Source organism: Chryseobacterium sp. II3a, from assembly GCF_057815135.1.
The window spans coordinates 57,672-115,342 of sequence record NZ_JBYPZJ010000013.1; the positions used below are offsets into that span (position 1 = coordinate 57,672).

General features: G+C 35.9%; 51 protein-coding genes and 1 pseudogene (1 of these 52 only partly in view). 20 read left to right on the forward strand and 32 right to left on the reverse strand.

Features of this window, described 5'->3' with window-relative positions; genetic code table 11:
- Positions 1-64: 64 nt before the first annotated feature.
- A complete protein-coding gene (locus tag AC3HD6_RS21960) occupies positions 65-691 on the reverse strand; it encodes an RNA polymerase sigma factor (protein ID WP_068942863.1) in 627 nt (208 codons plus the stop codon).
- 242 nt (positions 692-933) lie between these two features.
- Between AC3HD6_RS21960 and AC3HD6_RS21965 the strand changes: the two genes are divergently transcribed.
- The 8 genes from AC3HD6_RS21965 to AC3HD6_RS22000 all read left to right on the forward strand — a co-directional run bounded on the left by AC3HD6_RS21965 (position 934) and on the right by AC3HD6_RS22000 (position 11,773).
- Positions 934-1,878, forward strand: coding sequence for a FecR family protein (locus AC3HD6_RS21965; RefSeq protein ID WP_488898260.1), 945 nt, complete (start codon positions 934-936; stop codon positions 1,876-1,878).
- Between the two features lie 56 nt (positions 1,879-1,934).
- The gene (locus AC3HD6_RS21970; RefSeq protein ID WP_488898261.1) at positions 1,935-5,219 is read left to right on the forward strand and encodes a TonB-dependent receptor; all 3,285 of its coding nucleotides are present in this window, start codon (positions 1,935-1,937) and stop codon (positions 5,217-5,219) included.
- 44 nt (positions 5,220-5,263) lie between these two features.
- The gene (locus AC3HD6_RS21975; protein WP_488898262.1) at positions 5,264-6,568 is read left to right on the forward strand and encodes a hypothetical protein; all 1,305 of its coding nucleotides are present in this window, start codon (positions 5,264-5,266) and stop codon (positions 6,566-6,568) included.
- Between the two features lie 328 nt (positions 6,569-6,896).
- Positions 6,897-8,195 (forward strand): hypothetical protein, encoded by a 1,299-nt coding sequence (locus tag AC3HD6_RS21980; RefSeq protein ID WP_488898263.1) that lies wholly within the window; start codon positions 6,897-6,899, stop codon positions 8,193-8,195.
- 75 nt (positions 8,196-8,270) lie between these two features.
- Positions 8,271-9,197, forward strand: a complete 927-nt coding sequence (locus tag AC3HD6_RS21985; protein ID WP_488898264.1) for a choice-of-anchor J domain-containing protein — start codon at positions 8,271-8,273, stop codon at positions 9,195-9,197.
- Between the two features lie 179 nt (positions 9,198-9,376).
- Positions 9,377-10,117: a hypothetical protein gene (locus AC3HD6_RS21990; RefSeq protein WP_488898265.1), complete on the forward strand. Its 741-nt coding sequence runs from the start codon at positions 9,377-9,379 to the stop codon at positions 10,115-10,117.
- A gap of 6 nt (positions 10,118-10,123) precedes the next feature.
- Complete coding sequence (locus tag AC3HD6_RS21995; protein ID WP_488898266.1) at positions 10,124-11,470, forward strand: S41 family peptidase; 1,347 nt, start codon at positions 10,124-10,126, stop codon at positions 11,468-11,470.
- Positions 11,471-11,503: 33 nt separating this feature from the next.
- Entirely contained in the window at positions 11,504-11,773 is a 270-nt protein-coding gene (locus AC3HD6_RS22000) for a hypothetical protein (RefSeq protein WP_488898267.1), read from the forward strand.
- Here the strand turns inward: AC3HD6_RS22000 and AC3HD6_RS22005 are convergent.
- A complete protein-coding gene (locus tag AC3HD6_RS22005; protein WP_488898268.1) occupies positions 11,748-11,894 on the reverse strand; it encodes a hypothetical protein in 147 nt (48 codons plus the stop codon). The genes AC3HD6_RS22000 and AC3HD6_RS22005 overlap by 26 nt on opposite strands.
- A 34-nt stretch (positions 11,895-11,928) precedes the next feature.
- Here AC3HD6_RS22005 and AC3HD6_RS22010 point away from each other — a divergent pair, with 34 nt between their 5' ends.
- Positions 11,929-12,651: a sterol desaturase family protein gene (locus AC3HD6_RS22010; RefSeq protein WP_488898269.1), complete on the forward strand. Its 723-nt coding sequence runs from the start codon at positions 11,929-11,931 to the stop codon at positions 12,649-12,651.
- Positions 12,652-13,220: 569 nt separating this feature from the next.
- Here the strand turns inward: AC3HD6_RS22010 and AC3HD6_RS22015 are convergent.
- The 3 genes from AC3HD6_RS22015 to AC3HD6_RS22025 all read right to left on the reverse strand — a co-directional run bounded on the left by AC3HD6_RS22015 (position 13,221) and on the right by AC3HD6_RS22025 (position 14,789).
- Positions 13,221-13,499, reverse strand: coding sequence for a hypothetical protein (locus tag AC3HD6_RS22015; RefSeq protein WP_488898270.1), 279 nt, complete (start codon positions 13,497-13,499; stop codon positions 13,221-13,223).
- 17 nt (positions 13,500-13,516) lie between these two features.
- Entirely contained in the window at positions 13,517-14,278 is a 762-nt protein-coding gene (locus AC3HD6_RS22020; protein WP_488898271.1) for a hypothetical protein, read from the reverse strand.
- Positions 14,279-14,366: 88 nt separating this feature from the next.
- Positions 14,367-14,789 carry a MarR family winged helix-turn-helix transcriptional regulator gene (locus AC3HD6_RS22025; protein ID WP_488898272.1) on the reverse strand — a complete coding sequence of 141 codons (423 nt, stop codon included), beginning with the start codon at positions 14,787-14,789 and terminating at the stop codon, positions 14,367-14,369.
- A gap of 53 nt (positions 14,790-14,842) precedes the next feature.
- Between AC3HD6_RS22025 and AC3HD6_RS22030 the strand changes: the two genes are divergently transcribed.
- Complete coding sequence (locus AC3HD6_RS22030; RefSeq protein ID WP_488898273.1) at positions 14,843-17,092, forward strand: ATP-binding cassette domain-containing protein; 2,250 nt, start codon at positions 14,843-14,845, stop codon at positions 17,090-17,092.
- 209 nt (positions 17,093-17,301) lie between these two features.
- On the opposite strand, the gene AC3HD6_RS22035 is transcribed toward AC3HD6_RS22030, so the two are convergent.
- From AC3HD6_RS22035 to AC3HD6_RS22060, 6 genes are all read right to left on the reverse strand, one after another.
- Positions 17,302-18,291 (reverse strand): phytase, encoded by a 990-nt coding sequence (locus AC3HD6_RS22035; RefSeq protein ID WP_488898322.1) that lies wholly within the window; start codon positions 18,289-18,291, stop codon positions 17,302-17,304.
- A 55-nt stretch (positions 18,292-18,346) separates the two neighbouring features.
- Positions 18,347-21,157 carry a TonB-dependent receptor gene (locus AC3HD6_RS22040; protein ID WP_488898274.1) on the reverse strand — a complete coding sequence of 937 codons (2,811 nt, stop codon included), beginning with the start codon at positions 21,155-21,157 and terminating at the stop codon, positions 18,347-18,349.
- 168 nt (positions 21,158-21,325) lie between these two features.
- Positions 21,326-22,438 carry a DUF4236 domain-containing protein gene (locus AC3HD6_RS22045; RefSeq protein ID WP_488898275.1) on the reverse strand — a complete coding sequence of 371 codons (1,113 nt, stop codon included), beginning with the start codon at positions 22,436-22,438 and terminating at the stop codon, positions 21,326-21,328.
- A gap of 104 nt (positions 22,439-22,542) precedes the next feature.
- Positions 22,543-22,926, reverse strand: a complete 384-nt coding sequence (locus AC3HD6_RS22050; protein ID WP_488898276.1) for a hypothetical protein — start codon at positions 22,924-22,926, stop codon at positions 22,543-22,545.
- Between the two features lie 152 nt (positions 22,927-23,078).
- Positions 23,079-23,435, reverse strand: a complete 357-nt coding sequence (locus AC3HD6_RS22055) for a nuclear transport factor 2 family protein (RefSeq protein WP_488898277.1) — start codon at positions 23,433-23,435, stop codon at positions 23,079-23,081.
- A gap of 120 nt (positions 23,436-23,555) precedes the next feature.
- Positions 23,556-24,389: a sigma-70 family RNA polymerase sigma factor gene (locus AC3HD6_RS22060; RefSeq protein ID WP_488898278.1), complete on the reverse strand. Its 834-nt coding sequence runs from the start codon at positions 24,387-24,389 to the stop codon at positions 23,556-23,558.
- A gap of 358 nt (positions 24,390-24,747) precedes the next feature.
- On the opposite strand from AC3HD6_RS22060, the gene AC3HD6_RS22065 reads away from it, so the two are divergent.
- Positions 24,748-25,347, forward strand: coding sequence for a hypothetical protein (locus tag AC3HD6_RS22065; protein WP_488898279.1), 600 nt, complete (start codon positions 24,748-24,750; stop codon positions 25,345-25,347).
- Positions 25,348-25,433: 86 nt separating this feature from the next.
- Here AC3HD6_RS22065 and AC3HD6_RS22070 read toward each other — a convergent pair whose 3' ends face one another.
- From AC3HD6_RS22070 to AC3HD6_RS22105, 8 genes are all read right to left on the reverse strand, one after another.
- Complete coding sequence (locus tag AC3HD6_RS22070; RefSeq protein ID WP_488898280.1) at positions 25,434-31,082, reverse strand: hypothetical protein; 5,649 nt, start codon at positions 31,080-31,082, stop codon at positions 25,434-25,436.
- A gap of 98 nt (positions 31,083-31,180) precedes the next feature.
- On the reverse strand, positions 31,181-32,044 hold the full coding sequence (locus AC3HD6_RS22075) for a tail fiber domain-containing protein (RefSeq protein ID WP_488898281.1): 864 nt from the start codon (positions 32,042-32,044) through the stop codon (positions 31,181-31,183).
- A 41-nt stretch (positions 32,045-32,085) separates the two neighbouring features.
- Positions 32,086-32,622 carry a TetR/AcrR family transcriptional regulator gene (locus tag AC3HD6_RS22080; RefSeq protein ID WP_488898282.1) on the reverse strand — a complete coding sequence of 179 codons (537 nt, stop codon included), beginning with the start codon at positions 32,620-32,622 and terminating at the stop codon, positions 32,086-32,088.
- A gap of 540 nt (positions 32,623-33,162) precedes the next feature.
- Positions 33,163-34,290 carry a hypothetical protein gene (locus tag AC3HD6_RS22085; RefSeq protein WP_488898283.1) on the reverse strand — a complete coding sequence of 376 codons (1,128 nt, stop codon included), beginning with the start codon at positions 34,288-34,290 and terminating at the stop codon, positions 33,163-33,165.
- A gap of 281 nt (positions 34,291-34,571) precedes the next feature.
- Positions 34,572-34,892: a helix-turn-helix domain-containing protein gene (locus AC3HD6_RS22090; protein ID WP_488898284.1), complete on the reverse strand. Its 321-nt coding sequence runs from the start codon at positions 34,890-34,892 to the stop codon at positions 34,572-34,574.
- A 24-nt stretch (positions 34,893-34,916) separates the two neighbouring features.
- A complete protein-coding gene (locus AC3HD6_RS22095) occupies positions 34,917-35,231 on the reverse strand; it encodes a hypothetical protein (protein ID WP_488898285.1) in 315 nt (104 codons plus the stop codon).
- A gap of 603 nt (positions 35,232-35,834) precedes the next feature.
- On the reverse strand, positions 35,835-36,557 hold the full coding sequence (locus AC3HD6_RS22100; RefSeq protein WP_488898286.1) for a hypothetical protein: 723 nt from the start codon (positions 36,555-36,557) through the stop codon (positions 35,835-35,837).
- 87 nt (positions 36,558-36,644) lie between these two features.
- Positions 36,645-37,526 carry a cupin-like domain-containing protein gene (locus AC3HD6_RS22105; protein WP_488898287.1) on the reverse strand — a complete coding sequence of 294 codons (882 nt, stop codon included), beginning with the start codon at positions 37,524-37,526 and terminating at the stop codon, positions 36,645-36,647.
- Between the two features lie 444 nt (positions 37,527-37,970).
- Here AC3HD6_RS22105 and AC3HD6_RS22110 point away from each other — a divergent pair, with 444 nt between their 5' ends.
- From AC3HD6_RS22110 to AC3HD6_RS22130, 5 genes are all read left to right on the forward strand, one after another.
- Positions 37,971-38,522 carry an REP-associated tyrosine transposase gene (locus tag AC3HD6_RS22110; protein WP_488898288.1) on the forward strand — a complete coding sequence of 184 codons (552 nt, stop codon included), beginning with the start codon at positions 37,971-37,973 and terminating at the stop codon, positions 38,520-38,522.
- 178 nt (positions 38,523-38,700) lie between these two features.
- Positions 38,701-38,973 carry a DUF7710 domain-containing protein gene (locus AC3HD6_RS22115; RefSeq protein WP_488898289.1) on the forward strand — a complete coding sequence of 91 codons (273 nt, stop codon included), beginning with the start codon at positions 38,701-38,703 and terminating at the stop codon, positions 38,971-38,973.
- A gap of 58 nt (positions 38,974-39,031) precedes the next feature.
- The gene (locus AC3HD6_RS22120) at positions 39,032-41,599 is read left to right on the forward strand and encodes a M1 family aminopeptidase (protein WP_488898290.1); all 2,568 of its coding nucleotides are present in this window, start codon (positions 39,032-39,034) and stop codon (positions 41,597-41,599) included.
- A gap of 335 nt (positions 41,600-41,934) precedes the next feature.
- Complete coding sequence (gene putP / locus AC3HD6_RS22125; protein WP_488898291.1) at positions 41,935-43,434, forward strand: sodium/proline symporter PutP; 1,500 nt, start codon at positions 41,935-41,937, stop codon at positions 43,432-43,434.
- Positions 43,435-43,682: 248 nt separating this feature from the next.
- Positions 43,683-44,789, forward strand: a complete 1,107-nt coding sequence (locus AC3HD6_RS22130) for a hypothetical protein (RefSeq protein WP_488898292.1) — start codon at positions 43,683-43,685, stop codon at positions 44,787-44,789.
- A 112-nt stretch (positions 44,790-44,901) separates the two neighbouring features.
- On the opposite strand, the gene AC3HD6_RS22135 is transcribed toward AC3HD6_RS22130, so the two are convergent.
- A complete protein-coding gene (locus AC3HD6_RS22135; RefSeq protein WP_488898293.1) occupies positions 44,902-46,044 on the reverse strand; it encodes an MFS transporter in 1,143 nt (380 codons plus the stop codon).
- A 103-nt stretch (positions 46,045-46,147) separates the two neighbouring features.
- On the opposite strand from AC3HD6_RS22135, the gene AC3HD6_RS22140 reads away from it, so the two are divergent.
- The 3 genes from AC3HD6_RS22140 to AC3HD6_RS22150 all read left to right on the forward strand — a co-directional run bounded on the left by AC3HD6_RS22140 (position 46,148) and on the right by AC3HD6_RS22150 (position 48,013).
- A complete protein-coding gene (locus tag AC3HD6_RS22140; protein ID WP_488898294.1) occupies positions 46,148-46,504 on the forward strand; it encodes a winged helix-turn-helix transcriptional regulator in 357 nt (118 codons plus the stop codon).
- Positions 46,505-46,777: 273 nt separating this feature from the next.
- Positions 46,778-47,344, forward strand: a complete 567-nt coding sequence (locus tag AC3HD6_RS22145; protein ID WP_488898295.1) for an AAA family ATPase — start codon at positions 46,778-46,780, stop codon at positions 47,342-47,344.
- A gap of 87 nt (positions 47,345-47,431) precedes the next feature.
- Entirely contained in the window at positions 47,432-48,013 is a 582-nt protein-coding gene (locus AC3HD6_RS22150; protein WP_488898296.1) for a DUF6624 domain-containing protein, read from the forward strand.
- Between the two features lie 188 nt (positions 48,014-48,201).
- On the opposite strand, the pseudogene AC3HD6_RS22155 reads toward AC3HD6_RS22150, so the two are convergent.
- The 12 genes and pseudogenes from AC3HD6_RS22155 to AC3HD6_RS22210 all read right to left on the reverse strand — a co-directional run bounded on the left by AC3HD6_RS22155 (position 48,202) and on the right by AC3HD6_RS22210 (position 56,937).
- A pseudogene (locus tag AC3HD6_RS22155) lies at positions 48,202-48,689 on the reverse strand (DUF2938 domain-containing protein).
- 13 nt (positions 48,690-48,702) lie between these two features.
- A complete protein-coding gene (locus AC3HD6_RS22160; RefSeq protein WP_488898297.1) occupies positions 48,703-49,002 on the reverse strand; it encodes a thioredoxin family protein in 300 nt (99 codons plus the stop codon).
- Between the two features lie 159 nt (positions 49,003-49,161).
- Positions 49,162-50,241: a DUF418 domain-containing protein gene (locus tag AC3HD6_RS22165; protein ID WP_488898298.1), complete on the reverse strand. Its 1,080-nt coding sequence runs from the start codon at positions 50,239-50,241 to the stop codon at positions 49,162-49,164.
- A 236-nt stretch (positions 50,242-50,477) separates the two neighbouring features.
- Entirely contained in the window at positions 50,478-51,044 is a 567-nt protein-coding gene (locus tag AC3HD6_RS22170) for a Crp/Fnr family transcriptional regulator (protein ID WP_488898299.1), read from the reverse strand.
- Between the two features lie 21 nt (positions 51,045-51,065).
- Complete coding sequence (locus AC3HD6_RS22175; protein ID WP_488898300.1) at positions 51,066-51,557, reverse strand: DUF7000 family protein; 492 nt, start codon at positions 51,555-51,557, stop codon at positions 51,066-51,068.
- A gap of 3 nt (positions 51,558-51,560) precedes the next feature.
- On the reverse strand, positions 51,561-52,301 hold the full coding sequence (locus tag AC3HD6_RS22180) for a GNAT family N-acetyltransferase (protein ID WP_488898301.1): 741 nt from the start codon (positions 52,299-52,301) through the stop codon (positions 51,561-51,563).
- A 14-nt stretch (positions 52,302-52,315) separates the two neighbouring features.
- A complete protein-coding gene (locus AC3HD6_RS22185; RefSeq protein ID WP_488898302.1) occupies positions 52,316-53,266 on the reverse strand; it encodes a helix-turn-helix domain-containing protein in 951 nt (316 codons plus the stop codon).
- A 208-nt stretch (positions 53,267-53,474) separates the two neighbouring features.
- A complete protein-coding gene (locus tag AC3HD6_RS22190) occupies positions 53,475-53,813 on the reverse strand; it encodes a nuclear transport factor 2 family protein (protein ID WP_488898303.1) in 339 nt (112 codons plus the stop codon).
- Positions 53,814-54,003: 190 nt separating this feature from the next.
- Positions 54,004-54,330, reverse strand: coding sequence for a hypothetical protein (locus tag AC3HD6_RS22195; protein ID WP_488898304.1), 327 nt, complete (start codon positions 54,328-54,330; stop codon positions 54,004-54,006).
- Positions 54,303-54,821: a GNAT family N-acetyltransferase gene (locus AC3HD6_RS22200; protein ID WP_488898305.1), complete on the reverse strand. Its 519-nt coding sequence runs from the start codon at positions 54,819-54,821 to the stop codon at positions 54,303-54,305. Before AC3HD6_RS22200 ends, AC3HD6_RS22195 begins: the two co-directional genes overlap by 28 nt.
- A gap of 106 nt (positions 54,822-54,927) precedes the next feature.
- Positions 54,928-55,344, reverse strand: coding sequence for a GNAT family N-acetyltransferase (locus AC3HD6_RS22205; RefSeq protein ID WP_488898306.1), 417 nt, complete (start codon positions 55,342-55,344; stop codon positions 54,928-54,930).
- Between the two features lie 228 nt (positions 55,345-55,572).
- The gene (locus AC3HD6_RS22210; protein ID WP_488898307.1) at positions 55,573-56,937 is read right to left on the reverse strand and encodes a tetratricopeptide repeat protein; all 1,365 of its coding nucleotides are present in this window, start codon (positions 56,935-56,937) and stop codon (positions 55,573-55,575) included.
- A 639-nt stretch (positions 56,938-57,576) separates the two neighbouring features.
- Between AC3HD6_RS22210 and AC3HD6_RS22215 the strand changes: the two genes are divergently transcribed.
- Positions 57,577-57,671, forward strand: partial view of a hypothetical protein gene (locus AC3HD6_RS22215; RefSeq protein WP_488898308.1) — the 5' portion only. It continues 682 nt past the right edge of the window; 95 of the gene's 777 nt are visible here — the first part of the coding sequence; the start codon lies at positions 57,577-57,579; the stop codon falls past the right edge of the window.

A 57,671-nucleotide genomic window follows, 5' to 3' on the forward strand; every position in this document is an offset into this window, starting at 1 on the left:
AATGTTTTTGTGGTCACTATCATTCATTAAAACAGTATTTACTTCAGCTTCTTCTGGGCTAGAATCAGTATTTTGTGAGGAGCTCCATCAACATCAAAATGGAGATTAATTTTTTAGAAGATTGATAATCCGGATTGAGCTGCTCGCGGATCTCTCCCAAAGCTTTACTGAGCTTGTTGCTTACAGTCTTGTTACTTATACCTAGAGCTTCTGCCGTCTCATTCACAGACATATTTCTTCGGATTCTCATATCATACACCTGCTGTTCCGTTGAAGGAAGTTGTGAAACAACCTCATCGATCATGGATAATAAAACACTTATTTCATTTTCTTCAAGCATTTCAAAATACTCAGAATCTGAAATGTCTATTTCCACTGGAATATCAAATTCATCAATACTTAGTGTAGGAGGGGCTTTTTTAAAACTATTGTAATAATCCAGGATACGATAATGCAGATGGCGGAGCAGATAACCTTTCGCACTTTCTGATTCATCTGTTTGTATCATGTCTGTATTCTCAAGGATCTTGATCCATAAATTCTGAAGCAGTTCTTCAGAAACTTCTTTATCCTTTGTCCGTACAAAAACGAAACGATACAGGTTATCCCAATACCGGTCATACAACAGCATAAATGCAGGGCGGTCGCCTGATTTTATTTTCTTTAATAAAGTAGAGTCTGTTAGGTTCATATTACTGCAACAAAATTACCTAAAGGAAAATGAACTTTTTGTGAACTTTAATTATGGAAAAGTTAAATATTTATGGAGATTATCCCTTGATTGTGAATTTAATGTTTAGTAAATGTGAAATAGGTTGAAAAACATCCGGGTTTTTGAATTAGTGTGAACAGAACGTTAAAAACAGGCTGGGGAAGTTTCTCATTTTCATAGTCTTATTGATAGAAGTATCTGTGAATACTATGAAATATTGTATGAAACGTTTTAATTATAAAAATATAGACGCCTTTGTTTTCAGGCTTTGGACCCGTGAAATTTCAAGAGAAAAGATCTCTGAAAAGGAAGATGAACTTTTAAATACATGGAGGTCTCATGCAGAGAAAGACCTGGATGAAACCCATATGCAGGAATCTAAAAAAAGAGTCTTGGCCGGTTTGGAGTATTATTTTGCTCCTTATGAAAAAATAGGCTATAGAAATCGTTTTCAAAAGAACATCTATAAAATTGCGGCGGTCATTATTTTACTTTTGACATTGAGCGGATTCTTCACTTATCATACATTCATTAAGCCGGATGTATATCTTGCGGTATCAGAAAACCGAATTATTCATCTTGAAGACGGATCTGTAGTGACTTTATTACCGGGGGCAGAGCTTACGGTGGAAAAATCATTTCCTGCAGCTACCAGAGTGGTGGATTTAAAAGGAGATGCTATCTTCTCAGTAGCAAAATCGAAAACCCATCCTTTCATTGTTCATGCAGACGGTTTCAGCACGAAAGTATTGGGAACGGTATTTAAGGTTTCTCAGTCCGGGAAGAAAAAAGCAGTAGATCTTTATGAAGGAAAGGTGGCTGTATCTTCTGCTGGAGTTCCTGTTTCTTATCTGAAGCCTAATCAGAAATGGACGAATCTGGGAGTTGCCCGTACCACTGCTATTATTTCATTTGCTCCTGACAAAGTGTTGGGGAAACAACATCCCACCTTATTGTCTTTAAGCTTTAACGATGTTCCTTTAAAAGAAGTTATTACTGTGTTGGAAGGTAATTACAGTACCAAAATTCATTATCCGAAAGAATTTGAAGATAAAAAAATTACAGCCGATTTTACGGGAGGAACTGTGAGTGAAAATATTGAAGCCCTGGCCTTTATTCTGGGGTTTGAAGTTCAGAAGAAAGATAATGTCTATCTCCTGAAATAAACATCATCAAAAAATTAAATAACCAGATAATCTTAATCAAAAGAGAACACTTACGTATGAAAAGTTTGAAATGTGGTTTTACCATAGCAGCCCTATTTTTTACTGTTGCAGCAGAAGCACAGGAATTGGTTCAGAAAGTTTCATTTTCTGTTCCTGCAAGCAGACCATTAATTGAAGTTTTGGAAGAATTTGCAGGAAAAACAGGCATGAGGCTGGCTTATTCAAAATATGATATTAAAGAGCTGAAGGTAAAAGGAGTAAAATGTGAAAATTCCTCTATCAATAATTGTCTGAAAGACATTACCAATGGTCTTCCTGTAGTATTCCGTTTGCATGGGGATCTTATTTCAATAAAATATGAAAACTCTAATGCGATGCCGGGAAACGGGCGTATCTCAGGAAAAATAGTGGATGAAGTGGGAAATCCTGTGGTGGGTGCAGAAGTAAATATTGCAGGAAAATCAACTGTAACGGACAATAATGGAGATTTCTCTGTAGATCTGCCTTCGGGACTTTATAATATGACGGTAAAAGCACCTAAATACAATACACTTCGGGTAGAAAAATTATCAATCCTTAATAAAGAAACAAATACAGTTTCCTTTGCATTGAACCGGGTTTCTGATAAAATTACAGATATCAAAGAAGTGGTGGTTACAGCCACCCGTAAAGCAGATACTCAGGCAGGGTTGCTGGCCCAGCAGAAGAAAGCTGCTCAAATGAGTGACGGAATTTCAGCTGAGCAGATTGCAAAAACTCCCGATAATGATGTAGGGGGAACCCTGAAGAGAGTAACCGGAATCACTACGATAGATAACAAATATGTAGTGGTAAGATCAATGGGAGAGCGATGGAATACAGCCGCTATGGATGGAATCAATCTGCCAAGTACTGAGGCCTACAATCAGAATTTCTCTTTTGATATTATTCCTACAGCAATGGTAGAAAGTGTGGTAGTAAGTAAATCTGCAACACCGGATATGAATGCCAATTTTGCAGGAGGTTTTGTGGAGGTAAGAACTAAAGATATTCCGAATGAAAACTTTACCACAGTAAGTATGGGAACTTCTTATAACGATCAGTCGGCTTTCAAAGAATTTCTGACCCGCAAAAGAGGAAAGTATGATTATTTCGGATACGATGACGGAACAAGAGATTTTCCTCAGGGTCTTAAAGCAATGAACTGGAACAATCCTATGTTTTTTGAGCAGTCAAGCCAGTTTAAGAATGATAATTTCACAACGTATAAGACCAGAGGAGATATGGGGTCTAATTTTCAGCTGGCATTAGGAAGAACTTACGCTCTTCAAAATAATAATAAATGGGGTTTTGCCGGAGCATTTATTATCAGAAATGAACAAAATAAGCTGGATATAGACCATACAGGAAGAGGAAACTGGCTGGACACTACAGATTTTGCTTTTGATGCCAACGGAAGAATGCCTTTTTATAATTTTAAAAATACGGGAGCATCCTATAATTATAATTCAACAGTGGCAGGAATGCTAAATTTTGGATTGCAGCTGGGAAAGAACAGAATTTCATTCCGTAATTCATATACCCATATCTACGATAATACACTGACAAGAATTACAGGCTGGGATGAAAATACCAGTGGAAGCGGCTCTCCAGCTAATGCAGAAATTGCCTATAATTATTTTTATCATGGAATAATACCTAATAATGATCCGTCAAAAATACCGTCTTTAGATAAGCCTTTTACGGAAAATACGGTTTACCCTGTTTATCAGATGTTTTTACAGAATAAACTGGAAGGAAATCATAAGTTCGGAAATATAGAAATCAACTGGTTCGCTGCCAGAACGGGAGTTTCATCAGATACTAAGGATTATACCCAGCACAGGACTTTATACAAGTTTGTAGGACGTGAAATCATGAATTATCACGTAGCCAATAATTCTGCAAGTGATTTTGCACGAGGGTATATTGCCAGCAAAGAAACAGATTATAATTATGGAGCTTCTTTTAAATGGAGCCTGGACAGAGGAAATTTTAAAAATGATATTAAAGTAGGATATGCCGGAGCCTCAAAAACGAACACCAATCAACAGCAGAAATTTTTATTAAGAGTAGATGGAAACAGGAATGTTCCGAATCCGAAATTTATGGAAATGTATGGATCTCTTGCTGACTGGTTTGATGGCTCTCATTATGCACCAGGAGGAATTGGATGGGAGACCCGGGCATTGTACATGGATGATGGTAAATATGAAGGTGAAGTTGAACAGCATGCAGCATATATAATGTTTGATAACCGTTGGAACAATAAATTCAGGTTAGTTTGGGGACTGCGTGCCGAGTATTTTCAATATGATCTTATTTCTCAGCAAATTGAGTCTAAAAATGATTCTAATAACTTCACGAAAACAGGCGTAGACGATCAACGATGGAAATGGATGCCTTCCGCCAATTTTACCTATAGTCCAACCAATAAAATAAACCTGAGATTGGCCTATAACAAGACGGTGATTCGTCCTCAGTTTAATGAGAGAACCGGATTACCTTATTTTGACCCGATAGCCAACGGGCAGATTTTCAATACACAGATGGTATCTTCTACAGTGAATAACTACGATTTTAAATTTGAGTGGTTTCCGGGCTTGGGAGAAATATTCTCTGCCGGATTGTATTACAAGGATATTGACAGACCTATTGAGCGTGAAGGGCGTCTTTCAAATGATGGGAATTTATCGCTGTACAATGGAAATTCAAAAAATGCCAAGCTGAAAGGAGTAGAAGTGGAAGTGCGTAAAAACCTAGGATTTATTGCTGAAGGATCATTATTAAAAAAATTGTTTATCAGTGGGAATTTCACCTACAATACAACAAAAGTAATTGCTTTTAAAGATCAGTATAACACAGGAGAGAACAGTGAAACCTATGAAGTAGACAGACCTCTTTACGGACAAACTCCTTATGCCTATAATATTGGGCTGATGTATGATGGAGAACGATTTGGATTCAACTTCTTATACAATGCAAAAGGAGATCAGTATATGACGGTAGGATATTCTTACAATGCAGAAGAAATTCAGCGTCCTTATGCTGTGGCAGATGCGCAGATCTCATACAAACTCTTAAGAAACAGGAATCTGGAAGTGAAATTGAATGTAAGGAATATCTTCAACAGGGTAAAGGAATATTACAACAATTTTAATTCTTATTTAGGACATACTGACAATACAGGAAATAAAACTGCCCGGGAATTACAGGAACTAGTACCAGGTGCTACCAATAAGTACGATAAAGATATCGATAAAATTTTATTCCGTGCTTACAGCGGAAGAATATTCGGACTAAGTGTCAATTATACATTTTAATGACGTATTGAACTCATCAAAAAAACTAATAAACTTATTAAACAATGAAAAAATTACTATTAATTGGAATAACAGCAAGCTCCCTTATAGCGTGTCAAAAAGATGACTTAGCTGATTCTTCTGCTCCTTTCGAAATGAAGTCTACTTCCGCAGAATATCTTACCGTTTCTGAATTTCCTGTAACTCCTGTAAGTGGAGATATTACTTCCAATACAACCTGGAGTGGTGTAATTGAAATGAATGGAGTGATACGGGTTAAAAACGGGGCTACATTAACGATCCTTCCAGGAACATTCATCAAAGCAAAACCGAATTATGATTGGGCCGCTGCTAAAGGAGTTCTTGTAATCACCAAGACAGGAAAGATCAATGCTGCAGGAACAGATTCTCAGCCGATTGTGTTTACAAGTTATAATCTTCTGGATGGAAATGAAGATACAACCGCCGCTCCAGGTGATTTTGGAGGAGTGATTCTTTTAGGAGATGCACCTACGAATGTACCCAGCACAACTTCTATTGAAGGATTAGGTTTAAGTGGTGATTATTATTTCGGTGGAACTAATCCATCTCATAATGCCGGAATTATGAAATATGTACGCATCGAGTTTGCAGGATATGACTTTACCGGAGCCAATTCTGGTAATGAAGTGAATGGTCTGACATTAGGAGGCGTTGGCAATGGAACTACCTTAGATCATATTCAGGTGTCTTACAGTCTGGATGATTCTTTCGAATTTTTCGGAGGTACAGTAAACGCTACCAATTTGGTTTCTTTTGCTCCTGAAGATGATAATTTCGATTTTGATAACGGATATACAGGAAATATTACATGTGCTCTTTCTTTAGGAGATTATCGCTCCTATCATGCCACAAGCGGCGGAAGTTCTGATTCTAACGGTATCGAATTAGATAACAATTCCACAGGTACAGCCACTTCCTTGATTACAAATCCTACCATCAACAACATTACTATCATTGGGGCAAGAAATGGTGCAGCAGGACAGGGACTTGTTTATGAAAACGGAATTCATATCAGAAGAAATGGAAGGCTAACATTAAACAATGCTGTTGTAACAGGATATCCTACAGGAATCAGGGTAGAAGGGACAGGTTCACAGCTTTCCGCGACTTCTAGCCTGAATTCAATCCTTGTACATGGGTTCAGTACTTCTGTTACAGGTTCCGGCACAGCAGGAATCCCAACAACTAATCTTCTTTCAGGAAGTATAGCGGCATTATGGGGAATGAACCAGCCTTTCTTCAATGAAGGCAGCTGGAATGTAGCTCCGCGAAATTGTGGAAACTTTCAGGGGAATTGGAATAAATATGATTTTTCTATCGTGGAATAAGTAATAGAGCGTGGATCTTATAGATTGTTTCCAGCTTTTGTAAAAATAAATGAGCTCTAGACAGAAAGGTACAGGTTTTCGGGATCCTGAAAATGATACGGAATAATACTGATGATGCGCACAGCAGTATCCAATCATTCAAACCCCGGACGCTATCATCTTTTCCCGGAAAATAGCGGATCTATAGGGAACTCAGACAGCTCAGCTCCTCCTGGTCTGTAGGATGAAAACAATAACCAAATCGCAGAAATATAGAGGCGGATATTTCTGAATATTAAAAACTTCCGGTCATAAAAATAAATAACCGGATCTATCAAAAATTATAACAATGAAAAGATTAACTCTAATTGCAGCTGCTGCATTATCTCTTACAGCTTGTCAGAACGATCATTTAGCAGATTCTTCAACTCCTTTTGAAATGAAACCTACTTCCGCTGAATATCTTACAGCTTCTTCACTTCCTGTAACTAAAGTGAGCGGGCCTATCACTTCCAATACAACATGGAGCGGTGTGATAGAAATTGATGGTACTGTAGCTGTTAAAGACGGAGCAACACTTACGATCCAGCCTGGAACATTCATCAAAGCAAAACCTAATGCAATAGGAGAAGGTTCAGGAATCCTGGTTATTACTAAAACAGGTAAAATCAATGCTACAGGAACAGAATCTCAGCCTATTGTTTTTACAAGTTACAGACTTTTAGACGGAGATGAAGATACTACAGCAACTCCAGGAGATTTTGGAGGAGTGATCCTTTTAGGAGATGCACCTACCAACGTACCTTTTACAACGACTATTGAAGGATTAACCGGTAGTGATTATTATTTCGGAGGAACTAACCCTTCTCATAATGCAGGAACATTAAAGTATGTACGTATCGAATTTGCTGGTTATGATTTTGTAGGTGCTAATTCTGGTAACGAAGTAAATGCTTTATCACTAGGAGGTGTTGGAAATGGTACTACTTTAGATCATATCCAGGTATCTTACGGTCAGGATGATTCTTTTGAGTTTTTCGGAGGAACAGTAAATGCTTCTAACTTGATTTCTTTTGCTGCAGAAGATGATAATTTTGACTTTGATAATGGATATACAGGAACTATTACATGTGCTCTTTCTCTTGCTGATTACAATTCAGCACACACAGTAAGCGGAGGAAGTCCTGATTCTAACGGTATTGAACTTGATAACAATGCAACAGGTACTGCTACTTCATTGATTACAAACCCTGTTATCAACAATCTTACTATCGTAGGTCCTAAATTCGGGGCTGCAGGACAAGGTGCAGCTTACGAAAACGGTATCCACATCAGAAGATATGGTAAATTAACTTTAAATAATGCTGTAGTAACAGGATATCCTACCGGGATCAGAGTAGAAGGTGCAGGATCTGAGCTTTCTTCAGCTTCTAATTTTGCTTCTATTCAGGTTCATGGCTTTACAACTTCTGTTATGGGAGCTGGTACAGCAGGGATTCCAACGACTAACCTTCTTACAGGAAGTACAGCGGCATTATGGGGGATGAACCAGCCGTTCTTTAACGAAGGCAGCTGGAATGTATCTCCAAGAAACTGTGGAAACTTCCAGGGAACTTGGACAAAATACAATTTTGCCATTGTAAACTAAAAAAACTATAAAGCAAGGAACGGCCTAGGCTTGCTCCTTGCTTTCTTTTTCTAAAAAATCTTAATAATCAGTATCATGAAAAAAATAATTTTATCATCTGTTCTTTTGTTATCTCAGCTGACTGCAGCACAAACTTTGGTTTGGGGAAATACTTTTGATACTCCTGCCGATCTTCAGGGATGGACCTTCCATGATCTGAATGGCAACAGCAACGGGTGGATTCAGGGACCTAATATTTATCACAATGGAACTTCTTTAACTTATGGAAGTGCCGGGGTTCTAAGACATTCAACTAATAAGGTTCCTACTGGAAATGTTACAGATTTTGGAACTGAAGATGACTGGATTATTTCTCCTCAGATCGACCTTACAAACGCTTCAGGAACAATTACTCTTGCTTCTTATATTGGAAGACAGAGAGCTTCCCACACTATTGTGAGCCGGGATCTTTATATCTATGTAAGTACTCCTCAAAAACAAGTTCCTGTTTTAGCAGATTTTCAGGCGATGACAGTAGACGGATCAGGAAATTACATTCAAAGTCCGTATAAAATACAGGTAGGTGCTTCAACTAACCCTTTTCCGGCAAATCTCACTGAATTTGGGGAAAGTCTTGTAGATCTTTCAGCTTTTGCAGGAAAGAAAATTTATATAGGAATGTGGGCCAACAGAAATGCCACAGGAAATAATATCATGAATATCAATATTGATGAAATGGCTATTTATTCTACATCTACAACCTTAAACACAAAAGATGTAAAAAAGAAAGAAAATCTTACGAAGACTGTAGAAAATCCAGTAAAAGAATACTTACAGCTGCAGCTTAATCCTGCATTGAAAGAAAACAGCACAACAGTTCATCTTTATAACGCAGCAGGACAGCAGGTTCTTACCTCTCCGTACTCAAGATTTATCAATGTAGCAGGTTTATCAACAGGAGTATATATAGCAGAAGTAACTGATGGAAAGACTAAAGAACGTTTGAATTTTATTAAAAAATAAACATTCTGCAGTTTACAGCTAACCATGAAATATAACATGAAATTTTAATATACAATAATGGATGGTTGTTTTGATAAGAAACAGCTGTCCAGAACATATCCAACTAGTTTTTTTATAATTGTGTATTGCCCTGCACAATGAGCAGGGCAATATTTTTTAAGTTAAAAATAAGATAAAAGATGAATAAAATCTTTGCACTACTATTATTGTTCATATTGTTTTCCTGTACAGACGATACGGTGATGGAAAAATATGATCTTGCCCAAAAACCAGGAGAAGTAGCAATCAAAGGATACTCTAAACCGGATGTACTTCAGTTGAGATTCAATGGAGAACCCGTATCTATTGACGGAAAAAACTTCTACACCAATAAAATAGAAACGACACTTCAGTTTGTATTGGATCAGGGAGAGACCAACAAGCTGGCAATATATAATCATGAAACAGGTAAGGAAGTTATGCAATATAATATTACGTATGATAATGTAGAGGAGTATAAAAAATTAGATTTCTTCAATCTTCCGGGAATCTTCCTGCAGACTGAAGTAATAAAACCACAAGTCAACCTTGGAAAGGTAGGATTTGAATTTATCTTTCCGAATCTGGGTGAATTTTCGGGATCATCGCTTGAAAATGTCAAAGGAGTTTTAAAAAGAGAAAACGGCGTTGTGTTAGCAGAATTTGACAATATTGGAAAAAGCAGTTTTACTCCCGTGAAGATATATAATTCTTTCGGTATCGCTGCACCCATATACCTTGAATTATACAAACCGGGAACTACAGAACCTTATGCCGGATCAACGGTGGTTAAAGTGAAAATAAAGCAGGATATGGGTGCTAATATGATCATCCTGCAGGAAAAGCTGGAGAACGGAGTATGGATGGTAAAAGGAGATGTAGATGTGGTAGAATATTTATAACCGGAGATGAAAAACTTTTTTAACCTTCAATTCATAGCGCTTATCATCACTTTGATATCCTGTACGGATCATGATGAAAACCCTCCTGTTTTTCCTGATGGAAGTACAGAGTCTGTTAATCTTTGGATCCAGGACAGCCTGAAGCGGTATTATTATTGGGCAGATCAGATACCTGCCAAGCCGGATTATCGTCTTCCGGTAAAAGATTTTTTCAAAAGCCTGTTGGCTCCGCAAGATCGTTTTTCTTTTATTGTCAATACAGAAGATCCTTCCAGTTATCCACGCTCGATCCGGAATATGTACGGCTTCGATTATACAGTTCTTCAGCGGGCCAATGGAGAAGTGATAACAGTGATTAAATTGGTCCTTAATGATTCACCGGCATTCAATGCCGGACTTGAACGGGGAATGATTATTACTAAAATTAATGGAAAAGCAGTAACTGCAAGCAATGCTGAGTCCATCACTTCAACCATGAAAGATCTCACAGTTCTGGACCTTACCGTAGGAAGCTGGAACAATGGTGCTGTTGCTGATGAAAAGGAGATCAAAGTATATTATGGATTATCTTTTGAACAGCCGTTACTGTCTAAAATATTTGAAAAAAATGGTAAAAAAGCTGGCTATCTGTATATCTACGATTTTCCGGACGGGATGACACCAAAACTTAGCCAGAAATTTGCAGCGTTTAAAGCTGCCGGGGTTCAGGAACTGATTCTCGATCTTCGATACAACTACGGAGGGTCAGTCTCTGCTGCGGCTGCTCTTTGCTCGCTGATTCCTTCGGGAATATCTTCCTCTTCTCCCTTCATTATTTTTAAAGGAAATAAAAACGGTGGTGAAGTCAAAAGAACATTCTCCCAACAGATCGCTTACGATCCGAAAGCGCTTGATTTTAATAGTTTACGTGCCAATGCCTTAAACTTGAATAAAGTTTATATCCTGACTTCAAACAGTACAGCTTCAGCTGCAGAAATTGTTATTAATAATCTGAAACCTTATTTGCAGGTAATTCAGGTTGGGGATGTAACGTTAGGAAAAGATATGGCGGGCTTCACTGTGGAAGACAAACGTAAGCCTCAAAAAATACGATGGCAGCTGCATCCGGTAATTTATAAAGTATTTAATGCCAATGGATCCGGAGAATACAGCAACGGAATTTCACCACAGAGGTCAGTTAATGAATATACTGTATTGCCGTTATTACCTTTAGGTCATCCCGATGAAACATTAATTTCTTCTGTTTTGAATGGATCTTATTTTAAATCTGTCAATCAAAATAAATCTGCTGAAGAGGTTAAGATTTTATATCAGAGCGATGTCCCTCCTATAGCGGCTGGCAAGAATTTATAAATATACATTAACCTTAAAAAGAAAATTAAAACCATGCAGGGAATAGAACCAAAACTCCACACCAGCCTTACCAGTCGTATTGAATATTACCGTTTACTGATAGAGGCAGCAGATGATTCCGAAGCCCCTTCATCAGATGTCATTACCCAGATTTCAGAATTAGCAAATTTGTATGAAGAATACCTGATAAATAAAAAAAATCTTGAAGAGAGTATCAAAAAATACAGAGCTTATCATAACGATCTAAGAAAAAAGCTAACCGTGAGGCTCCGGGAAGTTAAGAGAAAAACGAGGCAGAAGTAGTTTCTTTTTTATACTTAAAGATATTGAAGAATAGAATTGCTTTTTGGACTAAAGAGAGTTCAATGGCTTCCGGACTGATGTTTACATGAGTGTTCTTTCCATATTTTAATCCAAAATTCATACATTTATAGCATCAAGTTGAAAGATGGGGGTTTATGAATTTTAATGAGACTGTACTTTCCGGTTATTTGAATATGTTCTGGCAGTTTTCCTGGCCACAATGGATAGTGTTTAGTCTCGTGAGTAATGTATTTTTATATTTATTTTCCATTGGGCTGTATCTTTTTATTGATAAAACCTGCCATAAAACCCCATTGCAAGAGAAAGATCATCCTATTTCAGCATCCGATTTTTATCTCAGTCTTTTTACCGTTGTCTGTAATAGCCTTGTGATGCTGATAGGTGCTTTTTTATGGAAAAATGGATGGATTGTGCTGGCAAATAACTCATTAGGATGGATTGTTTTTGCTGAAGTTTTAGCATTACTGCTTTTAATGGATCTTTTTATGTATTTCTTTCACTATACTGCCCATTTACCTTTTGTATATAAAATAGTTCATGGAAAGCACCATGAGCATGTAAGTACCAACTATCTAAGTCTTTTCGTTCTTCATCCCTTTGAAACCATAGGATTTGGACTGATGATGCTGGTATTATTACTCTGTTATGATTTTTCTGTGATTTCCGTTTTCATTTACCTATTCATCAATCTTGTATGGGGGACAATAGGGCATCTGAATCGGGAGTTTTTTCCAGCCAGTTTTGACCGTTTTTTTGTGGGAACTACCAGATTTCATAATCAGCACCATTTGGATGAAACTAAAAATTTTGGATTTTATACTTCTATCTGGGATAGATTGTTTCGAACATATAAATAGGAGAGTAGGTCATTTTATTGTATAAATGGGATGTGATAAATTTTCTCGCAGATTTTACTGATTACAGAGATTCTCCAAAGGCTTTTTGATCGCCACTAATACACGAATAAAATAATGAATAATTATAAAAACTATGTTTTCATGTTGTAAAAATTAAACTTTTTAAACCACATAGGTCCATAGAATGTAGAGGGAAAATACGTGGAGCTGTTTTTCTTGCTGAGGATCTCTGATTCTCTAGCGCCTTAACAACAGTTTGTATTATATTTCTTTGCGTCCTCGCGTTCCCAACTAAAAAATATTATAGATTACAGAGATTCTCCAAAGGCTTTTTAATCGCCACTAATACACGAATTAATAGTTTTATCTTGCTCAAAAACTATGCAGCGAGAAATACTCACAAGATACTTTCCTTGCTGAGTGAAACGCCCCTGCGAACTTTATCAGAATCATTATTTTTCCTCTCCTTTGCACCTTTTGCGTTTAAAAAAATAGAGAATATTTATAAAAAGATGATCAGAAGTAGATAGAGAGTAATAACTTCCAACTTCTGGCTTCCTGCTTCCATCCTAATTCCCATTCAGCTCTTTGGCTTCATCCCAGCATGCCACACAGAGGATTTTATAGTCACAGCTTGTAAACCAGTCTTCCTGGTCCTGATCTGTTTCAATCTGTTTCTCAGTTTTTTCACATTGATCACACCAGGCGTCAGGGCGGCCAAGGTCTGCATCATCAAATTCATGAAAACCAACAGGAATTCTATCCAAAAGACTATGAGCGAGATGGGTACACAACAAACCTATTTCCTGCTTTCCGTGCAAAGAACATTCAGTATATTTTTTTGACATTTTTAATAAGTAAAATTTTAGGTGTACTCAAAGCAGATCACGGCCTTTTTAATGGAATCATCATGGAATAAAAAGATCTGATCGGCAGCATTTTGTTGAAAATCATATCCTTCTATACAGGCGATGTAATCTAATAGTTGATTATTCAGAGTCGGTTTATTCATAAGATTTTCCCCACCAAAATTAGAGTCTTCTAGACTATTTTTCTCAATATTAAGTTCTTCAAAGATGCCATATACCTTTTGCTCTGCTCTTTCCACCATATAATCTGAATCTTCATCCTTTTCGAGATCTTCAACGGTTAACTGACGTAACCTTTCCAGTCTGCGGATATCTTCAATGGTAAGACCCGGTCTGTAAGAGTATTTGTCGTATAGTTTTCCATGCTTGTTGAAGTAGGCTTTTTTCAGCTGGTACATAGCTTCATTCATATTATATTCAATTTCCAGCTCGGAAAATTTCTGATGGTATTGTTCAGGAGTAATTTCTGTGGAAGTCTGGAAGTAATTCCAATCAGCATCAAATTTATATTTACCCTCAATAATATCAAAACCCAGCATATCCTCTTTGGTAAATTGGGTATGATATTCAGGGCGCGTTTCTCCTACACAGCCATCATAAATTTCCTTTACAGAAACAATATGAAGCCATTCATTTTTAGAAGGATCAAGCAGTTGAAGATTAAAGGAACAAATTGGGAGGAAATATTTCTTGTGATTTTCCAGGTCATCATAGAATACATCTTCATAGGTCGGGAAAAGTTTGATCAGTTCGCTCATGGAGTCGAAATTAATTTTTTAAATGATTATAGTGTTACCACGTTTAGTGCTTTCCAAAAATACAATTAATTATAAGGAATTATATGGTTCAAAGCTTGATTTCACTCAAAATCTTGTCCAGTAAGTAATTAAAATGCTCAAGTTCAGATGAAGTAAGTATAGAAGCGGTCTGCTGTGTCATTGTTTTCCGGAATGTTTCAGAATTTTCAACTACAAATCTGCCTTTTTCAGTGGCTGACAGATTAAACTTTCTCCGGTCTGTTTTATCTTGATTCTGAGTAATAAAATCATTGCTAATGAGCGTTTTCAATTGCTTTGAAACTGCTGCAGGAGTAATTTTAAAGGCAGAAGCAATCTCTTTCCCTGTTGATCCTTTTTTACGAAGAATAAATTCAATTATATTATAGTGTGAAGCCGTTATTCCGTTAATATCTCCTCTGTTCATATGAGCGAGAATAAGACACTGGAAATCGGTAAACGTATCAAAAAATTTTTTTTCAACTGGTTTCATGGAATGAATTTTGATTAACTTAGTTAACTATTAACAAAGTTAATGATTTTAAAATGGAAAACATAGAAATTACTAATGCAAGGCAGAATAATCTTAAAAATATTTCCATAAAAATCCCAAAATATAAGATTGTAGTTTTTACGGGAGTATCGGGATCCGGCAAATCATCGCTGGTATTTGAGACCATAGGAGCTGAGGCGCAGCGTCAGATAAATGAAACGCAGAACAGCTTTATCAGAAACCGTTTACAACATTACGGTATTCCGGATGTAGACAAAATAGAAAACCTGAATGTTCCTATTATTATCAATCAGAAGAGGCTGGGAGGAAATGCACGCTCTACTGTGGGCACGGCAGCTGATGTTTATGCTTCTCTGAGACTGTTGTTTTCAAGAATGGGGCAACCTTTTGTAGGATATTCCAACGTATTTTCGTTTAATAATCCACAGGGCATGTGTCCGGAATGTGAAGGACTGGGTATTGTACAGACGGTAAATGTTGATACCCTGATTGATCAGACAAAATCTTTAAATGAAGGAGCTATTCAATTTCCAACTTTTCAACCGGGCGGATGGCGTTTAACAAGATATACGGAATCAGGTTATTTTGATAATGATAAAAGGCTGAAGGATTTTACGGCTAAAGAATGGAGTATCCTGCTATATGAACCTGAACACAAACCGAAACACCCTGATAAAAGTTGGGGTAAAACTGTGAAATATGAAGGAATTATTCCGAGGATTGAAAAGACATTTCTAAAAAAAGACTCCAAAGAGAATATTACCCGAAAAGATGCTTTAAATAATGTAGTCATCACAAAAGCCTGTCCGTCATGTCATGGAAAGCGGCTGAATGAAAAGATTCTGAGTTGTAAGATCAAAGGAAAAAATATCACAGACTGCACTGCTCTTTCTATCGATGAGCTGCTGGAGTTCATCCACAGCCTGAAATCTGAAGCTTATGAAGTGATTATTAAAGAACTTTCCGGAAAACTTCAGAATATCATGAATATAGGACTGCAGTATCTCACATTGGACCGGAGCACAAATTCTCTTTCAGGAGGCGAATCTCAGCGGATAAAAATGGTAAGAAACCTGGGAAACAGTCTCGTAGATTTACTGTATATCTTTGATGAACCCAGTATTGGACTTCACCCAAAAGATCTTCAAAATATTAATATTATTATTCAGCAGATTAAGGATAAAGGGAACTCCGTTTTGGTGGTAGAGCATGATCCGGATATTATTAAAATGGCTGACTGGGTTATCGATATGGGACCAGGTTCCGGAAAAAAAGGTGGAGAAGTGATCTATGAAGGCGATTTCAAAGGATTAAAGAAATCTACAGGAAAAACAGGATCTTATTTTAAAGGAAAACCTGTTATCAAAAAACAGTTCAGAAAATCTGATGGATATCTTGAGATAAGGAATGCCAGCCTTCACAACCTTAAAGATGTCAGTGTCAATATCCCAACTGGAATTATGACGGTTGTTACCGGTGTGGCAGGTTCTGGGAAAAGTACTTTGATTAACCACGTTTTACCCTCATTTTATCCTGATTTAACAGTGATAGATCAATCTTTATTTACAGCAAGTGCACGATCCAATCTCCTGACCTATCTGAATATCTCCGATACAGTACGAAAACTGTTTGCAGAATCCAATCATGTTTCCGAAAAACTGTTTAGCCGGAATAGTGAAGGAGCCTGTAAAAACTGTAAGGGATTAGGAGTAGAAAAGATAGATTTGGCTTTTATGGATGATATTGAACAGCCTTGTGAAGTATGTGGCGGCTCAGGATTTGATCCGGAAGTTCAGCAATATCAATATCATCAGAAAACGATTGTAGAAGTGATGAATATGACTGTTTTGGAAGCTCGGGAATTTTTTACAGATCAAAATATGATCAGAAACTTTGATCTGCTGATAAAGCTGGGGCTGGATTATCTGATGCTTGGGCAAAGACTGGACAGTTTTTCAGGTGGTGAAAGGCAGCGTTTGAAACTGATCCGGGAACTGAAGAATACAAATCAGATCATTGTGCTGGATGAGCCAAGCACAGGATTGCATCCAAGTGACACTCAAAAACTGCTGTCATTTTTTAATGATCTTGTAGACCAGCATAATACTTTAATTGTTATTGAGCACAATCTGGACATTATTACCCAGGCTGACTGGATCATTGATATCGGACCCGGAGCCGGAAAATTCGGTGGAAAAGTTTTGTTTGAAGGAACTCCTGCTGAATTATTGGAAAACAATACATCCGTTACTGCTGAATTTCTGAGGATACATCTTGAATAAAATAAACCATTAAGATAAATAAAGGAGATAAGAAAATTAAGAAAAAATCTTTAGATTGTAAGCAAAATGCATATTTAAGTAAAGCTTCTCTTAAAGCTTGATAAGCCTTTATTAATCCTAATGGTTTGGTGGTTTTATTTAAACACAAATTTAACTATAAATTATTTCCATAAATATGATGCTATTGGTGAAAATATGAGTGCTGAAAACTACTTTTTCGATGCTTGTATAGCAGCTTGAATTCTCTTCTCAATAAGTCTCCAATCATACATATGAAAGACTCTTCCGTTACTCATCGCAACAAATACACCTTTGGGAAATTTTGGTCCTAAATTAACATTCGTAACTTCTGAACCATCACTTTCAAGGGTAGAAACAGGAATCGCGGCAATTCTTCCCTTTGCAGGATTTTCCCTCAGATAGACATTGAAGGAGTCATTCTGCTGATCGGAAATCAAAATATATCCCTTTCCTTTGGAGGTAGGATAAATGGAGATTCCTTCCACATCAGATGTAAAGTCGCCCTGCCCGAAAACAAGAAGCTCCTCATTTCCTTTGGCCGGATCTGCATCATATTGGTGAACTCCAAACTGCTCATCAGAATAATAGATATATCCCAATTCATCATCTACTGCGATGCTTTCGATTTCCTTCAAGCCGCTGTATTTTCCAAACTTACGGACCACATCTCCTGTGATCTTTCCATCTTTTTCTGAAAGCTTATATTGCCACAGATAACCGTCCTTCGGCCCTGATTTTCTTCCGACAATCACAAAAACATCTCCGGTTTGAGGGCTTTTATACATAGATATTCCCATTGGACCACGTTCTGTTTCACCATCAAAAACAGAAATCTCACCAATCTCTTTCAATTCAGGAAGTGAATACAGCTTTACCTTATTGGTTTCACGTTCTGTAACGGCTGCGATATCTGTTTTTTGTCCATTTAAAACAAAACCATATTCAATGTCCACATTATTAGGTCGTTTAAGCCCTGAAACTTTGTGGGTTATTTTACCATTAAGATCAAAGGCATACAAGCCGCCATCGGTATCTTTATCTGTACCAATAATAATGCTCTTTGAAGCATCTTTGGGATTGATCCATATGGCTGGGTCATCAGTATCATGAACTACGGTTTCCGTAATAACGGTTGGCTTTAATTTGTCTACGGATTGATTCTGTCCTTTGCAGCTCATTACAAAAGGAAAAACGGCAAGGGCTGCGATATAATATGTTATCTTCTTCATGTTTTTAAAAATCGAATTTCACGCCCAGGGTAAATCTAGGTCTGTAGTATTCTGCTTGTGCAGTTCTGTTGGGAATACCCTGATAATATCTTAACGGCTGATTCGTAAGATTATTGGCTTCTGCAAAAACTCTTAGTTGTTTGGTCACTTTATAGGAAGCATTGGCATCCAGGAAAAACTGTTTATCATAATAACGGTCGTCAAAGGATTTTCCACCTAATTCATCAATATAATGAGACGCATAATTCATAGAAACTCTTGCGGAAAAACGTTTGTTTTCCCATGAAAGCGATCCGTTGAACATATGAGGAGCGGCTCCTGGGAATCCTACATCTGTTCTTTCAGTCCCTTCATCATTGGTAATTCCTTTTGCTTTGGAGTGGGTATAAGTATAGTTCACATAAACTCCCAGACCTTTCCAGAATGCTCCCGGTATAAAGTCCAACTGTCTCTGTAAAGCTACTTCAAAACCGTAGATGCTTACATTATCCCCATTGCGCTGCTGGGTAAATTTCCAATTGCTTTCGCCTGCAGGAATAGGGTTGGATTGTCCTGCAAAGTCGTTGGCGAAATCATTTGTGGTATAATTTCTTCGGGAAAAAGTATAAATAAAGTCTTTCAGGTTTTTGTAAAAAATACCTCCGGAAAGAATTCCGACTGACTTAAAGTACTTCTCTGCCATGAAATCGAAATTGTAAGCATAGGTTGCTTTCAGGTTAGGATTTCCTGCTGAAACGATCTCATCTTCTGAAATAACGTTCAGATAAGGAACTAGCGAATAATAGTTAGGTCGGGCAAGGGCAGTGGTAAATGCGGCACGAAGAACAAGGTCCTGAACAGGAACATACTTGAAAGATAAGCTAGGAAGCACATTGGTATACGTATTCGTATTATTGATTTTTCCAACCAAATCTTTTTCATTCATGACATAATTTCCGGTATAATCAATCTGGGTTGTTTCTACACGGGCTCCTACAATCATAGAGAGTTTATCATTGAAATCCTGATCCCAACGGATATATCCTGCATAGATCTGTTCTTTTGCACTATAGTTGTTGGATAAGAATTTTGAAGGCTTTGATTTACCGCTAAATAAAGTAGGGTTAAATAAGTCTAATCCACCTAAATACACTGGGTCTACAAATGATCCCGGAACATAATTACCAGGCTGGAAGTTGGCTCCATCCAGATATACGGTGGGTACAGAAAGCAAGCTTCCCATACTGCTGACAGGAGTGAAGGCATAGAAGTCATTCTCCCTTTCTTTTTCCTTTAGACGCATACGGAAACCGGTACGAAGCCTTCCTTTTTGATCGTCAATGACAGAAAATGGGAAACGAACATTCACTTTAGCACCAAATTCCTTTTCCTGAGTGAAGCTGTTGGCATCTGAAAGGTCACTCAATTTATAGCTTCCCAAATTATCAGCAGCAAGAAGATTGAACATGGGTTTTCTTGGATCGCTAAGGTCCGGCGAAAAGTTCATTTTGCTGTTCTCAAATTCAATATAGCGTTGATGGGGCTTGTCTTCACTGGCTATAGCATAATTCATAGACCAATCCAGATCTACCTTAGAACCTAATAAATGTTCTCCTCTTAAGGCGTAATTCTGAACTTTTTGTTTCTCAAGTCGGGTATTGTCATTAGCAGCATCACCACCTTTATTCTGTCTTGTGATGCTGCCTTTCCAATCTATAATTTCAGACTCATCAGCATTGTAAACCGGTTTTATTTTATATCCTAATGCAAATCTGTTTTCCTTATCATTTCTGAAATTGTACATGGCAGAAGCATAGATCTTGTTTTTAGAATTGAATTCATAATCCATATTCAGGTCAAAACTATGTCTGATGCGGTGTTCATTATAGGAACGTACTCCCATTTTACTGATATAAGCAGTTTGGGCTTTGTCATTAGCCTGGCTCCATACAGGTTCTATATTATCTGAACCAAAATTATTGTTGTTATAGGAAAAACTGAATACGGCACCTAATTTTTTGTTTAAAAAACGATTTCCATACACAAATCCGGCCGTATAATTTCCTTTCTCACGAATCGGATTGTAACCTCCTGCTAATGTTGCCGAAATTCTCTGGCCATTAGGAGAAGCTCTGGTAATCAGATTCACTGATCCGCCAATCGCATCGGCGTCCATATCAGGAGTTAAAGTTTTATTAACTTCAATTGTGGAAATTATATCAGAAGGAATAAGGTCCATCTGAACATTACGGTTATCTCCTTCAGCAGAAGGAATACGGTCTCCATTTAAAGTGACTGAGTTCAGATTAGGAGCGAGCCCTCTGATAATCAGATTTCTGGCTTCTCCCTGATCATTTTGTATGGTAATTCCCGGAACACGTTTTAAGGCGTCCCCGATATTCGCATCAGGAAAACGGCCGATCTGGTCAGCAGAAATCACATTGGTAATATTAGAATTGTTCTTTTGTTTGTTCAGAGCTCTTGCCTGGTTCTTCAAAGTTGCTCCGGAAACAACAATTTCACCAATAGTGGTTTCTTTTTTATCGAAAATAATATTCTGACGGGTATTTTTTTCAGATTCCACCATCACATTATACTGATGGGTTCCGTAACCAAGATAGTCTACTTTCATGGTATAATTTCCCGGTGGAACATTCAGGAAAACAAAATTTCCGTGTTCATCGGAAGTTGTATAGATATTTCCCGGGTTTAAGGAGATTTTGGCTCCAGGCAGGGCTATTTTGGCGTCGTCATTAATATTTCCGGAAAGAGTTCCGGTTTGTGCATAGAAAAATAGAGATGCACAAAACAAAACAGATGTAAAAATTTTCTTCACTTTCTTTTAATTAGATTAAAATCGGAACAAAATTAAACGTCTGTTTGGGGAATTACTTAAAGTTAAAATTAACGTTGTTTTAAGATTTGTTAATACAGAACGTTATAAAGTATAAAGAGAATTAAAAAGCTGTTTTCATATATTCATGAAAACAGCTTTTAAAGGTATTTATAGCCTAAATTCTAATTGGAATTCTCTGAAAGCTTTGCCAAATTCTTCTGTGAACTCATAATGACTGAATTCATACTCTTCCCGAAGCCCGGTTTGAGTAGAGAGTCTAATATTTCCATACCGTACCACAGGGATTTGATAATTACTTTTGAATCTTTTGTCACGAGTTCCATTTTTATTGACTTTAGCCCATGTCTGGCCAATGATTTTAGAATCTCTGGGAACAGTTTCCGTTTCTGTAAAACGAGTATAGGTTTGGTGGAGATTTAGTTCATGGACTCCGATAATGGCAAAGTTATTTTCATTATTATACATCACAATGAATGTTGGATAAATGTAAAGATCAGCTCCATTTGCATTTTTCATGTATAATGCCTGATAATCTGATTTGATATAAGGAATGGCTCTTAAGGCAAAATTAACCTGCCGCCTGCTTACGATGGTACCGGCGGAAGAACGCGTTGCGACTCTGTCTTGAAAATGAGCACTCGTAATATCCCATATTTTATGCGAGGTAATAAGTTTTGAAAAGGATTCATACACTTTCTCAAATTTTCTTTTGATTTCGCTGTCAAAATCAATTTCGAGATTTACATAACATTTTTCAATCATTTCTTTGGTTTGCTTAATCGCTTCCTGCTGCGCTTTGATGTCCTGATCAGAATTTTGTGGAATTTCTTTTTTGATCAATCCATATAGAAATATATAACTAAGAATTTTCTTAGCTTTTGTTATAGAAAGAGTTCTGGTAATTTTCTTGAGGTCAGAAGTCAGATCTTTTTTTTGCTGTTGAGCCAAAATAATAGCTTCCTTAATCCCCTGCATGTTTTGACTTGTAATTTCGTGGATATCGGCACTGAAAATATTTTCTTCCAAAGGATAAGGTTGGTTTTCAGGAAACCCAGGATAAGATGGAACCGGATTAGGCCTTGAACCAGCCAGCTTATGACGGGTAGAAAATCCAAGAACAGTAGTATTGACGGTTGTTCCTGATTTGCTAAAGTTGATGCTCGCTCCTTTTACACCAATAGTGGTGGAAATTCCTCTTTTACTAAAATTAAGATGTACTCCGGGTATTACTTTAATTCTTTTTCTGTAGCTCCAAGCCATGATTATTGTTTTATAGATTACTTTGTGGATCAAAATTAACAAGCAACCTTATCATTTATTTACGGGAAACCGTAAACAGTGGCTTGTGCCCTCAATTTATTTTTTTAAACTTCAGACCCTAGATTTCTGGATGAAAGATCCCCTTCCAATAGCAAAGTTAATTCATCACATTTGATGATCTTGTTCTCTTCCAGGGTAAATTCTGCCAATACTTTATGCAGCACAACACTTCCATCCTTTAATACCGATTTTGCAAGATGATGAGTGAAAATGATATTTCCATTTTCAGCCCAATTAATAATATCAATCTTCTGTTCAGTTACTTTTTCTTTGAGCTTTTTTATATGCAGAATAAACTCTTCGTAATGGAGCTGCTGATGATCTACAAACTGGATGTAATCTTTGGAGAAATATTTTTCAATTAGTGATAAATCAAATACAGGATTTTCTAAAATAGTACTGAAAACCTGTTGGATAATGTATTTCATAACGTATTATTATGAGACAAAATTACATCTGATATTGATGGATAAACGATAACATTTGTAAACAGTTTATTGAAAAAAAAATTATAAAATTTAGCCACGAACGCACGAATTAACTTTGTTTATTTATTATTCTTGCATTTGTGGCCTGTACACTATTTAATTTCTATAGAAGGAATATTGGTGATCACCTGCCATTTTCCGTTTTCCTGGACGCAGGTGATAAGGGATGAAAATCGTAATGCTGAACTTTCAAGAGAAACCTGAGCATAAGCAATATTATTTTTCTGCTCCAGAGAATGGTAGGTAATCTTACGGGGTTTTCCACCAAATATTTTATTCCGTATCAAGCCAATGTATTCCTGTTTCGGGATGACAAAAATCCCTAGTTTATCAAAAAAACCATCCTGGATATTCTGATAATTTTCGTGAAGAATTTCTTCCAGAAGTGTCGTATTACTATGGTCACCTCCTTTAATAAACTGTTCGATGGTCTGTTTAATCTGTTCCATAATTAGTTGAGTTGTTTTAAAATTTCAGAGTGCTGTAACACTATTTAAACTACTGTCGATTCTAAAGATTGTGTCATATACTTTTCTATAAAGACACCGTTCTTAATTAAAACGTGACCATTATTGCAGTCTTTTTAGTTTTTCCGGATCAACAATGGAGTAAATTTCACGGATCATTCCCTCAGAATCAATATCCAGAATGTGACAATTATAAATACGATCATCCTGCCAGAAACAAATGGCCGGCTGATGATTAAAGATGTGGAAAGTATGAGGTTTTTTACCCAGAAACTGCTGTTGTACATAAGCCAGAAGTTGCGCCGCTGCTGATTTCCCAACTTCCACAGCTTTGATAACACGAACACGTTTTCCACCGTCTGCAGACAGTCTTATTTCATCAATAAGTAGTTTTTCAATATCAGGAACATCTCCTTCACTCAATGCCAGTTGATATTTTTGGAGGATATCAGTATGAATTGAGGTATTGACGTTGTCTGGTTTATAGGCTATACCTCGTAATTGCTTTGCTGCCCGGCTCAAAAGCTTTCGGGAGTTTTCTACTGAAATATCGAGGGTTTCTGCAATTTCCTGATGAGAATAATCAAAAGCTTCTTTAAGAATATATACCGCACGTTCTCTTGCATTCAGTTTTTCCAAAAGAACAAGCAGGGTATAGCGGGTAGTTTGTTCCTTAATTAGCTTATTTTCTGCATTTTCGAAAGAAAGGGGCTCAGGAAGCCATTCTCCAAACACCATTTTTTTGCTGTGTCTGTTTTTAAAATTAATCGCATGGTTAATTGTGCTCTTGATCAGGAAATTGGTTTCATTCCTGATCTCAGATTTATCTAAAGAAATATATTTTTCAAGGACATCCTGTACCAAATCCTGAGAATCTTCATAAGAACCAGTGATATTGTAGGCATAGGTAAGAAGCCTGTTGTAATTTTCCTGCATGATATTTCTTTTTAAGACAAACTTAGTGAAGAAAATGTGACAAGTTTAAGATAAAAGATAAAAGATAAAAGATAAAAGATAAAAGATAAAAGATAAAAGATAAAAGATAAAAGATAAAAGATAAAAGATAAAAGATAAAAGATAAAAGATAAAAGATCTTGTCGTTAAACAACTATTACGTTTGTGTATATCCACTCGGATATCAACATCAATAGGGGTGGGCTTTAGCCCAGCCACTCAATAAATAAAAAATAAAATTCCATTGGCTTTAGCCAAAACCTAAAATAACTATTCTATCATTATAATTTTTTTTCCCAATTTGCACATGAGAATTATCCAAATTAAAAATTACCTTAATATGAGCTTATTCCCGGAGATTTTAACAGATGAAAATGCTAAACAAAAACATCCTGATTTTAAGACAGCATTATTTGACCTTAATGCTAAAGATATCACGTCTAAAGATTTAGAGCATTTGATCAGGATTTATACAACGACCAAAGAGATTTCTTATCGTAACAGAATTCTCAAATTACTGTATAATCATAAAGATCCTGAACTTCATCCATTTTTTGAAAAGGCCTATAAAAAAGAAAGGTATCATGATATGAAAGTATACGCTTTGCGTGGGCTGGCTCAGTTTGCAGAAGAAAAAGAGCTTGTAAAACTTATTGATAAACTTAAAATCTCATTGGGCAAAACTGAGGAAACAACTCCTTATAATTACCAGGAATATGAACTATTAAGAGGGAAGAATGCGTTGCCGTTTTTGGTTGAAAAATACAATTATGTTTCATTTAAAGAACTTCTGAATCAGGTGAACGAACAATATGAAAGGATGCCGGATGTCTTTAAAGGACGTTTTACTACAGACGAATTCGGGGAAATTGTTCCCCAGAGAACTCCTGGGGAAAGCTCAAAAATGATAAGGGCCTTCTTTGATAGGATGAAGGAATAATTGGTGCTAATCAATAAAAACCGCATTGAAATGACTTCAATGCGGCTCATGGTTATTAGTTGGTTTGAATGAGTTTTTGGAAACTTCTAATCATTATCTACTCTGATCCATTTTCCGTTTTCTACTCCTTCATAGAAATGGTCATTGTGATAAATAATTGCGCCCTGAATATGAGATTTATGGGCTGGAAGCGTAAGCGTTTCCGGAAGGGCATTTATATTTCGGATCATCAATACATCGTTGCCTTCTTTCACTACTATTCCCGTTCCTGAAATAAGTCTTGTTACTCCTGCATCGGCTGGAGGATTGGATATTGTTATTGGAGTTAATTCAGACAGGCGTCTTGCTCCCATATCAGAAGTACAGCCTCTGAGTATATTATCCATAAGCATTACAACACCCGGAGTAGGACAATCCGGATTAATATTCACAACAATTTCCTTATTATTTATCGCAACAGGACATGCTTCTCCAGCTGCAAAACGAATACTCTTGAGACGATATACCACTGTTCCTGCCTGTCCTTTAGAGTGGAGTACAATGGCTTCTCCGTTAGCCGCAGAAGTAATGGTCTGGTCTGGACCGTTGTTTATGGTATAAGTAAAAATATACGTTTGGGGAAGAGAACCTTTAAACTTTACCTGTATATCTCCTGATGCTTGTTTTGAAGCACTTATGGCTGAAGATATAGTGTTATCTACAGGAACTGCAATAGAAGAAATAGTAAAATCTTCTGTAATATTACATCCGTCCTGACTATAAGTTACATTTACCCTGTAGTTCCCTGGTTGTGTAAAGGTAACCATAGGTCCGGTACTTATCACTCCTGAATTCGGATTATTAAGTTTAGTCCAGGTATAGGTGGCATTAGGATCCGTACCATATAAAGAGGAAGCGTTGTAGGTCTTAGGAAATTCCGAGCCACAAATAGCCTTATTTCCGCCAAATCCTGCAGCCTGAACATCGGTAGGGATAATAGAAAGATTAGCTGTATTTCCAAGATCCTGGCTATTTCCATAAGCACTTACCGGGCGGGAGAAATTCATATCCCTGATAGAAGCATAAAACATGGTGTATGCTGCTGTAGGGTCCAGATTAATTGTATTTTGTCCAACTGTAGATTTCAGTACGGAAATTCTGTTACATGGCGTTCCCGTCATGAAAAGATTTTCAGTAATAGTCTGGTTATTGTCAACCTGATAAGATCCTGGATTGAAGTATAATGTTTTGTATTTTCCTGCAGAGCTCAATGTACTTACACTATTGGTAGTAGTGCTTCCAAGGAAAGTCATTTTATTGAAATTCCATACTTTTGTTCCAGTGTTTACAATTCCATCTTTCCAAACGGTAAGGTCTCCAAAATTAAAACCTGCAGGAGTATTGGTGGTAAAATATCCCAGATCAGCTTTTATATCAGCAGCATTTAAAGTTAATGGATTATTTCCGGTGTTGATATAAAAATAAGGTGAGTAAAAATTATAAAAAGGAAGAGAGGGCATATAGTAGTTGGTCGTTCCTGCACTGTTACTTCTCGTTCCCGTAATGAGCGATTGGCCAAGATCCACAACCGGGTTATTATTAACAGACTGGTTCCAACTGAAGTTAACCAGTGTCATAGGATGGTTGTTGGTTTTGAACCCTGCAGCGTTAAGGAAGTTAATATCTCCCTGATATGGGCTTTTCAGTTCAAAATAATCCTGAGCATTAATATTCAGGTGAATAAAGGCTCCTTTTGTATCAATGTACCGCGTTTTCCCGCTGGATGTTCCCTGGGACATAATAATATTCCGGCTCAATCCGAAAGTAGACATGGGTATAATGATTTTCATATCACTTTGTAGGGTAAGGTTCCCATATACAGAAAGATAATAAGGATTTCCTCCATCTGTAGTAAAATCAAGAACCGGCTGGTTGGCTGCATTATTGAAAGTAACGTTATTAGCTTTGGAAAGATAAGCTCCTCTGATTTGTATTTTATTTAAAGAAGCTGTAAAGCCTGAGTTCTGGTCAAAAAATACATTATCAACGGCTGTTGGAATGTCACAACCTGAAACAGGCGTTCCTCCTGATGTGAGTGACCAGTGCTGTGGATTTCTCCACAATCCCTGTCCTCCGATCCAATAAAGGTTTCTTGGAGTAGAAGGAATGGCATTTTGAAAATTAATTCCGGTATTTCCACCAAGATCTGTACTTCCAGTAGCAGTATATGTTTGTCCACCGGAAGATGCTATAGACTTTATCTGTACTTTATCTATGGTATAATTGGCTGGATTACTACTATAATTAGGGAGAATTAATGTTCTTGACGTTGCACCGGTTGCGGCAAAAGTAAGTCTGTCTAAACAATCGCCGAGCATTTTCAAAGATTGGTTTACCTGTAGATTTCCTCCGTCTAAAGTAACATAGTTGTTCTTTTCAATAATCAGATGATTTACAGCTGTGTTGGCTTTAAGAACAAGAGATGGGTTTACTTTATCAATTCTTGAATTCGTTGCGGAATGAATGATGAAATTATTAATCACACCACCTGGAAAGTTAAAAGAAATGATATAATCTGTATTCGTTGTGGTATTGGTGTATTCTATCTTTTCGAAATAATGATTTACGTTGCTGAAGTTAATATCTGCATCAGAACCTCCGGAAGATTTGAATAATTTGATCACACTATTGGAAGTCTTTATAACTGGCTGTTTAGTGTTGACTATAAAACTGTTATTCACCGTAAGATCTGCATTATCCATTATCAATTGTGAGCCATTAAGATTAAAGATATTCAGATTCATTACTGTACCACTTATATCCAGACTGTTATTGGGGACATCAGCTTGGCTGATGCTTGAAGAGCCGATAAGGTCATATTGTGATATTCCTCTGTTCATTTTCCATTGAGCATCACCGGAGAAATTTAAGGCAGCTGTAGCCCCGTTGGGAGTAACATTTTTTACAATACCACTAGTTTTACTGATATTGGTAAAAGTAAATCCACTGAAATAGCCGGCATCATAGTATCCAGGATGTAAAACCATATTTCCGTTCACATTCATTTTATAGTAATTACTATTTCCAGTAAAATGAGATCTTGATCCCGGATTTAATCCACTGAAGGTAATGTCATTAATCGAAACATCATTGGTAAGCTGTATGCTTGTAATTCCGGTTGTAGAGAACCCTGAATATTGATCAAAGAAAACATTATCATTAATGGTAGGAAGACCACAGTTGGCTGTAGTTCTTGTGCTTGATGGGTCCAAAGACCAGTGACTAAGATCATTCCAGTTTCCGTTGCCTCCCTTCCAATAAAAGTTTTTAGCAGTAGAAGCCATGAAGTTGATTCCTGAATTATTTCCACTGTCTATAGAGTTGCTGGCGTTGATTGGTTTAGCTCCTGTAACAGGAGTAACATACCCTGCATTGATCCCTGAAATATTCATTCTGTTGAGCTCAACGAATCCATTTCCGTTGATATTGTTTCCCAGAATCAGATTATTGCCGCCCTGGCCTGTAAAGGTAAGAACCAGATCACAGTCTGCACGGTTGAATAGCCAGCTGTCAGTAATAATTAATTTTACAGTGTTATCCCAAATGGTAAGATTAGATGCGGAATTAATGACTACATTTTTTGCTTTATTGTTTCCAAAAAATTTTAAGTCTCCTCCGTTCACCTGGAATTTATCTGTATTTAAATACTGCATATTTCCAATGCTGGTTCCCTCTTTATAGATTGTACCGAAAAAATGATTGGTATTTCCTGAACTGGAATAACGACCATTGTAATTTTGGAGGTATGCAGAGGTATTAGGTGCAGTAATAGTTTGTTTGGTTAAAATATTTAAGGTGTTTTGGTTCAATAAAGCATTATCTATATTTACGTTATTACCTCCCAGCCACAGTTCACCTGCTTTTATTTTTCTTCCGTCAGCATACAGGTTACTTGTTAAAGCATTGTTGTCAAAATTGAAAACTCCACCCACTTCAAGATCATAAAGAGTTCCGGAATTAGAAGGCATCAGATAAAAATTATCATTTCCTGTGATGGCTAATTGAGTTATCTTTTGGCCTTCAAAACTCATGTAACGGTCCATGATTGGATCTGCTGTATTATATTTAAGGAAATTAATGGTTACAGGGGCAGACATATCTTTCTGGAAATAAAGATGGCCATATAATGTAGTGGTAATATTGAAAACAGGGCTCGCAGGAGCATTATTCCAAGTCATATTCCTTACTGAAGCAACCGATCCACCATTATTAATACTGTTATTTCCGGCTGTAAATCCCGAATTGATATCAAAGATAACATCATCATACATAATAGGAATACAGTTGGCAGAAGCTCCTCCTGAACTAAAAGACCAATGGGCAGGATCGCTCCAGCTGCCACCACCGCCTATCCAATAATACGTTTTTGCTGTGATTCCCGGGTAGGTAATATTTCCTGTATTGTTTCCTCCATTTATTCCCGCAGTTACAGAAGCTCCTCCTGTAAGTTTTACCGCAGCTAAATGGTATCCATTAAAAGACATGGCTCCATTTCCATTGATAGAGGGAGGAAGAATAAGATTCACCGGTAATGCAGGATCTACAGCTGCAAGTTTCGGAATGATTCCGTTGCAGGGAACATTCGCCGTAAGAGTTTGATTAACCTGGAAATAAGAAACAGGACCTGAAGTCTGACGGAAATTATACTGTCCGCCATTCAGCGTAAGATTATTGATATCAAATTGTGTTGCTCTGAATATGTTGTTTCCCTTGCCAAGGGTCATATTCTTAATCTCAAATCGGTTTCCCAGCATTTCAGCGCTTCCATCACCTAAAACGATGTCGTTGGCTTTCAAAAGATCAGTGTTAATAATGCATGAGTATACATTGAACGTATTAAAATTAAACTGAGATCCAGTAAAATTAGCTCCAGACGTACCCACACCGGTTACTTCATCTACTGTCAGCATATTTCCGCCTGCTATTTGAGCATATCCTGAAGCAGTAAGGAGGATCTTTTTGATATTCTGGATAGTCTGTATGTTCAGCATGGGAAAAGAAACGGTTGCCTGGGTAAGATTGGCTGCTGAATTCAACGTCATTGTGCTTGAGGTAGTTATCGTTGAAGATCTGAAATTAGAAGCTGCTGTAGAAGTATGATTGAATACCATCACATTGATATTCTTATGATCCGTATCTAAAAAAGCACTTTCATTGATGTTGAAATTGAAAAAACCATTGCTGGCGAAATTTCTCACAAGTTTGAAAGTACCGTTTCCTTTAAGATTAATAGCAGATTGATAACTACCGCTGATATAGGATGGATCAATCATATTGTCTGGAATATCAATCAAATTGGGTGTTGGATTCGAACTTTCTGAAAAGAGATTTACCGTAAGGCTGTATAATGCTGTAGCATTTGACTTCCATTTCAGATTTCCATAGATATTAAAAATACTTGCTGAGGGAAAACTTAGCTTCGTTGTAAAGGAATCATCTATAATGAAATCTTTACAGGTAGCAGACGATGGAATCGTTAACGTCCCTCCGCTGGCAGGAAAGCCACTTCCTGAAGTAATATATACATTATCATACCGTGAAGGAATAATCGTAGCTGCTTGTCCTGATGCTGACCCTATTCGCCAGTGATTCAGATCACTCCAACTGCCGGTGCCGCCTACCCAATAATAATTATTCTGAGCCAGAAGCAGTTGACAGGCCAGGAATAATACTATGAAATATAATTTATGTTTCATGTTCTTAGAATTACAAAATTGGTAATGGACTGAGAAATTCTGTCTCAATCTTTGCTAAACATGGTACACCTTTGAATTAAGGTGTTCCTGGATGAAGTTTATCTGGTTTTTTTCAGATGCTGCAATTCTTTCTGTAATTCTTCTATTTTTTTGCCCTGTTCCTGAACGGTTTGTAGTAATAAAGGAATCAATTCGTTATAATTGACTGATTTATAGCCTTCACTGTCAGTGCTTACAATGTTGGGCAGCACTTTTTCTACCTCCTGAGCAACAAGACCGTACTGAAGCTGGGCATTTCCGCCTTTCTTTTTTCCGGTATTATTCCAAAAATAGGAGACAGGTCTTAGCTTGTTGATGATTTCTTGAGAAGATTGCAATTCAACGATATTTTGCTTTAATCTTTCATCAGAATTATAATCTATAGCACTGGCTTTTATTGTTCCGGCAACATCCAGTTTAGCTGTTGCAGAAGGAGTGGTTCCAATCCCTACACTTCCAGTTCCGGAAAAGACAAGATTTTTACCATTCAAATCTACATTTCTTGCGGGCAAAGAAGTTGTGATGGCTCCATCCGAGGTATAGAGGTTAGAGTTTACCCCCATACTTTCCCAATTGCTTCCATTCCAGAAATAATAACCTGGCTGAGTGATCTTTGAGACCTTAGAAGTAGGGGATACTGGAGTAGCGGTTGCATAGATCATTAGGGATTCCGTTCCCGGCTGGATACTTGCTGTCATGGTTTGAATCTGATCTCCCGTAAGTCTTGGTATCATCAGCCCTTCAGCCTGGGAACTTCCGTCTGTTTTAGCATTGATATCCAAAGTAGCTTTTGGGTTGGGGGTGTTAATCCCAATTTTGCCCCCTGTTTGGGAATACATCAGCAAGCTGGTAGTAATACTTCCGATGAGGCATAGCCTGAACACTGCAGAATAAGTTTTCTGCACAAAAGTAGAGTTTTGCATAGTTTTTAATTGCTTTTTATTTGAGTATGTTTAATACTTCCTTAGTGTGAGGTATGAAGTATATTTTTAATAATCGTTTTGGAGGTTTCAATGAATTCGTTTGACCTGTAGAGCTGGCTGGTAAGTATTGAACTTTCAAAAAGGAGATAAACATGTGCTGCTGCTGTCTCATTCTTCATTTCGTCGTTGAAGAATATTCTCAGCTTATTCTTGTGATAACGGAGAGTTGTATGAATTTCCTCTTTATCAGCTGGTATTTCAGATAAAATATTCCAAAAGCTGCAGCCTCTGAAATCTTCTTTTTCATTCATATAAATAAGAAAATCAAAAGATTTCAAGACTTTTTCTTCAGGTGTTGAAGTTCCGGTAATGAACTTTTCCAGTTCAGATACCCAATAGTCATATCTTTTGTTGAGAAATGCAATACATAATTCGTCTTTTGACTTAAAATGTTGATAGAAGCTTGCTTTTGAAACCTTAGCTTCTTCAATAATCTGATTGATGCCGGTACTGTTAAAACCTTGCTTATGAAACAGAAGCAAAGTTGTACTTAATATTCTTTCACGAGGTTTGGACATGGGTCAAAGTTTTTCACAAATGTAATTAAAATATGAACAGACTGGTATGTTTGTTAAAAAAACATTGAAAAAAACCTAAAATATAGATTTATAAAGAGTTATGTTAACTAAATTAACTGAGTTCAGGATAAAGTATTTCTTTTTTAATAAAGTAAGGAAGTCTGAAGTTGTATGAAGGAAGCTATTCATGTTCTCAAAACAATTATAGTAGGATTTTAATTTAATCTATCCAGTTTTATGGTAATTCGGAGAATATCCAATCCGGTTGTTAGCTTCCAGTTTCCCTCTTCAATCTTCCAGCCTTTTTAATCCAAATCTTAATTTTTCAACTGAACTCAGATTAGATTAATATAAGTCTGTATTAATAATAAATCTGCTTGGCATGATCAATACCCCAGATTATATTAAAATCAACAAGGGAACATCATAAAAAAACTCCTACAGTGTATGTTTGTAGGAGCTGATCATATTTAAAATCCAGGATTCATTATGATGTATTCATAAAATCAGATAACGCTTGAATTAAAAGATTTCCGGTTATTAGTATTTCTGTACGAGAATAGAGTAGGTTTCCGGATTATTAGGAATATCGATGATTTTAAAGTCTACCACATATACAGTAGGATCGTTAGCATACTGTATTGCAATATTTGTAGCAGAGAATTCATCCATATTTCTAGCCTGTCCGTTTACATTAGCAGCAGTACCATTAAATGGAGACCAAGTACTCCAGTTAGCTGTAGTAATTGGGTGTTCAAGAGTTATAAAGCGGCGGCGTCCACTGGTTCCTGTAGTTGTATTGCTGTCAAAATTGTTGGTAGCACTGTTCCATTTTTCATCAATATGGTAAAAAACACTGATATTGCTTCCCGGGTTAGCCGTAAGCCTGAATTCCGGGATTGACGTCCCGTTATTAAGATCTCTTAATCTAAATTCAAATTTATCTAATAATACAGTTTTGGTATCATCCGCGACATTTGCAACATAAACCTGTTTTTTTAAAGTGACTGTTTGTTCTACATATCCAAGAGTACCATCCGTTTGGGCCACTACAGTTCTTGGATAATTAGGGGCTGAATTTGCATCGGTAAGATTTCTAATCCTTGCGTTACCTCCTACATCCAGTCTTTGAGAAGGAGTATCAGTTCCAATACCCACACGGTCATTGACGGCATCAAGGCTAAAAGTTGTACCATCTACACTGAAATGATTGGTTCCGGTACTCGCTGCTGATGTAAAAGCAAGTGTTTTATCTGCCATCACTACAGTACGGTTAGCTCCGAGAGTACCATTGGATGTATAAATATTAACTGAGCCAGGACCACCGCTTATTTTCTGCCATAAAGTTCCATCGAAGTAGTAATATCCGACAGTATCCATATTAACCCTTGAACCAGTTGTATTACCAGTAGCTGTATCGGTAATATAAACCAGTGCTCCTCTTTGATCTGTTCCATAAGCTGCTGTATTAGCTGTAAGCTCACCTCGGGTAATTCTGGGTGCTTGTAGCCCAATAAGCTGGGTGTTATCCGTAATATTTCCGGAAGCATCTCTTTTAGCACTTACATCTAATGTCGTTTTAGAAACTGTGGTATTAATTCCTACCTGAGCATTTATTAAACTGTTAAAAGTAATAATACCCATAATAGATAAAATAGTTTTTTTCATAATTATATATTGTAAAAAGTTAATAACTGCATGACGTAGAAAATTATCCAAGAGTAAAATGTAATATGTTTTGTGTAATGAAATACCCTATAAATATATTTTTCAAATTGTGTAGAGCCGCTGCATATTGTGTATCTGGGATCATTTTCAATATAAATAGACTGGTTGGTTTTAAACCTAGTATTATGCTTCTTTTCCAGGGATGATTTTTTCTTGTAAATCTTCATTTAGATCATAAATAAAATCATAACATAAGAGAAATTATTAAAAGTATTTTCTTTTCATGATAAAAATAGTTTTTTCCATTTGGTAACAGTATTCCTGCTAAGCCTGAAATGAATTGCCAGTTGGCTGTTATTCAGCTTGTGTATTTTTTGATATTCCAGAATCTGTAAAATAGAAGTTTCATTAAATGACCTGTGTTTTTGATTAATGTCTGTATATCCAGTATTAAAAATAATTTTGTTCAGCTGTAAAACATCCAATGTCGTAAGTTCTTTTTTGCTGAGAATTGGGCTGCAGGTTTCTAGTTTCTCAGGGTATTTTTTGGTAAGGATGTCTGTGAAAATACGCCTATAGTTGGGTTCGTGATACTTTTTCATATAATAATAAAAATGATGGTTGATTTATGAGGAATATTTTTCAATCCATTTATATAATGTAGTTTTAGGAATCCTGTACTCCTTGATGATTTGCTGTTTGGTTTTTGTTCCGGATTGGATCATTTCCAGAATAAAATCTATCATTTCAGTGGTGTAGATGTTCTTTCTAAATTGTGGCAGAGAGGTTTTAAATTCAGAATCTTTACGTTCATTTTTAACAACTGGCGGAGAATAGAAAATGAGATGCTGGGAATAGAGCCTGAAAAAATCATATTCCAATAGCTTACTCCATTTTAAAAGTAATGCTGCCGAAATATCTTCAGATTTGTATATTTTCATAAGATCATTTTCCGTGCATTTAAAGTAACTGCATAAACGCGCAGTTTCTATTTCCATTTCTTCAACTCTTACGTGTATGAGTTGACCAATATGTATTTCCTTCAGATTCATCGGTATATGGTTTTGTGTTTTTTTATTGATCTCCCTGCCACATGTTTATAGAGATCTACTGATTCCCAAATAGTAATAAAAATAAAATGCTAATTCCTACTTGCGTTTTCCTGATAATAACAATAAATACATTGGTGAGAATAATTAAAATAATTTTTTTACCATGATTGTAACTTTTTACAAGAACATAACTTTCAATCCATGAGATTGGATTAGAAAATCTTTTGTGTTTTATATGAATACAATGTTAATGAAAAACAATTTTATATGAATGATAATGTATACCTACTTACATTATACATATTTTTAATATATTGTAAATCAGTTTGTTTTGTGTTTTTCGAGGGGTAAATGTAGTATGTTGAAAAGAAATGAAGAGCCTGTTTTTATAATTTTTTGAAGAGAATCATAAAGTCAAATTATAGATTTTGGGACATAGATATTACATTTTTTCTTAAGCAAATTGAATAATAGGACCTAAGAAATAATATTTTATATAAATCCTTTCGTATAATAAAGCTGTATAAGAAAAAACAATAAGGTAAAAAACCATACTACATAAGGATGGTAACGGAAATTTTCTTTCAGAATATGATGCAGGGCTTTGAATAGTTTTACCAATCCAATGATTCCAATGATAAAAAACACAATGAAAATGATAAAAAAGAATTTGTCTCTCCAACTATAGGTTCCGGAACGGGTCAGGTTATCAAGGTGGTCTAAATAAGATTGGACATTGATGGTCTGTCCTAGAAACATCACCGAAAAGATCAGGATAAAAAATGGAGTAGAAGTATAAACCGTAGTATAGATAAAGGAAAAAAGTAAAGTACGGAAGGTTATCGTATTCACTTTTTCTTTTTTATACCATAATAAGATTACGCTGAAAATGACGGCCGTAAAATTGTTCATCAAGAAAATAAATAAGGCTTTTTCCACCATACTTAATCCTTTGATCTTTGACAGAAAATTCTGTTCTCCGCCATAATCCATTAAAAGCACAGATACAATCACTGAAGTATAAACTGAAAGTTTGATAGGAGACAAATAATCACGAAATCGCTCAGTTTCTTCTTTCTCCATTTCATGTACGGAAAGATCATAGCAACGACGTGGATCCTGAAACAATTTGAAGATAGTTATCGGAACCAGCAATATTTCAATAATAATCTGAAGACACAGCTTCTCGAAACTGTCAATCAATTTTTCAAACATACACCAGGTATTAAGGGAACGGGTTCTCTATGCAATTTAATCATTTTTAAATTGCATATTGCATATAACCAGCGAATTAAAGTATGTTTATTTAGGAAGACCTTTCTTCAAAGCGTTATTGGCTCTTTCCACGGATTTTCTTTCCTTCCAGTCCATGTATCTTTTTTTATACCTCCCTTTCATGAAGTTATCAAAATTACGCTGAATGGCTAGATTCCATAGAGAATGAGCTTTTACAGCCCAGCTTTTATCCCATGCACGAAGAGAAAGTGAGAAAGATCCATCCAAGTACTTCATCCAGTGCCACCAGCCGGTAGGCATAAACAAAGTATCTCCATGTTCCAGATAACACTCTATCCCTTCAATACCGTCTAGTGCCGGAAACTTTTCAAAATCGGGATTGGCAATATCATAGTCTTCCAAAGCATAAGTAGCATAAGGAAGTTTATACAAACGGGTTTTCCATTTGTATTCGAAAAGAAGGACATGCTTTCTTCCATTAAAATGTGTGTGGAAAATATGAGGCATATCGATATCATAATGCAGGAAAGTCACAGAGCCTTTACCCCCAAAGAACATACTAGGATATTTATCCAAAAATCCACCCATCAGATTCTTAGGCGGGATATAGTCATCCAGTAACTTAGGCGCAAATTTGATCGGGTCAAAAAAGAAGATTCTCAGATCTGTAGGTTCCCGTTGAATCAAATCCACATATTCTCCAAAAGGCATTTTGGTGGTAGGTGTATTGATAGGAGCCGCAGGATCAGCTTTAGCACTGTCGTATAAAGGAACAACAACATCGCCAACCACTTCTTTCATATACTCCATGGTCCATTTTTGATATGCAGGCCAATTTTTAGCCATGTTTTTGATGACCACCGGTTTGCGAGGCTTTAAATATTTTTCACGGAAATCTTCTTGTGAAATATCATCTACAATATCAATTGGTTTAAGGAGTATGCCCATTCGTTTTAATTATCCCGCTAAATTATTAATAATTTATGATAATAGATGAAAATAATTTTGTTTATCTGGAATTAATATAAATAAATAAAAAAGTAACAGGATGTTTTTTATTGTAAAGCGTTTATTAATAAGGTTATTTGTGTGTTTTTTTGCTTAAAATAAATTTATTTTTTTTAAAAATGTTATTGCTTGAGTTACATCATAAAACATAGTTTTATATAGCATGTTGGCAGGAAGCAAAATGGACCACCAAATTCTACCAATAATTTTTAAAGAAAACTAATGAAAACAGTATATATTTTTGTAGGAGAGAAAGCCGCTTTTCCTCTTGTATTTTGTCCTCTCGCTGGCGCGAGCGTCACGCTCGTGCCCACATGAAAATATCTCATTCGTATATTTGAAAATATTGATTGTCAGCTATGTGAAAATTTGTTATTTTAGAATATGAGCAGAAAATACAAATTTCATGAAAAAGAAGGAGCCTATTTTATAAGCTTTGCGAGCGTATTTTGGATAGATGTTTTTACCCGAATGGAATATTTTGATATTGTTATCAATGCATTAGATTACTGTAGAAAAAATAAAGGGATGTCTATTTTTGGATATTGTATTATGCCTAGTCATATTCATCTACTTTTTCGTTCAGAATTGGGAAAGCCAGCAGAATTGATTAGAGATTTTAAAGAATTTACAGCAAGAAAATTATTAAAAACTATTGAGGAAAATGCCCAGGAAAGTCGAAAAGATTCGTTATTATGGATGTTTGAAAAAGCAGGAAAGGGAAATTCAAACGTCAAAAAATACCAGTTTTGGCAACAGCATAATAAGCCAATAGAGATATGGTCTCTCAAAGTATTTGAGCAGAAGTTGAATTATATTCATCAAAATCCTGTTGAAAGTGGATTTGTATTAGGGCCATGGGAATGGAAATATAGCAGTGCTAGAAATTATTGTGATGATTATCAGGAGATATTAGAGATAGATGTGAATTTATGATGATACTGATAAGGACACGAGCTTGAAGCTCGCGCCAGCGAAAGGGAATAATAATAGTATATAATAACAAATGACAGAATATATTTTAAAAATAGAAGCTTCTAAAGAGTTGTTTCCTCTTGCTGGGAGAAAGTAAAATAGAGAATCAAATTTCATCAATAATATTAAAAGAAAAGTAATGAATAATAGTATATATGTTTTTGTAGGAGAGGGAGCTCGTTTTCCTTTTGGTATTTTTACCACTACAGAACAGGCAGAACAATGGATCAGAAAACACTCGCTAACCGGAATAGTAAGCCAATATCCTGTAGATGAAGGGCTTTATGATTGGGCTATAGAGAACGATTTTTTTAAGGTTAAAAATGAGCACCATAAAGAATCAAAATTTATTCAACAATTTACATGTGCATCAATAGAGCATTTCCATTTTGAAAATGGAGAAAAGGTATAAGCTAATGCAATTTTCGATTGATGTTTCTCCCTTAGCTTCCAATCCTTATATTTGATGTATGAAAAAAGTACGTCTATTAGCATTATTTCTTGTCGTTTTCAATAGTGGTTATCATGCACAAACAAAATCTTTACCTAAGATAGAATCTGGAGTATCATATGAATTGGCCCAGTTTAGAAAAAGCACATTAAGTGATATTAAATATGAGCTTCATCTGAAAATTCCTGAAAGTAAATCAGAAAGAATTTCCGGAACTGAAGCTCTTACATTTAACTATAAGAAACAAAATGAATCCTCATTACTCATAGACTTTAAAGAAGACCCTGCTTCACTTTTATCTGTATCTGTGAACGGGCAAATGACAAAACCTGTTCTGGAAAATGAGCATGTAGTTATTGATGTCAAGTATCTGAAGTCGGGATCCAACCAGATCGATTTCAATTTTCTGGCAGGAAATGGAGCTTTGAACAGACGTGACGGATATCTATATGCTTTATTTGTACCAGATCGTGCAAGAACGATGTTTCCATGCTTTGATCAGCCCAATCTAAAAGCAAAATATTCTTTGACCCTAACAATTCCTGAAAAATGGAGTGCAATATCCAACGGAAAGCTGGAGGACACCTTTGTACAACAAGGACAGAAAACACTGAGATTTAATCAGTCGGATCTGCTTCCAACATATCTTTTTTCTTTTACAGCAGGAGATTTTAAGAACTATACAGAGAAAATTAGCCAGCAGGATTCCAGAATTTTATATCGTGAAACCGATTCTGCAAAAATTAAAAACAGTATGGATTCTATTTTCACACTGTACCGCAATTCTCTGACCTATTATGAAAAATGGACAGGTATCAAACATCCTTTTCAGAAACATGGAATGGCAGCCATTCCGGATTTTCAATTCGGTGGAATGGAACATCCGGGAGCTATATTATTCCAAAACTCTACTTTGTTTTTAGATAAAAGTGCGACACAGAATCAATTGAATAACCGTTCCAATCTGATTGCTCATGAAGTGGCTCATCTTTGGTTTGGTGATATGGTGACAATGGATTGGTTCAATGATGTCTGGATGAAAGAGGTCTTTGCCAATTTTATGGCAGATAAAAGTACCGGAGCGTCTTCAGATAAAAGTATATATGATATAAAGTTTTTAACTACTCATTTTCCGGCTGCATATTCTGTGGACCGTACTTTGGGAGCGAATCCTATCCGCCAGATTTTAGATAATCTGCAGAATGCAGGAATGATGTATGGGCCAATTATTTATAACAAAGCCCCGATTATGATGCGCCAGTTAGAACTATTGATCGGTGAGGAAGATTTCCGAAAAGGAGTCAGTGAATACCTTACGCAATATGCCTTCAACAATGCAAGTTGGCCAGATCTTATTGCCATTCTCGATAAACATACACCGAAAGATCTGCAAAGTTGGAATAAAATATGGGTAAATGATCCCGGAAGACCAGTTATCGATTATGATATAAAATATAATGGTGATAAGATAGAACGTTTTACCAGTATTCAAACACCGGAATATGGAAAAGAACCTAAACTATGGCCGCAGGAATTTGAGATCAGTTTATTTTATCCTGACAGAATTGAGAAGGTTACTGTAAAACTGGAAGGTAAACAGCAGGATATTCCTGAATTAAAAGGAAAATTGAAACCTCTCTTTATCCTGCAAAATTCATCAGGAATAGGGTATGGAGTGTTCAAAACAGATCAAATGGTTATCTCCAATTTTGCTTTGATAAAAGACCCGATCAACCGTGCCAGCACTTATATTTCTTTGTATGAAAATATGCTGAATGGAGCAGGGGCTAATAAACGGGATTTATTGAATTTCTTTGCAGAACAATTACCTAAAGAAACTACAGAACTGAACCTTCGTTTGATTACCGGCTATATTTCTTCTATTTATTGGAATTTCTTACCTGAAAATATCAGACTGAAGGAATCTGGAAATATAGAAGATAAGGTATGGAAAGCATTACAGGTACAGACCGCAAAAAACAACAAGAAAATTGTGTTTGACGGCTACCAGAGTATTTTCCAATCTCAACAGGCATATGATAATCTGTATAAGATCTGGAAGTCGCAAACTCCTCCACAAGGCGTATCGCTTAATGATGAAGATTTCACAAATCTTGCGCTTGCTTTATCATTGAGAAATTCAAATAATAATGATTTGCTGCAGGAGCAACTGACAAGAATTAAAAATCCGGATCGAGTGAATCGCTTCAAAATCATTATGCAGGCGGCTTCATCCGATCAGAAAGTACGTGATGATTTCTTCAACGGACTGATACAAAAGCAGAACAGATCTAATGAATCTGCTGTAGGATCAGCGTTAGGTTATCTGCATCATCCATTAAGACAGCAGACATCCGTTCATTATCTCCCTAAGACTTTGGATATTTTACAGGAAATTCAAAAAACAGGGGATATATTTTTCCCGGATAACTGGCTCCGTTCCACATTTAGCAGTTATCATGATCCAAAAGCGTTTGAAGTGGTCAATCAGTTCCTTTTGAAAAATCCTGATTATAATGCTATTCTTAAAAATAAAATCTTACAGGCGACAGATAATTTGAGAAGAGCACAGAAGCTGGTGAAATAACTTCTAGCTGGATATTTCACTCTGTCATTCTGACGAAACAAGAATCAAAACTATAAATGAGACTCTTCCTTCGTCAGAATGATAATGGTGTTAAATTGTATATTAAGTACTTTAATTTTATGTGATGAACCCAATAATCATTCGAAGCACATATCCAAAAACCTTATCTTAATGATTTAAGTGTTCAATGCTTTTCAAAAAAAATAATTAAAAATAAACCATTTTTCAGTTGAAAATTTACACTGTCTTTCCTGTTGTCTGATAACATTATTACCAGACTAAAGACTCCTTATTTCTTAGAAAATGGCTATATTCGGCTTCATAAAAAAAATGATATGCAATTATATGAAGGGATTTCTGTGGGGTTGTATCTGTTATTAATGATAGGTATAGGCATATATTCTTATAGAAAATCAACAAGTAACTCAGAAGAGTTTTTAATTGGAGGAAGAAAAATGGGAGCTGCTGTTACGGCGCTTTCCGCGGGAGCCGCAGATATGAGTGGCTGGCTGCTGATGGGAGTTCCGGGAGCGATGTATCTGTCTGGAATTTCCAGCTCATGGATCGCAATAGGGTTAACGCTTGGAGCCTTCCTCAATTACATTATTGTAGCACCAAGGCTCAGGATTTATACCGAAGTTGCCCAAAATGCGATTACTTTACCCGTGTTTTTTGAAAACAGGTTTAAAAACAAAAATCATCTTCTGAAGATCACTTCTTCTATCTTTATTCTGGTATTTTTTACTCTTTATACTTCTGCAGGAATGGTATCTGGGGGAAAACTTTTCGAATCAGCTTTCGGAATGGATTATACTGTAGGATTATTGCTGACGAGTTTAGTTGTGGTTTTATATACTTTCTTAGGCGGTTTTCTGGCCGTAAGTCTTACAGATTTTGTGCAGGGAACGATTATGGTGTTGGCGCTAGTGATTGTACCCATTGTTGCCATTATTGAGATTGGAGGAGTGGGGGAGACTTTATCACTGATTGAGGCAAAAGATCCAAAATATCTGGATTTATTCAGAGGAACAACTACCGTGAGTATTGTATCTTTATTAGCTTGGGGATTAGGATACTGCGGACAGCCACATATTCTGGTTCGTTTTATGGCTATTGATAAGCCTAAAGATCTGGTTAAGGCAAGAAGAATCGGGATTACATGGATGATCTTTACAGTTGCCGGCGCCTTAGCGATTGGACTGGTGGGAATAGCCTATCTTCAGAAATTTGATATCGAAACGATGATGAAATTTGATGGATCAAAAACCGAGGCAGAAACTATTTTTATTTATTTCTCACGTATTTTATTCCATCCATTTATTGCAGGATTCTTATTGACAGCAATTCTTGCGGCTGTAATGAGTACTATTTCTTCCCAGTTATTGGTAACTTCAAGTTCATTGACCGAAGATATTTACAAAGCGTTCCTGAATAAAAAAGCGACACCCAAACAATTACTGATTGCCAGCAGGCTTTCCGTTTTATTAGTAGCTGTTATTGCGGTACTTTTATCATTAGATCCTAAAGACAGTATCCTTAATCTGGTTGGAAATGCCTGGGCAGGTTTCGGATCTGCATTCGGACCATTGATTCTGTTATCTCTTTTATGGAAGAAAACAACCTGGCAGGGAGGTTTGGCAGGAATGTTAGTGGGAGGAATTACAGTGCTGGCATGGGTATACCTTCAGCACCCTTTAAAAGATTGGTATGAAATCATTCCTGGATTCGTTCTTTCTTTACTTACCAACATTATTGTATCCTTAGCCACTTACAAGCCTGATGCAGTGATTGAAAGTGAATTCGATGAGGTTAAAAAGATTATGCAGGAACCATAATGGTAACCCGAATATAATATAAAAACAAAAACAAACCCTTGCCAAAAGCGAGGGTTGTTTTTTTAGTAATATGGGGAAAGGAAGCTGGAACTGGAAGAGAGAAGTAACTAAAGTCTTGAATGTGAAGTGAGCTTTTGATTTTATTAAACTTACATAATATAATCCTTTAGCCGTATTCATGGCCTATTGTGAAAAGTTTTCGAAGTTTTGAAAGGATTTTAATTATCTTTAAAGAATCATACATTGAAATGAAAAAAATATCGATCATTATAGGGGCTGTTCTCATATTGGTTGTTGTTTTATATTATAATTTCGGCGGACTGGATGTCTATCTTCTCAATAAGATGAACCGTTCTGTACTGCCTGAAAAATATAAAAGCTATCAGAATATAGACAGTACTCAATCCATTACTTTCGGGCATCATGAGATTAAATTGATGTGGGAAAGCTATTCTCAGATCCAACACTTTATAAGTTCAGAAGGAAACGTGATTATTGTGACCAATGAAATCCCAAGAGGCAGGGACCAGAAAGAAGTGGAAACAGATGATGAAATGGGAAGCACCCGGTTTTATATGGATTATCATTTTTATAAGCTGGATAAAGATGGAAATATTATAGACCGTTATACCTACAAAAGTACCCGGGACAACTGGCACGAATTATTATTTGGAGATTTTCTGGTGAATTATAACAAGAAATATTACAAAACATGGATAAAAGATGGTGATACATTGAGAAAACCTATGATTATTCAGAATAAAGACCTGAAATGGAGTGAGGAAGAACAGCGGAAGCAGTATGATAAAATTGTAGAAAATGCTGATGATTATTTAGGAGATAAAGAGGGAGATTCAGAAAGGATTACCTATTATATGAACGGAAAATGGTATCAGATGTATACTAATATTAAACTTCCATCAAGTATATTTACAAAAGCAAATCCAGGGTATAACAACAACCTTTTTAATGAAGGTATTTTTAAAAAGGAAGAATTTGCTCCCCACCGCTTCCCCAATATTATGCCTGTCTATTTTCAAAGAACCCAATTGGATAAATTTACGATCAGTGCATCAGGAGGAGGGATATCCAGTACTGTAAAAAGTTGGGATGGAGATCTATACTGCCAGCTTTTGGTGCGGGACGATACATTAAAATTTAAAAAAGCAATGTCCTTTAATGAAATTTTCACCACTGAAAAATTTTATAATACAAAAGGTGAAGACATCCGGAAACTTAAAGCTGAACTTGAAAAAGAATATGTTCCTTATGTGTATTTTTCAGATAACAATCTCAATTTTCAGCTTTTTACAACCAATCAGAACAAATTATATATGATAAGACCTCTTCAATAAAGCTTACCTGTGACAAAATTGCCTTGCTGCAAAACGTAAGTGTTGAAGCTATATACCATAAAGAAGATTTTTGACAGCTGAGTACGCTAAGATTTTAAAGACTCGGAATGATTTATTTTACAAATTTTTTCTTAATGCAGACCGCTATTAAAGCAAGGATCAAAATCAAAATACTTGATCCAATAATGTTTCCAATACCATGATGAGCAATCCAGAAACCTCCGAATAAAGTTCCGGCTGTGACTGCAAAATTTCCACAGGAAGTAAAAATGCTGTTGATGAATTCTGAAGAACCAGAAACAGAAGAAGTCACATTCATATTGCTGATAAGAAACCCTCCGGAATGAATCAATCCCCAAAATGCAATAATCCAGATCATAGGAACAAAATGACTTCCGTTAAAATAGATAAGTGTGTGGATAACAGTTAGTAAGATCAGGAATGAACTAGTAGTCTGTAACGGAAACCTGCTCATATATTTTCCTGCCATTTTATTTCCTAAAATTCCTACTGTACCAAATATAAAAAGCATTATACTGATCTGTTTGCCATTCATATGGGTTACATTTTTAAGAAAGTCAGCCATATATCCGTAGGTAGAATACATTGCGGCAATGGTTAAAAATGCTATAGATAACCCTATCCACAGGCTTTTATTTTGAAAAATTTTAAGATCATATACCGCTTGAGCTTTAGTTCCTTTTTCAATGACCGGCAGTAAAAGTTGTACTCCAATTAATGCCACTATGTTAATGCCAGCTGTAAGTAAGAAGGAAGACTGCCAGGAAAATAAATCAGACATTAAAGTGGCCAATGGTACTCCTAAAACAGTGGCTAGTGTAAGTCCGGAAAAAATAATACTTATCGATTTTGATGTATCAGAAGGATCAGAAATTTTTTCAGCAAAGGATAAAGCAATAGACCAATAAACAGGGTGAAAAAATGCTGGAATCATTCTAACCGCCAATAATGCATAAAAATTTCCTATATATGCAGAAAGAATATTAGCCACAGCAAAAATCAGCAGGGAAGAAACCAACAGGTTTTTTCTTTTGAAAGAAGACAATGCAAGCAGCATAAACGGCCCGAAAACAGCTACGATCAAAGCGAAGGCACTCAGAAACCAACCTGCTTTTTCAATCGAGATATTGAAGGCAGATGCAATTTCCGGTAATACTCCAATAACTCCAAATTCTGTAGTAGTAATCCCGAATATCCCTAATGCAAGTACATAAAGATTTCTTTTCGATTTCATAATTTTTTTGTGCAAATTTGCAGAATAGACTATCAGAAAACTATATACTTACCTTTTAGTTCTATACTTACCTTTTAGAAAGTATAACAATAAAAATACTATTATGCCTCAGTTTTTTCACGATAAAAGATTGTATTATACTCCTATAGAATTTGCATTAAGCCATATTGGAGGGACCTGGAAAATGCCTATTTTATGGAGATTACAGGAAAAGCCACTTCGTTTCAGTGAATTGAAAAAGGATATTCCCCATATCACAGACAAAATGCTGACCAGTCAGCTTAGGGAATTGGAAAGTAATGAAATGATTCATCGCGAAGTATATCCCGTTGTGCCTCCAAAAGTAGAGTATAGTCTTACTGAAAAAGGCAAAAAATCCATTCCTGTCATTGAGACCATCATGCAGTTTGGATATGACCTGATTCAGGATGCCGGGATTACTTTCCCACCCAAGGAATAACAGATTTTCTGTATTTCTTTTCATTCTTAAAAAATAAAGTATCTTTACTCTAAGGATTCTGATACTTTCAATATTCCATGTTTCTATTGGAAGTGAAACATGTTGCTGAGGACACTTTGGCTTTCTATGTTGTTCTTTGCCCGAACACTTACTTTTCCTCATTATAGTAATTCATATTCATAGTTTTTATAGCCTTGTTGATAGGAAGATTCGTTCGTATGCTATTTCCACAATATAATTCTGACTGGAAAAACGGTCAAATAAGATTTAAAAATGAAAAATACTAGGACAGTTCAAAATTTTTATATTCTTACCGGAGGGCCAGGAGCCGGTAAAACAACTTTACTGAATGGATTAAGCCAGGCAGGCTTTACAACCGTGCCTGAAGAAGGACGGAGAATTATCAAAGAGCAGCTAAGTGTTCTTGGAAATGGACTACCCTGGGTCGATAAAGAATTTTTTGCTGAGCTTATGTTTGATGCTTCAGTAAATACCTATCAGAAGATACTTCAAACTTCAGGTTCTGCTCCTGTTTTTTTTGATCGGGGAATTATAGACACCATTGGTTATCTTAAGCTTGAAAATATTCCTGTTCCTGAGGAGATGAAAACCACAGTACGCGAAATGAAGTATAACAGGAATGTTTTCATGCTTCCCCCATGGCCGGAAATCTATGAAAATGATTCTGAAAGAAAACAAACTCCTGAAATAGCTCAACATACCTTTGAATGTATGCAGGAAACCTATCAGGAATATGGCTATCACGTTATTGAGGTTCCCAGATTAACAGTAGAACAAAGAATCAAATTTATTCTTGATACCCTTAAAAATATGCTGTAAATCAGAGGTTTTCAAGACGAACTTCTGCTAGGGATTCATCATTTTTGTAACTTTGAGTGAGCCTTTAGTTATATTCTAAACATTTTAATGATGAATCTGAGACCAATGGATGAACAAGAATTTGAAAAAGAATTAATAAGCCTTGCCAGTCACGATCTCGAGGTAAGGGAAAAGTTATTTGCAGAAGGGAAGCTGGAGGGAGGATATCATCCGGAAATGGAGGCGGTTCATAAAACTAATGCCAAAAGACTTCGGGAAATCATAGAAAAGATTGGGTTCCCAACGATATCAAAGGTAGGAGGAAAAGCAAGTGACGCTGCCTGGCTTATTATTCAGCATGCCATTGGTGAACCCGAATTTATGAAAGCATGTTATGCAATGATGGCGGAAAACGGTGTTGATGTTAATCTCAAAAATAAAGCCTATTTATACGATAGAATTCAGGTTTTCCAGAGTAAGCCCCAGAAATATGGTACTCAGCTTATCGTTGGTGGAATTCCTTTTCCGGTAGAAGATAAGAAAAGCCTGAATAAAGAACGGAAGAAAGTGAATTTACATCCATTATCCGAAAAAGAAATTAATCAGATTCCTGACCCGGAAGAGATCCCTGAAATTGATAACAGAGATCAAGGGTATCTGACCTGGAGAAAGAAAGTATGGTGGATCTAAAAATTTAAAGTTCAAAGTTTTAGGTTAAGGTTTAAAAGTAAAGATATAGTTTTAATATTTTTAAATACCCATTCTCATCCACTTGTATTCACAAAAAAAACGGACCAAAGTCCGTTCTATTGCATATTTACAATTTTAGTCTAGGTTCAAAATCATTATTTTTTAATGATGATTTATTAACCTATTTTTTATTTAAATAAAATTGAAATTAATAGGCCTGACAGATACAATCCAATACCATAGATAAGGTGAGCCTGCAGACTTCGGAGCCTGGCAACGGTAGGGTTAGGTAGCTTAGAAGCTGCAATTCCAAATCCAAAAGCTGGCTGCATCATGAGCCATGGAGCTAAGGTCGTTGCAAGGCCAATAAATATCGCCGGAAAAGCTTTAGGCTGTATCAGCCAGTCTTCCCCCAGATGAAAAGTAAAACATAGGCAAACATAATTCCTATGGAGTAGTGGGCAAGCCATCAGAGTACTTTTTCTCCTTGAATAGGCTGCGTCTGGATAATATTAGGATGGCTGAATATTCCATTTTTGAAATGTCCGATCCATCGTCCTACGATACGATAATCGAGAGAAGGAATATTCCAGAATTTCTTGATGATCAGAGCGTACACATCCATGAAGATGGTCGCTCCTACACCCAGTAACACAGCATCAATTAATACATTCATTTTTCGTCAGATTTTATCTTAAACTGATGAGTTTCTGTTCTAATGCCGATTCCGAAAGCACACCCGAACTGCGCCATACTTCCACATTGTTTTTTAAGACAACAAAAGTTGGCACTGATCTGATTCCGTATTTAACGGCTAATTCCTGTTGCTGATCTACATCTACCTGATGTACATTCAGCCAGTCTTCCAGCTTTACCTTTAATGTATTCACTACAGGCATCATCATTTTGCATGGATAACACCATTCTGCATAAAACTGAAAAAGCATCAATGAATCAATTTCCTGTACGTTCTGATTTCTCTTTGTCATTGTTATAAAATTTATTGATACAAAATTAGAGAAGCCTTAGACCGTTTTGCTGACACAAATAAGAGTGAAAATGGTACAAATCAAAGATTTTGAAAAGAAAGGAAGCTGGGAAGTAAGACGCTGGAAGTTTAAAGGTCATGTATGTATTTTGTTCTTATATTAACCTGTTATTTTTCTCATCAGCATTTCCAACGGTCCCTGTTTGAACTTTCTACCCCAATGTTTGCTGAAATACATGCTGACCATAAAAAATCCTACGGAATAGAGGAGAATATAGAGTGGTTCTACTGTATTTTTTCCACTCATCACTTCCGAATAGCTGTTACCTTGTAATAAAGCAAATACAATAAGTCCGATGCTGAGATGAGATACATAATGAGTAAGTGTCATCTGGCCGGTTCTTGCGAGGTCTATCGCCCATTTTTTTTCGGAAATATATTGGCTTATCCACATGAATCCAGTAATAAGCATCATTCCAAAACCAATCGTATTCAGAACAAAAGGCAGTACAGGTGGAATATAATCAGTATTGATGAACTCACGGGTTTCCGAACTCAGATCCACAAATGTACTTCCATAGCGGATTCCTTCTACAATGAGATAGATGATCAGACCTGTATTAAATATTTTTTGCTGAGTCTTCTTTATGGTCCAATCCAGCCTTCCCAAGTAAAGACCGATCGCAAAATAGGCAAACCATGGAAATATAGGATTCCAGCCATTGTAAAATGTATTTCGGATAAATCCTGAAAGTGTCCAGAAATCAGGATATTCAAGAGTCGTCAGATTCCAGCCGGTTTCAAACGGAACCATGACAAGCAAAAGATGAAATACAACAATGGCAATGGATGCGGAAAGCAGATAATACTTCTTATCCATAAAAACAAGCAGTGCTCCCATACTCATGTAACCACCATAAAGATGAAGGATATCTGCAGGCCACCAGATACAAAACAATATTCCGAACATAAAAAGGAATGCAGCCCTTTTAAGGATGGTATATCGGAGTTTTTTCCTGTCTTCATCTGTGTATTCCTGAAGTCTGTTAGTCATCAGAGCAACACCCATTCCTGCCAGGATCACAAATACCGTACTGGAATGTCCACTGAAGAGTGCCAGAAATTCTCCAAGAAGGGAGGTGTCATCATGATTCCCGAATACCATATTAAAATTGACTATAAACATCCCGAAAATGGCATATGCCCGGGCCAGATCAAATCCGATAATTCTTTTTTTCATACTGTATAATAATGTGCAGCAAAAATCAAGATTATGGCTGGGGATTCCTTTGATAAAAGTCAAAAAATAAGGTAAGGCAGGATGCAAGAAGAGGGAAGATGGGAGAGGGAAGTTATTGAGACCTAAGATCAGTATTCATCTTTTATTCTTGATTTAATTCAGAAGGAATAGTTTATAATAAATCATCAATCACTATAAAAACCAATAATACTTCCATCTCCCATCTTCCCTCTGCATTACTTCTTAGCGCGAATCCGACTCAATGTTTCCAGAGAAATTCCAAGATAAGATGCAATATGGGTGAGTTTCAGGTGATGAAAATATTCCGGAGATTTTTTCAGAAGTTCTTCATACCGCTCTGTAGCATTCAGAGAATGGAAGTTAAAAAGTCTGTCTTCCATCCATATGATGTATAATTCTGTTAATAAAACATCATATTCCATTAGCAAGGGAAATTGCTTCTTTGCCATTTCAAAAGCTTTATAGTCTACAGTTTCTACGGTTAGGTCTGTCAGACATTCAATCACCTCTTTACTTGGTTTTTGATGAATATAACTTTTAAAAGAAATGGCAATGTCATCTTTAAAGAAGAACTCTGTGGTCATTTCCTTTTTATCAGTGTAAGTAAATTTCCGGGCAGCCCCCTCCACAATCAGGCTGCTTTTTCGGCATATTTCACCTTGTTGCAGTAGAATATCTCCCTTTTTTAATTGCTCTTTGGCGGTTATTTTTTCAAGAGCTTCAAGAGTCTCCTTATCAAACCTGGAAATTAAAGCCTGGATTTTTTCAATGTGTTCCGTCATAATATCATTTTCTTTTCAGGCTTATTCGGTTTTTAAGAACAAAAACTTCATTATTTCCGGAACAATTTCCAATGTTTTATTTTTTATTGCTTCATGAATAGTCTGCTCATTTTCAAAATCGGGATTTTCTACAAAAATAGTTTCCAATACCGAATATTTAGGCATTGTTGTGAGGTGTTTATTCCATGAAGCTCCTTTTAATTTCTGCCAATATTCCCGCTGTATTTCTGCATTTTGTCCCATAAGCCATAATTCAAACTGTATTTTTTTATGATTGAGAACAATGCCAAACCGAAGTTTATTTTCGCGAAGAACCGAATCGAAGAATGGAAAATAGGTATAATCCATATATCCGGGAGAAATATTGCCTACAGAAAACTGCTCTTCAAAATGCTTTGAAAAATCAGCTTTCAATTGCATCATAAAACGCATGAGATATAAATAAACCTGTGGTATTTCGTTTTTCTCTACTAATTTTTGATATTCTTTGACTGATACATTGAGGTTTTTCATTAATTATAGTTTCGTTATAGATTCCGGTGAAATAAAATTCCACTTGGCAAATAAGGCTAGATTGAGTTTCTTAGCCAGGGCAACAGAAGCTGTGTTATCTGACTGACAGCGGTACTGTGGTTCATAACCATCCTGTAAGGCCGCCTTTGAAATAGCCTGAACGGCCTGTTTAGCATAGCCCTTTCCTCTGAATTTATCAAGAGTAATCACTCCAATATCCGACAATTTTGTGTCTTGCCATGGATACATGCTTGTTGCAGCGACTAACTGATTCTCTTCAAAAATGCCAAATATTTTCCAATGGTCAAGCTCTACAAAAGCCTGATCCAGATCTTCTTCCGTAGATAAAGATTCAAAAACAGAAAAATGTTCAGCATCATGGTTGCTTAAAGGACGGGTATTATCAGGTAATTGAAGATGTAATAAATGGTCTTTGGCCTCTTCAGGAAAATAAAAAATATAGTCTGCACCATACAAAAAGAGCTGCTTATCCTTTAGAATATCCACAAATTTTTCAAAATCAAGAGTCGTAAGATTAACATTTTTGAAATGGCTGGCCACTTTGGAATTAATAGTTGCCCAGTTGCTTCCGCATGGAAATTCCAGGGTCATAATCTGACTGTCTTCTTCCAGCTCATCATTGAGAAATAAGATGAAAGTAGGATGGTCACACAGAACTTCACCCTGAAATTGGTCTTTCCAGTATTCCTGAACAATAGATGATGTAATTTTGGAGGTGTGCATGCTGCTAAATTTGATTAATGTTTATGGTTTTTACGGTACTGAAGCGGAGTAACCCCGGTTAGTTTTTTAAAGAAGCGTCCAAAATAGGAATCATCTGTGAAATTAAGAGCCATAGCAATCATAGAAACGGTATCACTGGTTTGAATAAGTCTTGATTTGGCTTCCTGTATCAGCTGTTTCTGAATAAAATGACTGGCAGGGAATCCGGTAACCTCTTTAATCACATCATTAAGGTGATTGGGATGTACATGCAGGAGGTCTGCATAATCCGTAACGAGTTTCTTTTCTATACAATGTTGATTAACCAATAATTGAAACTGAGCGGTCAACTGATCTTTGCGGGATAAAGAGAAAACATCATCAGAGGATTGTTTATGGTAAATACGTTCAGCTTCCAAAAGGATAATGTTCAGGAACATTCGGGTAAGCAGATCATCATTGAAAGTGGTCTTTTGACATTTTTCGCTGTTCAATTTCCAGAAAAGATGCTCCATCATCTGGATTTCTCTTTCCGAAAGCCTGATAAAAGGCTTTTGATTAACCTGAAAGAATGGAAACTGGTTGAGTTTGATCTGATGCTTAATGCAGAGCAAAAAATAATCGGCATCAAACATGCATAATATACCTTTCACATCATCACTCCATCGCTCTACAGCATGAAGTTGATTCTCTCCAATGAAATATAAGGTTCCGGGTAGAAAATGATAGAGATTGTGGCCAATATTTTCCTCTATTTCCCCTTCAGTCAGGAGAATAATGCTGTAAAACTTTCGTCTTGTCTGTTTTCCTTGTATGGGTTTTTGTCCTTTTTTAAGCTCTTGCAGTTTAGCAATGTCCAAAAAACCATTTCCGTGGGCATACGCAATATTGCTGCATTCTTCACAGAAAGTGGCAGGGGCATTATTAAGATAAAAATCTTTGAAATCCTGTTCATTTCGTAGTTCTTTTATCTCAGCCTGTTTCATATTTGCTTATTCTTTTCCTCTATGGTTATTCTGTTGCTATAAAGATAAGTATAGATCCCAATTTTTTCAGATTAAAATACCTATGAATGGTATAGATAATATACATAAGACAGAGACGGTCTCAAAAGCATTATCTTAAACGAAATAAAATGTTTTCAACAACTTTTGAGACTGTCTCTGTTAGAGTATTTGATATTTAAAAAAACGTTTACTGTTCATTCAGTAGTGGTCTTGGATCAAACAAAACTTTAAAAGAATGGATCTTTCCATTATTGATCTGATACCATCCAGCCGCCTCTACAGCCTTGTTTCCCATATCAATGGTATACCAGACGCAGACATCTTCACCGGTAGTAAAGGTTTTAATAATCTGATATTTAAATTTCATTTGCTTCATCTCCTGAATATATATTGAAGCACCTTCTCTTGTTCCTAACACTCCAATGAATTTAAAATCAGGATCAAGGCAGCTTTCTGCCTTTTCAAAATTTTCTTCATTTAAGTATTGAATAAACTGTTCTGCGACATTTGGGGTTGTATTGCTCATATAGATTGTTTTATATGAACAAATGTAATGGATCAGGAATGATCTTCTTTGTGATTATCGTCACAAAAGAATACTATATTTAATTTTTTTCAATATTGATGATCACAATAGGAGGTCGGTGGATATGTTGTTCAAAATCAGGACGAAGTTGCAGCAGTTCCTCATCCGGCCTTGGCTCTTCAAGATTTTTTTATTGAAAATTACCCTGTTTGGGGCTAAAGCCCAGAACAACTTCATCAAATGGAATATCATTAAAAGCGGCAATAATATCATTCAGGTCTACTTTTTCGGGGCCGAATATCTCTAAAATATGCAGTGATTTACCTTGGATCTCAATGACAACAGCACAGTGGAGATCTTCTATAAAGTAAATACAATCTTTATAGCCCATTTCCGGATTGGCAAAGCAGTAAAAGAACGTTATACTTTTGCTTTTTGTTGGAAAAGTAGTATTGGAGGCCGCATGCTCTACCAGATATTCAAATTGTTTTAAATCTTTTTCCTGATCCAGATCCAATTTTCTTTTTTTTTTATTTTTTTTGAAAGATTCAGGTTTTCAATAGTTTGGAATGCTTCATATTCCTGTACCGGGCTCAACCCGAACTTTGGATAAAAGTCCAATACTGTTTCATTGGCAAAGAGGAAAATTCCGTCATTTTTGCCTTTAAAATCATCCAGAATGCGTTCCATTATAAAATGACTCAATCCTTTCTTTTGATAGGATTCATCTGTCATGACAGTACCTAGTTGAATAAAATTTTTGGCTTTTCCTTCAATATTGCCTTCAAATAAAGTTACAGTAGTGTGTGAAACAATGATATCGCCGTCAAATAAAGAGTATACAATACAACGGTCATCCCAAAATCCTGATTGATAATAATTTTCAAAATCGAATTCCCAGATTTTTTGCGTCAGACGGTTAAATTCCAGACGAAGTTTTTCCTGATCCTGATACTGACGGTGTAAAATATAATTTTTGCTGTTGATAGAAACGTTTTCTGTCTTCATTGTTTATCTTTTTAAATTCCATATCAGTCAAGTTTCATTATATCTGTCTTATTCTATGATGGTTTGTTACAGCTTGTAAAGCTTTGCAGCGATAAAGAATAGGTCTTTACAGTGTTTTTCTGTAGTAATACTTTTCAAAGCCTTTTGGAAAATCATGTTCAGTTCCTATTTTTTCAAACCCCAATTTTTCATAAAATTCCGGAGCCTGGAAGCTGAAAGTATTCAAGGCGATATAATTACAATTTCTTACTCTTGCTTCTTCTATAGCGGTATGAATCAGCTGTTTTCCCAGGCCCTTATTCTTATACTCTTCAGCAACAGCCAGCTTTTGAATTTCCAAAGTACCCCAGATAGAACGGCCATACAAACCGCCTACTATCTTTCCCTGGTCATGAATGATAATTTCTAAAGGCTTGTTGATACTTTCAATTTCTTTTGTGTTTTTCAGGTTATGCTGATAAAGAAGTTCAGAGATGGTATCATAATATTCTTCTGTAATTTCGTCTTTTCTTATTATTTCCATGGATGATTTGGGTGTAATGATTTTAGAGAGAAGCTGTAGATTAATATTTTGTTTAAATTACAAAAAAGAAAAGTAATCAATACTCATGAAGTGACTGAAGAAGGATATAAGATGTTTGAAACCACCTTAACCAATATCAAAATCACAAAACTACCTGATGTTATAGAAACTAAGTCGTTTGATAAATTTAAAACAGTATATTAAATCTGATCTTTATATTGTAATGAGTTATCCTAATGCTGTGTTTTTGATATATTCTTTAATCCAGAGAGAAAGATCCTCCTCTGAAGAAATATTAATTTTTTTCCTGAAGTTATGCCGGTTGTTTTCTATTGTTTTTACAGATTTAAAAGTATACTGAGAGATTTCTTTTGTTGTAAAGCCGAGATAAAGGTAGGCAGATAGGGTAAGTTCGGAGGTCTTAAACTTAGAATCTATTTTTAACATTTTTCCGGTGAAGTCAGGAAAAATCATTTGAAATCTGTTCCAAAATTCTGGCGAATTGTTTTTAGCCATCAGAATGAGTTCTGATATTGAATCGTTGACTTTTTCCTGTAATGTAGTGATGGTTTTCTCTTTTATTATCAGATCATATTTTGTCTTTTCTAACAAATCATTTTTGTTTTCAATGATTTTATTTTTTTTCTTTTTAAGTTTATAAAAGATGTAGGCCAAGATCAGTAAGAAAAGGATTATCACTGAGGCGAAAATAAGAATATTGTTATTTCTATCTGCTTTGCTTCTTTCTATTTCTTCTTTTAAAAGATTTTCTGCTACCTGAACAATATCTTTTTTGACTATCTTTTCATCATACCTTCTTTGGTCGGAAGATATCTTTAAATATTTTTTTTCACTGGAAATATCTCCTATTGCTTTATAACATTGGGAAATCTTTAAATTGATGTCGGCACAGGGATATAGATATTTTTTCTTATTATCAATGGCATTTTTATAATAACTGATGGCTGTTTTGTATTTTTTTGAAAGAAAATAATAATCTCCGTAAGCTTCCAAAATAGGGTATATAAAAGTATGCTGTTCTTCTATGGCTTGATGATAGGCCTTATCTATAAAAGGGAGTGCCAGCTTTTCCTTATGCTCCCTATTGTATATCTGAGCCTTATAAAAATAACTGTAGGGTTTTCTTCTGAACATGCGGCTGAAGGATAGATACTGATCTTCAGGGATTTCCTCAGCCAGCTGTATTGATTTATCAATATATATATGGGCAGAATCATATTTGTAGTTTTCTGTATAACAGTCTGCAATCCACATATATATTCTGGAAACAAAAAGTTTTGATTCAGCATTTTTATTGGGATCAACAAGTTTTAATGCTGCCTTATTCTCCTGCATTTCCTGAGGAATCATACTAAGTCTGGAGTAGTAAATACTTGTTAATTCTATAAAAAGAGCTTTCAAAAACGGATCATTTTTTACCGCTTTTTCTCCTTTTCCTTTTTTTATAAATGTATAGCTTTCATGGTATTTACCCATAAAAATCAGATTCCTTGCCATATAGTAGTAGGCATTAGCTTTCTGTTTCGAAGTCCCGGATTTCTCCGCAAGAATACAGGCTCTTTTGGAGTACATAAAAGATTTTAATGGATCTTTATAGCTATTGTCATCAGATAACTTTATAAGTAGATCAATATTATCATTTGTATTATGTGATGTGTATGAATAAAAAGTAGATATAATTATTAAATAGATAAAAAAATTAAATTTCATTACAATATTATAGAATTAAATAAAGCATATCAAAAATATCACATTTTGGTGATATTTTTGATATTTTTTTTATGTTATCGCTTAAAAATAATAAAAAATAGAACGAATTATCTTAATTTTTATGTCAAAGTTATCTATTAGTGAATTGGTTTATTGAATGTTTATGTCTTTATGTGTTGTTTGTATGTTGTTGATTTTAAGCTATTTTAACAAATAGGGTAGTTGTTGGGGGGAGGCTTTTTTAGTTTTTTTTAAATATTTTCAATTGTTTTACAAAACTTTTCACACCAAAGTGGATTTCAATCTTCAACCTGTAGTTGAACAATGGAAACATTCAATTTTGAACTCTAAAGAAAAAATAGATATGACAGAAAAATCTTTATTCCCTCAAACTGAAAATGCTATTGATTCTCTATTTTTAAAAATAATAATCTAAGTATTTAAGATCAATATAGATTCCTTTCTTCCCAATTACAACCAAATTTTAAAATATAATTACTAATGAAAAAAGTATTTCTACTGTTTCCTTTTGCATTATGCAGTTTAGTTACCGCTCAGGTTGGTATAAGTACCTCTTATCCACAAGGAACATTTCA

Excerpts from the sequence above, each read along its gene's own strand:
- AC3HD6_RS22140 (WP_488898294.1), top strand. The coding sequence starts at position 46,148 with ATGCCTCAGTTTTTTCACGATAAAAGATTGTATTATACTCCTATAGAA.
- AC3HD6_RS22020 (WP_488898271.1), bottom strand. The coding sequence starts at position 14,278 with ATGAGCGAACTGATCAAACTTTTCCCGACCTATGAAGATGTATTCTAT.
- AC3HD6_RS22205 (WP_488898306.1), bottom strand. The coding sequence starts at position 55,344 with ATGGAAATAATAAGAAAAGACGAAATTACAGAAGAATATTATGATACC.
- AC3HD6_RS22055 (WP_488898277.1), bottom strand. The coding sequence starts at position 23,435 with ATGGAACAGATTAAACAGACCATCGAACAGTTTATTAAAGGAGGTGAC.
- AC3HD6_RS22175 (WP_488898300.1), bottom strand. The coding sequence starts at position 51,557 with ATGAAAAACCTCAATGTATCAGTCAAAGAATATCAAAAATTAGTAGAG.
- AC3HD6_RS22170 (WP_488898299.1), bottom strand. The coding sequence starts at position 51,044 with ATGACGGAACACATTGAAAAAATCCAGGCTTTAATTTCCAGGTTTGAT.
- AC3HD6_RS22005 (WP_488898268.1), bottom strand. The coding sequence starts at position 11,894 with ATGAATTTTGGATTAAAATATGGAAAGAACACTCATGTAAACATCAGT.
- AC3HD6_RS21975 (WP_488898262.1), top strand. The coding sequence starts at position 5,264 with ATGAAAAAATTACTATTAATTGGAATAACAGCAAGCTCCCTTATAGCG.
- AC3HD6_RS22110 (WP_488898288.1), top strand. The coding sequence starts at position 37,971 with ATGAGCAGAAAATACAAATTTCATGAAAAAGAAGGAGCCTATTTTATA.
- AC3HD6_RS22135 (WP_488898293.1), bottom strand. The coding sequence starts at position 46,044 with ATGAAATCGAAAAGAAATCTTTATGTACTTGCATTAGGGATATTCGGG.
- AC3HD6_RS22045 (WP_488898275.1), bottom strand. The coding sequence starts at position 22,438 with ATGGCTTGGAGCTACAGAAAAAGAATTAAAGTAATACCCGGAGTACAT.
- AC3HD6_RS22165 (WP_488898298.1), bottom strand. The coding sequence starts at position 50,241 with ATGAAAAAAAGAATTATCGGATTTGATCTGGCCCGGGCATATGCCATT.
- putP (WP_488898291.1), top strand. The coding sequence starts at position 41,935 with ATGCAATTATATGAAGGGATTTCTGTGGGGTTGTATCTGTTATTAATG.
- AC3HD6_RS21985 (WP_488898264.1), top strand. The coding sequence starts at position 8,271 with ATGAAAAAAATAATTTTATCATCTGTTCTTTTGTTATCTCAGCTGACT.
- AC3HD6_RS22065 (WP_488898279.1), top strand. The coding sequence starts at position 24,748 with ATGAGCTTATTCCCGGAGATTTTAACAGATGAAAATGCTAAACAAAAA.
- AC3HD6_RS22025 (WP_488898272.1), bottom strand. The coding sequence starts at position 14,789 with ATGAAACCAGTTGAAAAAAAATTTTTTGATACGTTTACCGATTTCCAG.
- AC3HD6_RS22035 (WP_488898322.1), bottom strand. The coding sequence starts at position 18,291 with ATGAGCTGCAAAGGACAGAATCAATCCGTAGACAAATTAAAGCCAACC.
- AC3HD6_RS22090 (WP_488898284.1), bottom strand. The coding sequence starts at position 34,892 with ATGAAAAAGTATCACGAACCCAACTATAGGCGTATTTTCACAGACATC.
- AC3HD6_RS22185 (WP_488898302.1), bottom strand. The coding sequence starts at position 53,266 with ATGAAACAGGCTGAGATAAAAGAACTACGAAATGAACAGGATTTCAAA.
- AC3HD6_RS22030 (WP_488898273.1), top strand. The coding sequence starts at position 14,843 with ATGGAAAACATAGAAATTACTAATGCAAGGCAGAATAATCTTAAAAAT.
- AC3HD6_RS22100 (WP_488898286.1), bottom strand. The coding sequence starts at position 36,557 with ATGTTTGAAAAATTGATTGACAGTTTCGAGAAGCTGTGTCTTCAGATT.
- AC3HD6_RS22210 (WP_488898307.1), bottom strand. The coding sequence starts at position 56,937 with ATGTACTCCAAAAGAGCCTGTATTCTTGCGGAGAAATCCGGGACTTCG.
- AC3HD6_RS21965 (WP_488898260.1), top strand. The coding sequence starts at position 934 with ATGAAACGTTTTAATTATAAAAATATAGACGCCTTTGTTTTCAGGCTT.
- AC3HD6_RS22075 (WP_488898281.1), bottom strand. The coding sequence starts at position 32,044 with ATGCAAAACTCTACTTTTGTGCAGAAAACTTATTCTGCAGTGTTCAGG.
- AC3HD6_RS22120 (WP_488898290.1), top strand. The coding sequence starts at position 39,032 with ATGAAAAAAGTACGTCTATTAGCATTATTTCTTGTCGTTTTCAATAGT.
- AC3HD6_RS22130 (WP_488898292.1), top strand. The coding sequence starts at position 43,683 with ATGAAAAAAATATCGATCATTATAGGGGCTGTTCTCATATTGGTTGTT.
- AC3HD6_RS22095 (WP_488898285.1), bottom strand. The coding sequence starts at position 35,231 with ATGAAAATATACAAATCTGAAGATATTTCGGCAGCATTACTTTTAAAA.
- AC3HD6_RS21970 (WP_488898261.1), top strand. The coding sequence starts at position 1,935 with ATGAAAAGTTTGAAATGTGGTTTTACCATAGCAGCCCTATTTTTTACT.
- AC3HD6_RS22085 (WP_488898283.1), bottom strand. The coding sequence starts at position 34,290 with ATGAAAAAAACTATTTTATCTATTATGGGTATTATTACTTTTAACAGT.
- AC3HD6_RS22145 (WP_488898295.1), top strand. The coding sequence starts at position 46,778 with ATGAAAAATACTAGGACAGTTCAAAATTTTTATATTCTTACCGGAGGG.
- AC3HD6_RS21960 (WP_068942863.1), bottom strand. The coding sequence starts at position 691 with ATGAACCTAACAGACTCTACTTTATTAAAGAAAATAAAATCAGGCGAC.
- AC3HD6_RS22200 (WP_488898305.1), bottom strand. The coding sequence starts at position 54,821 with ATGAAGACAGAAAACGTTTCTATCAACAGCAAAAATTATATTTTACAC.
- AC3HD6_RS21980 (WP_488898263.1), top strand. The coding sequence starts at position 6,897 with ATGAAAAGATTAACTCTAATTGCAGCTGCTGCATTATCTCTTACAGCT.
- AC3HD6_RS21990 (WP_488898265.1), top strand. The coding sequence starts at position 9,377 with ATGAATAAAATCTTTGCACTACTATTATTGTTCATATTGTTTTCCTGT.
- AC3HD6_RS22115 (WP_488898289.1), top strand. The coding sequence starts at position 38,701 with ATGAATAATAGTATATATGTTTTTGTAGGAGAGGGAGCTCGTTTTCCT.
- AC3HD6_RS22015 (WP_488898270.1), bottom strand. The coding sequence starts at position 13,499 with ATGTCAAAAAAATATACTGAATGTTCTTTGCACGGAAAGCAGGAAATA.
- AC3HD6_RS22160 (WP_488898297.1), bottom strand. The coding sequence starts at position 49,002 with ATGACAAAGAGAAATCAGAACGTACAGGAAATTGATTCATTGATGCTT.
- AC3HD6_RS22070 (WP_488898280.1), bottom strand. The coding sequence starts at position 31,082 with ATGAAACATAAATTATATTTCATAGTATTATTCCTGGCCTGTCAACTG.
- AC3HD6_RS22190 (WP_488898303.1), bottom strand. The coding sequence starts at position 53,813 with ATGAGCAATACAACCCCAAATGTCGCAGAACAGTTTATTCAATACTTA.
- AC3HD6_RS22060 (WP_488898278.1), bottom strand. The coding sequence starts at position 24,389 with ATGCAGGAAAATTACAACAGGCTTCTTACCTATGCCTACAATATCACT.
- AC3HD6_RS21995 (WP_488898266.1), top strand. The coding sequence starts at position 10,124 with ATGAAAAACTTTTTTAACCTTCAATTCATAGCGCTTATCATCACTTTG.
- AC3HD6_RS22080 (WP_488898282.1), bottom strand. The coding sequence starts at position 32,622 with ATGTCCAAACCTCGTGAAAGAATATTAAGTACAACTTTGCTTCTGTTT.
- AC3HD6_RS22180 (WP_488898301.1), bottom strand. The coding sequence starts at position 52,301 with ATGCACACCTCCAAAATTACATCATCTATTGTTCAGGAATACTGGAAA.
- AC3HD6_RS22150 (WP_488898296.1), top strand. The coding sequence starts at position 47,432 with ATGATGAATCTGAGACCAATGGATGAACAAGAATTTGAAAAAGAATTA.
- AC3HD6_RS22000 (WP_488898267.1), top strand. The coding sequence starts at position 11,504 with ATGCAGGGAATAGAACCAAAACTCCACACCAGCCTTACCAGTCGTATT.
- AC3HD6_RS22050 (WP_488898276.1), bottom strand. The coding sequence starts at position 22,926 with ATGAAATACATTATCCAACAGGTTTTCAGTACTATTTTAGAAAATCCT.
- AC3HD6_RS22010 (WP_488898269.1), top strand. The coding sequence starts at position 11,929 with ATGAATTTTAATGAGACTGTACTTTCCGGTTATTTGAATATGTTCTGG.
- AC3HD6_RS22105 (WP_488898287.1), bottom strand. The coding sequence starts at position 37,526 with ATGGGCATACTCCTTAAACCAATTGATATTGTAGATGATATTTCACAA.